53 protein-coding genes (2 of these 53 cut by a window edge) are annotated in these 55,487 nt (G+C 69.4%); 35 read left to right on the top strand and 18 right to left on the bottom strand.

Annotated features, from left to right (window positions below):
• Positions 1-645, top strand: the 3' portion of a protein-coding gene (locus ACT535_RS16575) for a hypothetical protein (RefSeq protein ID WP_476365259.1). 549 nt of this gene lie to the left of the window's left edge; the window shows 645 of its 1,194 coding nt (coding positions 550-1,194); the start codon falls outside the window, past its left edge; the stop codon is at positions 643-645.
• 77 nt (positions 646-722) lie between these two features.
• Here ACT535_RS16575 and ACT535_RS16570 read toward each other — a convergent pair whose 3' ends face one another.
• The 4 genes from ACT535_RS16570 to ACT535_RS16555 form a co-directional block, all read right to left on the bottom strand.
• Entirely contained in the window at positions 723-1,394 is a 672-nt protein-coding gene (locus ACT535_RS16570; protein ID WP_476365258.1) for a hypothetical protein, read from the bottom strand.
• A gap of 25 nt (positions 1,395-1,419) precedes the next feature.
• Positions 1,420-1,830, bottom strand: coding sequence for a ribosomal maturation YjgA family protein (locus ACT535_RS16565; protein ID WP_476365257.1), 411 nt, complete (start codon positions 1,828-1,830; stop codon positions 1,420-1,422).
• Positions 1,827-2,738, bottom strand: a complete 912-nt coding sequence (locus ACT535_RS16560; protein ID WP_476365256.1) for a DUF817 domain-containing protein — start codon at positions 2,736-2,738, stop codon at positions 1,827-1,829. Before ACT535_RS16560 ends, ACT535_RS16565 begins: the two co-directional genes overlap by 4 nt.
• A 99-nt stretch (positions 2,739-2,837) precedes the next feature.
• Positions 2,838-3,878 carry a LacI family DNA-binding transcriptional regulator gene (locus ACT535_RS16555; protein WP_476365255.1) on the bottom strand — a complete coding sequence of 347 codons (1,041 nt, stop codon included), beginning with the start codon at positions 3,876-3,878 and terminating at the stop codon, positions 2,838-2,840.
• 239 nt (positions 3,879-4,117) lie between these two features.
• Here ACT535_RS16555 and ACT535_RS16550 point away from each other — a divergent pair, with 239 nt between their 5' ends.
• The 9 genes from ACT535_RS16550 (at position 4,118) to ACT535_RS16510 (ending at position 12,628) form a co-directional block, all read left to right on the top strand.
• Positions 4,118-4,903, top strand: a complete 786-nt coding sequence (locus tag ACT535_RS16550; protein WP_168459489.1) for an ABC transporter permease — start codon at positions 4,118-4,120, stop codon at positions 4,901-4,903.
• Positions 4,900-5,682, top strand: a complete 783-nt coding sequence (locus ACT535_RS16545) for an ABC transporter permease (RefSeq protein ID WP_168459490.1) — start codon at positions 4,900-4,902, stop codon at positions 5,680-5,682. Before ACT535_RS16550 ends, ACT535_RS16545 begins: the two co-directional genes overlap by 4 nt.
• Positions 5,683-5,691: 9 nt before the next feature.
• On the top strand, positions 5,692-6,483 hold the full coding sequence (locus ACT535_RS16540; RefSeq protein ID WP_029555401.1) for an ABC transporter ATP-binding protein: 792 nt from the start codon (positions 5,692-5,694) through the stop codon (positions 6,481-6,483).
• An 82-nt stretch (positions 6,484-6,565) separates the two neighbouring features.
• Complete coding sequence (locus ACT535_RS16535; protein WP_476365254.1) at positions 6,566-7,669, top strand: ABC transporter substrate-binding protein; 1,104 nt, start codon at positions 6,566-6,568, stop codon at positions 7,667-7,669.
• A 47-nt stretch (positions 7,670-7,716) separates the two neighbouring features.
• Positions 7,717-9,030 carry a sulfopropanediol 3-dehydrogenase gene (gene hpsN / locus ACT535_RS16530; RefSeq protein ID WP_476324535.1) on the top strand — a complete coding sequence of 438 codons (1,314 nt, stop codon included), beginning with the start codon at positions 7,717-7,719 and terminating at the stop codon, positions 9,028-9,030.
• Positions 9,031-9,033: 3 nt separating this feature from the next.
• On the top strand, positions 9,034-9,795 hold the full coding sequence (locus ACT535_RS16525) for an SDR family oxidoreductase (RefSeq protein WP_168459493.1): 762 nt from the start codon (positions 9,034-9,036) through the stop codon (positions 9,793-9,795).
• 23 nt (positions 9,796-9,818) lie between these two features.
• Positions 9,819-10,814, top strand: coding sequence for an alcohol dehydrogenase catalytic domain-containing protein (locus tag ACT535_RS16520; protein ID WP_168459494.1), 996 nt, complete (start codon positions 9,819-9,821; stop codon positions 10,812-10,814).
• Positions 10,815-11,051: 237 nt separating this feature from the next.
• Positions 11,052-11,339, top strand: a complete 288-nt coding sequence (locus ACT535_RS16515) for a UxaA family hydrolase (RefSeq protein WP_168459495.1) — start codon at positions 11,052-11,054, stop codon at positions 11,337-11,339.
• Between the two features lie 8 nt (positions 11,340-11,347).
• Entirely contained in the window at positions 11,348-12,628 is a 1,281-nt protein-coding gene (locus tag ACT535_RS16510) for a UxaA family hydrolase (RefSeq protein WP_229646781.1), read from the top strand.
• 88 nt (positions 12,629-12,716) lie between these two features.
• On the opposite strand, the gene ACT535_RS16505 is transcribed toward ACT535_RS16510, so the two are convergent.
• Positions 12,717-13,721 (bottom strand): Ldh family oxidoreductase, encoded by a 1,005-nt coding sequence (locus ACT535_RS16505; protein ID WP_476365253.1) that lies wholly within the window; start codon positions 13,719-13,721, stop codon positions 12,717-12,719.
• On the bottom strand, positions 13,718-14,653 hold the full coding sequence (locus tag ACT535_RS16500) for a hydroxyacid dehydrogenase (RefSeq protein ID WP_476365252.1): 936 nt from the start codon (positions 14,651-14,653) through the stop codon (positions 13,718-13,720). The genes ACT535_RS16505 and ACT535_RS16500 overlap by 4 nt, the downstream gene beginning before the upstream one ends.
• A 197-nt stretch (positions 14,654-14,850) precedes the next feature.
• On the opposite strand from ACT535_RS16500, the gene ACT535_RS16495 reads away from it, so the two are divergent.
• The 3 genes from ACT535_RS16495 (at position 14,851) to ACT535_RS16485 (ending at position 17,658) form a co-directional block, all read left to right on the top strand.
• Positions 14,851-15,648 (top strand): GntR family transcriptional regulator, encoded by a 798-nt coding sequence (locus tag ACT535_RS16495; RefSeq protein WP_476365251.1) that lies wholly within the window; start codon positions 14,851-14,853, stop codon positions 15,646-15,648.
• A 353-nt stretch (positions 15,649-16,001) separates the two neighbouring features.
• Positions 16,002-16,772, top strand: coding sequence for an ABC transporter ATP-binding protein (locus ACT535_RS16490; protein WP_476365250.1), 771 nt, complete (start codon positions 16,002-16,004; stop codon positions 16,770-16,772).
• Positions 16,765-17,658: an ABC transporter permease gene (locus ACT535_RS16485; protein ID WP_168459500.1), complete on the top strand. Its 894-nt coding sequence runs from the start codon at positions 16,765-16,767 to the stop codon at positions 17,656-17,658. Before ACT535_RS16490 ends, ACT535_RS16485 begins: the two co-directional genes overlap by 8 nt.
• 33 nt (positions 17,659-17,691) lie before the next feature.
• Here ACT535_RS16485 and ACT535_RS16480 read toward each other — a convergent pair whose 3' ends face one another.
• Positions 17,692-18,444: a GntR family transcriptional regulator gene (locus ACT535_RS16480; protein ID WP_476365249.1), complete on the bottom strand. Its 753-nt coding sequence runs from the start codon at positions 18,442-18,444 to the stop codon at positions 17,692-17,694.
• Positions 18,445-18,667: 223 nt separating this feature from the next.
• On the opposite strand from ACT535_RS16480, the gene ACT535_RS16475 reads away from it, so the two are divergent.
• The 10 genes from ACT535_RS16475 to ACT535_RS16430 all read left to right on the top strand — a co-directional run bounded on the left by ACT535_RS16475 (position 18,668) and on the right by ACT535_RS16430 (position 28,015).
• Positions 18,668-19,690 carry an ABC transporter substrate-binding protein gene (locus ACT535_RS16475; protein WP_476365248.1) on the top strand — a complete coding sequence of 341 codons (1,023 nt, stop codon included), beginning with the start codon at positions 18,668-18,670 and terminating at the stop codon, positions 19,688-19,690.
• 90 nt (positions 19,691-19,780) lie between these two features.
• Positions 19,781-20,557, top strand: a complete 777-nt coding sequence (locus ACT535_RS16470) for a succinate dehydrogenase/fumarate reductase iron-sulfur subunit (protein WP_476365247.1) — start codon at positions 19,781-19,783, stop codon at positions 20,555-20,557.
• Positions 20,554-20,898 carry a succinate dehydrogenase gene (locus ACT535_RS16465; protein ID WP_476365246.1) on the top strand — a complete coding sequence of 115 codons (345 nt, stop codon included), beginning with the start codon at positions 20,554-20,556 and terminating at the stop codon, positions 20,896-20,898. The genes ACT535_RS16470 and ACT535_RS16465 overlap by 4 nt, the downstream gene beginning before the upstream one ends.
• A complete protein-coding gene (locus ACT535_RS16460) occupies positions 20,895-21,275 on the top strand; it encodes a succinate dehydrogenase, cytochrome b556 subunit (protein WP_476324512.1) in 381 nt (126 codons plus the stop codon). The genes ACT535_RS16465 and ACT535_RS16460 overlap by 4 nt, the downstream gene beginning before the upstream one ends.
• Before the next feature lie 2 nt (positions 21,276-21,277).
• Positions 21,278-22,009 (top strand): sulfite exporter TauE/SafE family protein, encoded by a 732-nt coding sequence (locus ACT535_RS16455; RefSeq protein WP_476365245.1) that lies wholly within the window; start codon positions 21,278-21,280, stop codon positions 22,007-22,009.
• A 9-nt stretch (positions 22,010-22,018) separates the two neighbouring features.
• Positions 22,019-22,891: a fumarate hydratase gene (locus ACT535_RS16450; RefSeq protein WP_476365244.1), complete on the top strand. Its 873-nt coding sequence runs from the start codon at positions 22,019-22,021 to the stop codon at positions 22,889-22,891.
• A 14-nt stretch (positions 22,892-22,905) separates the two neighbouring features.
• Positions 22,906-23,517 (top strand): fumarate hydratase C-terminal domain-containing protein, encoded by a 612-nt coding sequence (locus tag ACT535_RS16445; protein WP_476365243.1) that lies wholly within the window; start codon positions 22,906-22,908, stop codon positions 23,515-23,517.
• Complete coding sequence (locus tag ACT535_RS16440; protein ID WP_476365242.1) at positions 23,514-25,244, top strand: L-aspartate oxidase; 1,731 nt, start codon at positions 23,514-23,516, stop codon at positions 25,242-25,244. Before ACT535_RS16445 ends, ACT535_RS16440 begins: the two co-directional genes overlap by 4 nt.
• Positions 25,241-26,920 carry a thiamine pyrophosphate-binding protein gene (locus ACT535_RS16435; RefSeq protein ID WP_476365241.1) on the top strand — a complete coding sequence of 560 codons (1,680 nt, stop codon included), beginning with the start codon at positions 25,241-25,243 and terminating at the stop codon, positions 26,918-26,920. The genes ACT535_RS16440 and ACT535_RS16435 overlap by 4 nt, the downstream gene beginning before the upstream one ends.
• An 87-nt stretch (positions 26,921-27,007) precedes the next feature.
• Entirely contained in the window at positions 27,008-28,015 is a 1,008-nt protein-coding gene (locus tag ACT535_RS16430; protein WP_476365240.1) for an ABC transporter substrate-binding protein, read from the top strand.
• A gap of 49 nt (positions 28,016-28,064) precedes the next feature.
• On the opposite strand, the gene ACT535_RS16425 is transcribed toward ACT535_RS16430, so the two are convergent.
• Positions 28,065-29,039 (bottom strand): LysR substrate-binding domain-containing protein, encoded by a 975-nt coding sequence (locus ACT535_RS16425; RefSeq protein WP_476365239.1) that lies wholly within the window; start codon positions 29,037-29,039, stop codon positions 28,065-28,067.
• 207 nt (positions 29,040-29,246) lie between these two features.
• Here ACT535_RS16425 and ACT535_RS16420 point away from each other — a divergent pair, with 207 nt between their 5' ends.
• From ACT535_RS16420 to ACT535_RS16400, 5 genes are all read left to right on the top strand, one after another.
• A complete protein-coding gene (locus tag ACT535_RS16420; RefSeq protein WP_476365238.1) occupies positions 29,247-30,587 on the top strand; it encodes an MFS transporter in 1,341 nt (446 codons plus the stop codon).
• Positions 30,588-30,653: 66 nt separating this feature from the next.
• Positions 30,654-31,484, top strand: coding sequence for a phosphogluconate dehydrogenase C-terminal domain-containing protein (locus ACT535_RS16415; protein ID WP_476365449.1), 831 nt, complete (start codon positions 30,654-30,656; stop codon positions 31,482-31,484).
• Between the two features lie 90 nt (positions 31,485-31,574).
• Positions 31,575-32,819, top strand: coding sequence for a ribulose-bisphosphate carboxylase large subunit family protein (locus ACT535_RS16410; protein WP_476365237.1), 1,245 nt, complete (start codon positions 31,575-31,577; stop codon positions 32,817-32,819).
• Positions 32,816-34,192: a 3-oxo-isoapionate kinase OiaK gene (gene oiaK / locus ACT535_RS16405; RefSeq protein WP_476365236.1), complete on the top strand. Its 1,377-nt coding sequence runs from the start codon at positions 32,816-32,818 to the stop codon at positions 34,190-34,192. Before ACT535_RS16410 ends, oiaK begins: the two co-directional genes overlap by 4 nt.
• A gap of 207 nt (positions 34,193-34,399) precedes the next feature.
• Positions 34,400-36,490 (top strand): c-type cytochrome, encoded by a 2,091-nt coding sequence (locus ACT535_RS16400; protein ID WP_476365235.1) that lies wholly within the window; start codon positions 34,400-34,402, stop codon positions 36,488-36,490.
• 143 nt (positions 36,491-36,633) lie between these two features.
• On the opposite strand, the gene ACT535_RS16395 is transcribed toward ACT535_RS16400, so the two are convergent.
• Genes ACT535_RS16395 through dsbD form a run of 3 tightly spaced genes read right to left on the bottom strand, consistent with a single transcriptional unit; the run spans position 36,634 to position 39,771 of the window.
• Positions 36,634-37,323: a L,D-transpeptidase gene (locus ACT535_RS16395; RefSeq protein ID WP_476365234.1), complete on the bottom strand. Its 690-nt coding sequence runs from the start codon at positions 37,321-37,323 to the stop codon at positions 36,634-36,636.
• Positions 37,320-37,949 carry a DsbA family protein gene (locus tag ACT535_RS16390; protein WP_476365233.1) on the bottom strand — a complete coding sequence of 210 codons (630 nt, stop codon included), beginning with the start codon at positions 37,947-37,949 and terminating at the stop codon, positions 37,320-37,322. Before ACT535_RS16390 ends, ACT535_RS16395 begins: the two co-directional genes overlap by 4 nt.
• A gap of 22 nt (positions 37,950-37,971) precedes the next feature.
• Positions 37,972-39,771, bottom strand: coding sequence for a protein-disulfide reductase DsbD (dsbD, locus tag ACT535_RS16385; RefSeq protein WP_476365232.1), 1,800 nt, complete (start codon positions 39,769-39,771; stop codon positions 37,972-37,974).
• Between the two features lie 76 nt (positions 39,772-39,847).
• Between dsbD and ACT535_RS16380 the strand changes: the two genes are divergently transcribed.
• Together ACT535_RS16380 and ACT535_RS16375 are read left to right on the top strand one after the other, a co-directional pair.
• The gene (locus ACT535_RS16380; protein WP_168459517.1) at positions 39,848-40,510 is read left to right on the top strand and encodes a response regulator; all 663 of its coding nucleotides are present in this window, start codon (positions 39,848-39,850) and stop codon (positions 40,508-40,510) included.
• Positions 40,507-41,847, top strand: a complete 1,341-nt coding sequence (locus ACT535_RS16375; protein ID WP_476365231.1) for an ATP-binding protein — start codon at positions 40,507-40,509, stop codon at positions 41,845-41,847. Before ACT535_RS16380 ends, ACT535_RS16375 begins: the two co-directional genes overlap by 4 nt.
• Before the next feature lie 60 nt (positions 41,848-41,907).
• On the opposite strand, the gene ACT535_RS16370 is transcribed toward ACT535_RS16375, so the two are convergent.
• The 7 genes from ACT535_RS16370 to ACT535_RS16340 form a co-directional block, all read right to left on the bottom strand.
• Positions 41,908-42,711, bottom strand: coding sequence for an enoyl-CoA hydratase (locus tag ACT535_RS16370; protein ID WP_476365230.1), 804 nt, complete (start codon positions 42,709-42,711; stop codon positions 41,908-41,910).
• Between the two features lie 74 nt (positions 42,712-42,785).
• The gene (locus ACT535_RS16365) at positions 42,786-43,781 is read right to left on the bottom strand and encodes a TRAP transporter substrate-binding protein (protein ID WP_476365229.1); all 996 of its coding nucleotides are present in this window, start codon (positions 43,779-43,781) and stop codon (positions 42,786-42,788) included.
• Between the two features lie 65 nt (positions 43,782-43,846).
• Positions 43,847-44,911 (bottom strand): branched-chain amino acid ABC transporter permease, encoded by a 1,065-nt coding sequence (locus tag ACT535_RS16360; RefSeq protein ID WP_476365228.1) that lies wholly within the window; start codon positions 44,909-44,911, stop codon positions 43,847-43,849.
• Positions 44,912-44,914: 3 nt separating this feature from the next.
• Positions 44,915-45,805: a branched-chain amino acid ABC transporter permease gene (locus ACT535_RS16355; RefSeq protein WP_476365227.1), complete on the bottom strand. Its 891-nt coding sequence runs from the start codon at positions 45,803-45,805 to the stop codon at positions 44,915-44,917.
• 11 nt (positions 45,806-45,816) lie between these two features.
• Complete coding sequence (locus ACT535_RS16350; RefSeq protein ID WP_476365226.1) at positions 45,817-48,072, bottom strand: ATP-binding cassette domain-containing protein; 2,256 nt, start codon at positions 48,070-48,072, stop codon at positions 45,817-45,819.
• A 23-nt stretch (positions 48,073-48,095) separates the two neighbouring features.
• Positions 48,096-48,899 carry an ABC transporter ATP-binding protein gene (locus ACT535_RS16345; protein WP_476365225.1) on the bottom strand — a complete coding sequence of 268 codons (804 nt, stop codon included), beginning with the start codon at positions 48,897-48,899 and terminating at the stop codon, positions 48,096-48,098.
• A gap of 82 nt (positions 48,900-48,981) precedes the next feature.
• Positions 48,982-50,361, bottom strand: a complete 1,380-nt coding sequence (locus ACT535_RS16340; protein ID WP_168459524.1) for an ABC transporter substrate-binding protein — start codon at positions 50,359-50,361, stop codon at positions 48,982-48,984.
• 245 nt (positions 50,362-50,606) lie between these two features.
• Between ACT535_RS16340 and ACT535_RS16335 the strand changes: the two genes are divergently transcribed.
• The 5 genes in view from ACT535_RS16335 to ACT535_RS16315 are tightly spaced (at most 52 nt apart) and all read left to right on the top strand, a layout consistent with a single transcriptional unit that may run on beyond the window.
• Positions 50,607-51,752 carry a phosphotransferase family protein gene (locus tag ACT535_RS16335; RefSeq protein ID WP_476365224.1) on the top strand — a complete coding sequence of 382 codons (1,146 nt, stop codon included), beginning with the start codon at positions 50,607-50,609 and terminating at the stop codon, positions 51,750-51,752.
• Between the two features lie 11 nt (positions 51,753-51,763).
• Complete coding sequence (locus tag ACT535_RS16330) at positions 51,764-52,969, top strand: acyl-CoA dehydrogenase family protein (protein WP_476365223.1); 1,206 nt, start codon at positions 51,764-51,766, stop codon at positions 52,967-52,969.
• The gene (locus tag ACT535_RS16325) at positions 52,969-53,772 is read left to right on the top strand and encodes an SDR family NAD(P)-dependent oxidoreductase (RefSeq protein ID WP_476365222.1); all 804 of its coding nucleotides are present in this window, start codon (positions 52,969-52,971) and stop codon (positions 53,770-53,772) included. The genes ACT535_RS16330 and ACT535_RS16325 overlap by 1 nt, the downstream gene beginning before the upstream one ends.
• Positions 53,773-53,787: 15 nt before the next feature.
• On the top strand, positions 53,788-54,990 hold the full coding sequence (locus tag ACT535_RS16320) for a CaiB/BaiF CoA transferase family protein (protein WP_476365221.1): 1,203 nt from the start codon (positions 53,788-53,790) through the stop codon (positions 54,988-54,990).
• A gap of 52 nt (positions 54,991-55,042) precedes the next feature.
• A protein-coding gene (locus tag ACT535_RS16315) for an acetate--CoA ligase (RefSeq protein WP_476365220.1) crosses the window boundary here: on the top strand, positions 55,043-55,487 show its 5' end (the start). 1,241 nt of this gene lie beyond the right edge of the window; 445 of the gene's 1,686 nt are visible here — the first part of the coding sequence; it begins with the start codon at positions 55,043-55,045; the stop codon falls past the right edge of the window.

Raw genomic sequence — 55,487 nt, 5'->3', positions numbered from 1 at the left:
CCGCGCCCCATTGTGCGCGCGCCCTGGCTCATCAGCTTCGCGGCGCCGGAGGCGCGTACGCAGCGCCTGACGCCGGACGGGCCGGTGACAACGGTGACATGGGAATGGCACCTGAGGCCGAGCACCGGCGACCCCGCCGTGCTTCCGGCCATCGCCATCCCCTGGTTCGATACCGGGGCACGGCAGATGCGCACGGCGGAAATCCCGGCGATACCCTTCGGCTATGCCAGCATCTATGCCGGGGTCGGCGGCACCGGGCATTTGCCCGCCGGGCAGATACGCGCCGCGGCGCTGGCCGTCGCCAGCGGGCTGATGGCGGGATTCGTGCTGGTCCTCGTGGGCCTCACACCGCGCCAGCGGGACGAGGCACTGAGAGTGCTCGGGCGGCTCTCGCCCGTGGACCCCACCCGTATCGCCGTGCGCCGGGCGGCGCGGACCGGCGAGCCGTTCGCGCTCCGCCGCGCGGTGGAGCGCCACCTGCGCCGGTGGCGCTTACTCGGACTGCCGCTGAGCGGGCAAGAGACGGCGCGCCTCGACGCGCGCCTCTACGGGCGGGGCCGCGATGCAGCGCCGTTCGACGCCAGGGCCGAGGCGAAGGCGATCTTTCGGGCCGTTGATGCGCTCAGGAGGCAGGGCGGCAGATAGGGCAGTGCATCGCCGACGATGGCGTTGCCCACATGCCAGCGGCGTCTTCACCGGCAAGGGGTGGCGCGTGCGGTTTGCTACCGAGCCCCGGCCGGCGGCCGGGAATCAGACGAGGAGGCGAGTTTGCGGCTGCGCCAGACGCAAATCATGCCCATGCCGCCGAGGACCCACGCAAGAAGCGGGTGCCAGAAGGGAAATAGCACCACTGTCAGCAAGTGCGGGGGTGGTCCTGCCACCTGGACGGGTTGGGCGAACACCACGCCTTTCAACGAGAGTGTCCCGGGCCACAGCAGGTCCTGCATAGGCTCTCCGCCCCCCGTAAACGGACGCGGCGGCGCTGCGACGGAGCCATCCGAGTTGAAGAATTCGACTTCCTTGGTGCGCCTCGATGCGAGGGCGATTGCTCCCTCCCGTGTCAGGCCGAGGGCAAACTGCCCGCCGCCGTTGTTGGCGAACCAGCCGTTCAGGAAGCGGCCGTCGCGGTCGTATCTCTGGATGCGCGCCAAGGGCATGGATGCCGTGATCGTGGTCGAGTCTGGTCCCGCGATCGCTTTCGTGTCGAAGAAGGCCGGAAGCTCCACATGGTTCAGCAGGTCGCCGGTGGCGGCCAGAAGAAAGGGGCCAAAGAAGCCGAGGCTGCCGAGGACGAGCAGGATGGCACACCACACGTGACCGTCGCGGCCGATACGCAGTGCGTCTCTCCACCAGACTGCGAGCAGGACCAGCGGGAACACCACCATGAACCACATCTCGGACCCTCCAGCCCTGGGGATATCACCTCTGCCGCATCCGTCCGATGGCCAGATGAAGCGGCAGGACGAGGGCTATGCCGAGCCAGTAGGCCACGATGTTCCACGGGTTGAAGATGCGGCCCAGCAGCAGTGCGCCGGCCAAAGTAGCGCGGAAGGCGTCGAGGGTGGGTGCGTGGTAGAGGCGGAACAGCTCCGCCGCCAGCGCAATGGACGCGGCCGCTACTGGCGCGACCCACCAGCGCGTCTTGTCCGTTGCGGCCCCGACGATCAGCAGCACCATGGCGCCCCACAGCACGCCCCCGCCGTAGTTGAGGAAGAAGTCCGGCAGCCCCAATGGCACGAGGCGCCAGACGAGGCCGCCCACCATCACCACCAGCGCTGCGGCGAGATGGAGGCCGGCGCGGTGAAGCCTGTCCTTTCGGACGTGGGTCACGCCGGGTTCCCTTCAGGCGCCGGCTGGGCGGCGGTCTCGGTGGTGCGCCACAGGGCGGCGGCGACGAGCGTGTAGGAGATGAGCATCAGGAGGAACCACGAGGTGAGCTTGGCCGGCGACACCATGGCCCAGCCCTTCGTTTGGTGGGGATAGAGCCACGCGCCGGCGCCCGTGCCGATGTTCTCGCCGAACCAGATGAACAGCGCCACGAGGAAGAAGCCGAGCAGCAGCGGCATTCGCCGATGCACCCTCCAGACCTTGAAGTGGATCACCGTCCGGCGAAACAGCACCACCGCCGCCGCCAGCAGCAGCCATCGTCCATCAAGGCCCCAGTGGTCGGTGAAAAAATTGAGATAGATGGCGGCGGAGAGCAGGCCCAGCGTCCAGAGCGGCGGATGACCGGTGAAGCGGAAGTCGAAGAGCCGCCAGGCGCGGGCGATATAGCTGCCCACCGCCGCATACATGAAGCCCGTGAACAGCGGCACGCCGGCGAGCCGCAGAAGGCTCGCCTCCGGGTAATGCCAGGAGCCCACGGCCGTCTTGAACAGCTCCATCGCCGTGCCGACGATGTGGAAGATGAGGATCACCTTCGCCTCCTCCAGCGTCTCCAGTCGGAATGCGAGGAGGGCGATCTGCACGAGCGCTGCCGCGATCACCAGCGCGTCGTAGCGAGGCAGAGCGGCGTGCTGCGGATACCAGAGCCGCGTCGCGATGATGAGCGCGAGGAGGATGCCGCCGAACAGGCACGCCCAGCCCTGTTTGATGCCAAAGCGCAGGAACTCGTAGAGGCCCGCCATCGCCGGCCCGCGCGCCGAGAACCACGCGCCGAGGCGCGCCTCCCGCACTGCGAATGCTGCAACAATCGGCCAGTCGTCGGCGGCGCACGGCGCGCCGCTCTCAATCCTCATGATGCGGTCCACCCTGTCCAGCCGCCAGATGGCGCCCCCATACCGGTGAATTCAAGCCTGTTCTGTCGTGAGATGAGGCGCGCGGAACACTGCAGGCCTTCAGGACGGCTCCCGGGCCAGAGCCGTGCTTGCCGCCGGGGCCGTCGCCGATCGGCGGATCACCAATTCGATGGGCAGTTCCACGCGCTGCGGCTGCGCTTCGCTGCGGAGGCGGGCGAGCAGATGGCGCGCCACCGTGCGCCCGAGCTCGGTCGTCGGCAGATGAACCGTGGTCAGTGGCGGGGCGAGGTGGGCGGCGATTTCCAGATTGTCGATGCCCACGACCGAAAGCGCGCCGGGCACAGCGATGCCGCTCGCCTGGGCCTCGAACAACGCGCCGGCGGCGAGAAGATCGTTGCCGCAGACCACGGCTGTCGGCGGCGCCGCCCGCGCCATCAGTTCGGCGAGCCCCGCGCGACCGCCGGCGAGGGTGAAAGGGGCCTCCACCACGCAGGAGGAAGGCAGCTCGATCCCGCGCGCGGCGAGGGCGGCGCGGACCCCGGCGACGCGGGAGCGGGCGCGGTCGTTGGTTTGGACGAAGCCGGAGATCATCCCGAAGCGGCGATGACCGAGGTCGAGAAGGTGTTCGGCGATGAGCCGCCCGGCCTTTTCATTGTCGAAGCCGATGGACGGCAGCCGCGGGTCGAACGACCAGGACAGCACGACCGGAACGGAGGCGCTGGTGAGCAGCGCCCAGGTCTCCTCCAGATGGTCCGCGCCCACCACCATCAGCGCGTCGACGCCACGCGCCAGCATCGCCCGCACCGCCGCGGCCTCTTGCGCCGGGGCGTAATCGTGGGCGGCGACCAGGAGCTGATAGCCGTTGCCCGCAAGCTCGGTCTGCATGGCCTGGATGGCGCGGGCGAAGATGGCGTGATCGAGGGTGGGTACCACCGCGCCAATGGTCAGCGTCTTGCCCGAGGCGAGGGCGCGCGCCGCGCCGCCCGGCACGTAGTTCAGCCGCGCGATGGCGTCGCTCACGCGCGCCAGGGTTTCCTCCTGCACCAGGTCGGGATGCGAGAGGGCGCGCGAGACCGTGGCCGTGGAAACCCCGGCCAGCTGAGCTACATCCTGAAGCGTCGCCCGCGCCTTGCGATTCATGGTTGTCATCATGCCAGCCCGCGACTGCGATGAACAGGGATGAATGCGCTTGCAGCCCTTTGCGCGCACGGCATTTACCGCAGCGCAGCAGTGAAAATATGGATCTTCTCCGGATCGCCGCTTGACACTCGGAGGTCCGATGATAGCTTTCATGTAAGCGCTTGCATGAACCGCAGAACGGCGGTCCGCAGCGTGCCGATGCTCCCGCAGATGGAGCACGCAATGACGGGAGGAGACGAATGCCGCTCGGGCGCAGGTCCGCCATCGGCGTGACGACGCTCGGCTTGCTGGTGCTCGCGTGGTTCATGGCCACCGGCGCCAACGGGCTGATCTCACCGGGACGTTTCCCGACGCCGGCCGATACCTGGACCGCAGGCCTCCAGGCCATGGTGCGGGGCTACGGCGACGCAACGCTCGTCGTGCATGTGCTGCAATCGCTGAAGCTGGTGGCGCTGGGCTTCGTGGTGTCGGTGGCGGTGGGGGTGCCCCTCGGCCTCCTGATGGGCACCAGTGCGACCGCCGAGGCGGTGCTGAACCCGGTGTTCATGCTGCTGCGCCCCATTCCGCCCTTGGCCTGGATCCCGCTCGCCATCCTGTGGTTCGGGCTCGGGGACACGGCCAAGATCATGGTCATCTTCTTCGCGGCTTTCGTGCCTTCGGTCATCAACACCCAGGCCGGTGTGCGCACCATCGAGCGCCCGCTGATCGAAGCCGCGCGGATGCTGGGCACACCGCATGGCCGCTTCATCCGCGAGGTGGTGGTGCCCGGCGCCGCGCCGATGATCTTCACCGGCCTGCGCCTGTCCCTGCAGGCGAGCTGGACCACGCTGGTGGCGGCTGAACTCGTGGGCGCCCTCGCGGGGCTCGGCCACCTGCTCAACCTTGCCCAGCAGGACCTTTATCCCGGCATGATCCTTGTGGGCATGATCTGCGTGGCCATCTTCGGCGCGCTCACCACCGCTCTTTTGGGGCTTGTGGAGCGCCGCACCCTGACCTGGGTCCGCATCAAGGGAGAGACGGCATGACCGGCGCGCTGGATCCTGCCCGGCGCATGGTGCTGGGCCTCGCCGGTCTCGTCGGCTTCTTCGGCCTGTGGGCTCTGGTCGCAGCCAGCGGGCTTGTGGGCAAGGCCTTCCTTCCCGGACCGCTGGAGGTGGCCGAGCGGCTGGTGGCGCTGCTCCACACCTCGTTCGCGGGGGGCACGCTGCCGCAGCATCTCGCCTCCAGCCTGCAGCGCTTTTCCGCCGGCTACCTGCTCGCGGTGGCGGTGGGCGTGCCGCTGGGCCTGCTCATGGGACGCTTCCGGCTGCTCGACGACATCGTCTCGCCGCTGTTCGACGCCCTCCGCTTCATCGCCCCCATCGCCTGGGTGCCGTTCGCGGCGCTGTGGTTCGGCACCGGCTTCGGCGGCCCCGTTCTCATCATCTTCTCCGGCGCCTTTCCCCCCTGCCTGCTCAACGCCTATCGCGGCGCCCGTCAGGTAGACCCGCGCTACATCGAGGCCGCCGAGATGCTGGGCACGCCGACCCATCGCCTGATCCTGGAAGTGCTGCTGCCGGCCGCCACCCCTTCGATCGTGGCGGGCCTTCGGATCGGTGCCGGTCTCGGCTGGCAGTCGCTGGTGGGCGCCGAACTGATCGTGGCCTCCACCGGCGTCGGCTACATGATGGTGCAGGCCCAGAGCGGCGTCGCCACCGCGACCGTGATGGTCGGCATGGCCGCCATCGGCCTCGTCGGCGTCCTCATCGACATCGCCCTTCGTGCCCTCGAGGCGCGCATCCACAACCGCCTCGCGCGAGCCTGAGAGGACAAGATGAGCTCCATCCGCTTCGATGCCGTGAGCAAGAGTTTCGGCGCCGGCCAGGTGAAGGCGTTGGACGACGTGGACCTTGCCATCGCCGACAAGGAATTCCTTGCCATCGTCGGCCCCTCCGGCTGCGGCAAGACCACCTGCCTGAGGCTCGCCGCGGGCTTCGAGTTTCCCACCTCCGGACGCGTTCTGGTGGGCAATGCCGAGGTGCGGGAGCCGGGGCCGGACCGCGCAGTGGTGTTCCAGCAGTTCGCGCTTTTCCCGTGGAAGACGGTGGTCGAGAACATCGAACTGGGCCTGCGCAACCGCAACATGCCGCGCGAAGAGCGGCGCATCCGCGTCATGGAGGCGGTCGAGCTGATCGGCCTCAACGGCTACGAGGGCGCCTATCCGCATCAGCTCTCGGGCGGGATGCAGCAGCGCGTGGCCATCGCCCGCGCCTATGTGCTCGATCCCCAGGTGCTGCTGATGGACGAGCCCTTCGGCGCCCTCGACGCGCAGACCCGCGTGGTGATGCAGGAAGAGCTGGTGCGCCTCGCACGGCGCAATCCGCGCACGGTGCTGTTCATCACCCACGGCGTGGAAGAGGCGGTCTATCTCGCCGATCGCGTGGCGATCATGACCCGCCGCCCCGGCCGCCTGAAGGAGATCGTGGACGTGAAGTCGATCCGCGAGGCGGAGGGCTGGGAGCGCTACAGCCGCATCGAGGACGTGATGGACCTCGAATCCTTCGTCCACCTGCGCACCCACATCTGGCGATCGCTCCGCGAGGAAAAGACCGGCGCCGCGCACTGACGGCGTTGAAAAAGGGAGCACGGCGCCTCGGCACGCGCTCCAGAACAGGCCGGACCACCGGCAGCACCAGGGAGAGACACGCATGACCAAGGCCAAGGACACGCCGTTCAAACGCCCCGCGCGCAGGCACGCCTTCCTCGCGGCGGCGCTCGCCGCCCTCTCGGCGACCCTGGTCGCGCCGGCCGCACCGGCACGGGCCGAGGGGCTGACCAAGATCAGCATCTCCTACCAGCCGTCGCTCTACTGGGCTCTGCCGTTCTACATCGCCACCGAGAAGGGCTGGTGGAAGGAGGTGGGGCTCGACGCGAGCTTCGTCACCTTCCCGGCGGGTGCGCCGCAGGTGGCGGCGGCGCAGGCGGGATCGTGGGACGTGGGCGGCACGGGCTCGGTTCCGGCGGTGCTGGGCGCCGCGCGCTTCGGGCTGGTCACGGTGGGCATCACCAACGATGAATCCAAGACCAACGCGCTGATGACCCGTGCCGACAAGGTGGCGGCGCTGCAGAAGGACCCGTCTGCCCTGAAGGGGCAGAAGCTGCTGCTCACCACCAATTCCACGGCGGACTACGCGGCGCGCAACTGCCTCGCCAAGTGGGGGCTGAAGTCCTCCGACATGCAGTTCGTCAATCTCGGACAGGCGCAGATCATCTCCGCCGCCATGGCCAACAATGCTGAGGTGGTGGGGGTGTGGGCGCCCTACACCTATACGCTGGAAGAAAAGGCCGGCGCCAAGGTGCTGTGCTCCGGCGCGGATGCCGGCGCCATTGTGCCCGGCGCGCTGGTGGTGCGTCCCGCCTTCGCCAAGGAGCATCCGGACCTCGTGGCCAAGGTGGCCGCCGTCTACCTGCGGGCCTGGGGCTGGGCCAAGGCGCATCCGAAGGAGGCGCATGCCATGACCAAGGCCTTCTATGCCATCGGCGGCGTCGAGGCCTCGGATTCCGCCATCGAGCAGGAATTCGCTTTGCGGCCCACCTTCGCGCTCACCGAACAGCTCCGCCTGATGGATCGCGCCAAGGGACCGTCCGCCCTCGACGGCTGGCTCGGCCGGATCGGCGCCTTCATGGCGGAGGTCGGCACCATTCCCACGGCGCCCGAGGCGAAGTCCTACGTGGACGACAGCTTCATGCGGATGGTCGCCGCCGACCCCAAGCTCAAGGCTTTCGCCACCGAATTCGACACGACCAACTGAAGCCCGGACGGCAGGACGTCTCCTCCCCGGCGCCATGGAGCACTGAAATGGCCATCGAATACCTGAAGCGCGCGAGCAAGACTCCCGAGACCGAGACGGGAACGGCCCGCGAGGTCGTCACCGCCATGCTGGGCGAGATCGAGCGCCGGGGCGAGGAGGCGGTTCGCGAGTATGCCCTCAAGCTGGACAAGTGGGATGGTCCCATCCTCGTTACCCGCGAGGAGATGGAGCGCCGCGCCCGCGAGGTGCCCGATCAGGTGCGCCGCGACATCGCCTTCGCCGCCGATCAGGTGCGCCGCTTCGCCGACGCCCAGCGTGAGAGCGTGAAGGACTTCTCCGTGGAGCTTCTGCCCGGCCTCACCGCGGGGCAGAAGCTGGTGCCATGCAACGTCGCCGGTTGCTACGTGCCCACTGGCCGATACGCGCATATCGCGTCCGCCTACATGTCGGTGGCCACGGCGAAGGCAGCGGGTGTCGGCACCGTGGTCGCCTGCTCCACGCCCTATCGCGGGGGCGGCATCCATCCTTATGTGCTCTACGCCATGATGGTGGCCGGCGCGGATGTGGTGATGACCCTCGGCGGCGTGCAGGCTATCGCCGCCATGGCCTACGGCCTGTTCACTGGCAAGCCGGCCGATATCATCGTCGGACCCGGCAACAAGTTCGTCGCCGAGGCGAAGCGCATGCTGTTCGGCAAGGTGGGCATCGACGTGTTCGCCGGCCCGTCCGAGGTGGCGGTGATCGCCGACGAGACCGCCGATCCCCTGATGGTGGCAGTGGACCTCGTGGGCCAGGCCGAGCACGGCCACGAGAGCCCCGCATGGCTCTTCACCTCGTCCCGCGCGCTTGCGGAGGAGGTGATGCGCAGCGTGCCCGGCCTCATCGCCGACCTGCCGCCCACCGCGCGCGATGCGGCGGCCGCCGCCTGGCGCGACTATGGCGAGGTGATCGTCTGCGACACCCGCGAGGAGCTGGTGGAGGTGTCGGACCGCTACGCCTCGGAGCACCTGGAGGTTCATGCCGCCGACCTCGGCTGGTGGCGCGACGCCCTGACCAATTACGGCTCGCTCTTCCTCGGCGAGGAGACCACGGTGGCGTTCGGCGACAAGACGTCCGGCCCAAACCACATCCTGCCCACCAAGTTCGCGGCCCGCTATTCGGCCGGGCTGTCGGTGCACAAGTTCCTGAAGCCGCTCACCTGGCAGCAGATGAGCCGGGATGCCTGCAAGACCATCGCCCAGGTCACCGCCCGAATCTCGCGGCTGGAGGGCATGGAGGCGCATGCGCGCACCGGGGATTACCGTCTCGCCAAATACTTCCCCGGGCACAATTTCGACATGGGCGTGCCGGTGGACGCCTGAGCCATGTTCAATCTGTCTTCCCTGTTCGACCTTTCCGGCCGCACCGCTTTGGTGACAGGCGGAAGCTCCGGCATCGGCCTCGCCATCGCCGCGGGGCTGGGGCAGGCGGGGGCCGGCGTGGTCCTCGCCGCCCGCCGTGCGGCGGAGCTGGACGCGGCCTGCGCCGACCTCGCCCGCAACGGCATCGCCGCCAGCGCCATCGTCGCCGACCTTGCAGCTGACGACGGGGCCGAGCTTCTCGCCGAAGCGGCCGGCGAGGGCATCGACATCCTCGTCAACGCCGCCGGCATGAACCTGCGCCAGCCGTTCGGCGCGGTGACGCGGGAGGCTTTCGACCTGCACATGGCCGTGCATGTGCGCGCGCCGTTCATGTTGGTGCAGAAGTTCGCCCCGGCCATGGCGGGGCGGGGGTGGGGGCGCGTTCTCAACATCGCGTCGCTGCAATCCTTCCGGGCCTTTCCCAATTCCGCGCCCTATGGCGCGGCGAAGGGCGCCGTCGCCCAGCTCACACGGGCCATGGCGGAGGAGTGGTCCCGACACGGCATTACCGCCAACGCCATCGCTCCTGGCTTCTTCCCCACTGCGCTCACGCAGGCAGTGTTCGAGGACGAAGCCCGCGCCGCCCACAATGCAGCCCAGACCGCCATCGGCCGGAATGGGCGGCTGGAGGATCTGGTTGGTCCTGCCGTGTTCCTCGCCTCCGACGCGGGGGCCTATGTCACCGGTCAGGTGCTGGCGGTGGACGGCGGCTTCACCGCCAAATAGCGCCCCGAGATGAAAGCCCGATCATGAAAGCCCTGGTCTATACCGGACCCCACCGGCTGGAGTTCCGCAGCGAGCCCGAGCCTCTGCCCGCCAATGACGAGGTGCTGGTGCGGGTGGAGGCGGTGGGCATCTGCGGCTCGGATATGCACGCCTATCACGGGCACGACGCTCGACGCCCCGCACCGCTGGTGCTCGGCCACGAGGCTGCGGGGCGTATCGCCTCTGGGCCACGGGCGGGACAGCGCGTCACCGTCAATCCGCTGGTCACCTGCGGCACCTGCCCGGCCTGCGAGGCAGGGCGCGCGCATCTTTGCCCCGACCGGCAGATTCTTTCCATGCCGCCGCGCCCCGGCGCGTTCGCCGAGCTGGTGCGGGTGCCGGAGCGCAATCTGGTGGCGATCCCCGACAATTTCCCCGTCGCCCATGCCGCGCTCGCCGAGCCGGTGGCGGTGAGCTACCACGCGGTGAACCAGGGGGCACGGCTCCTGGGCCTGCCCCTTCCCGCCGCCCGCTGCCTCGTGCTCGGGGGCGGGGCCATCGGGCTTGCGGCGGCTTTGGTGCTGGCCATGCAGGGCGCGGCGGAGATCTTCGTCGCCGAGCCCAATGCGGCCCGGCGGGACACGGTGGAGCGCACCGGCCCGTTCCGCTGCTACGCGCCGGGCGAGGGGGGTGAACCCAAGGACGGCAGCATCGACCTCGTCATCGACGCGGTGGGTGCCGTCGCGACCCGCGCCGCGGCATGCCGGCTCGTGCGGCCGGGGGGCGTCATCGTCCATGCGGGACTCCTGCCCGGCACGGAGGGGCTGGATATCCGCCGCATCACGCTGCAGGAAATCATCGTCTCCGGCACCTATTGCTATACGCCCGCCGACTTCCGGGCGACGGTGGAGGCGCTCGCCTCCGGCCGCCTCGGCGCCCTCGGCTGGATCGAGGAGCGCGGATTTTCGGAGGCGATCTCTGCCTTCGCCGACATCGACGCCGGCCGGACCGGCGCGGCGAAGATCGTTCTGCGGCTCTGACCGCAGCGCTCCGGACTGGTCCGGGGCGCTTTCCTCATTCCTCGATCCTGTCCCCGCCTGCGGTTCCGGCGCAGGCGTCGGCTCCGCGCGGCCAGACGCGCCTTTCATTCGAAAACCAGAAAGAACGCCGGCGCCCGACGGGCCGCTTGACAGGGTTTTGTTCGCAGTTTTATGTACTATATCTTATATAAGACTTGGCCGACACGAGCCGGCCAAGACGGCAACGAGGAGGCAAGCGTGAGTGCGCCGCAACTGTTGGTTCACGAGAAGAAGGACACCGTCGGTGTCGTCGTGGTGGAGGGCCTGAAGGCCGGCACCGACATGCTGTGCGTGGTGACGCACGACAATTCGGCGTTCCACCTCACCTCCAAGATGGACGTGCCCATCGGCCACAAGGTCGCCCTCACGGACATCAAGGCCGGGGACACCATCTGGAAGTACGGCCAGGACATCGGCATCGCCAAGGCCGACATCGCCAAGGGCGAGCACGTCCACGTCCACAACGCCAAGACCAAGCGCTGGTGAGGGAAGAAATGTCCAACATCGCCATGTTCCACGCCCAGACCGCGCCCAACCCCTTCCGCGGCGGCGCGCCCGACCAGCTCATCACCAAGGCGACCCCCACGGCGCTCGCCTCGGCCGACTATGCCAACGCCACCGTCCGCGGCTGGCGCCGCGAGAACGGCCGGGTGGGCGTGCGCAACCACGTCGTCATCCTGCCCCTGGACGATCTCTCTAACGCCGCCTGCGAGGCCGTGGCCGCCCATGTGAAGGGCACCATGGCGCTGCCCCACGCGTACGGCCGCCTGCAGTTCGGCGAGGATCTGGAAATCCATTTCCGCACCCTCATCGGCATCGGCTCCAACCCGAACGTCGCCGCCGTGGTGGTGATCGGCATCGAGGACCAGTGGACCAACCGCGTGGTCGAGGGCATCGCCAAGACCGGCAAGCCGGTGGTGGGCTTCGGCATCGAGCTGAACGGCGACATCGCCACCGTGGCCAAGGCCTCCTACGAGGCGAAGCGCTTCGTGCAGTGGGCCAACGAGTTGCCGCAGGAGGATTGCCCCCTCTCCGACCTGTGGATCTCCACCAAGTGCGGCGAGAGCGACACCACCACAGGCCTGTCCTCCTGCCCCACGGTGGGCAATATGTATGACAAGCTTATCCCGCACGGCATCTACGGCGTGTTCGGCGAGACCTCGGAAATCACCGGCGCCGAGCACCTGTGCAAGGAGCGCGCGGCCACCCCGGAAGTGGCCGAGAAGTGGTTCAAGATGTGGAAGTCCTACCAGGACGACGTGATCGAGGCCCACAAGACCGACGATCTCTCCGACAGCCAGCCCACCAAGGGCAACATCGCCGGCGGCCTCACCACCATCGAGGAGAAGGCGCTGGGCAATCTCGAGAAGATCGGCCGCGAGTGCCGCTACATCGACGCTCTCGAGCCGGCCGAGGCCCCGGCCAAGGGCCCTGGCCTCTATTACATGGACACCTCTTCCGCGGCGGCCGAATGCGTGACGCTGATGGCGGCGGCGGGGTATGTGATCCACACCTTCCCCACCGGGCAGGGCAACGTGATCGGCAACCCCATCGTCCCGGTCATCAAGATCTCGGGCAACCCGCGTACCATCCGCACCATGGGCGAGCATATCGACGTGGACGTGTCGGGCGTGCTGCGCCGGGAGATGACCATTCCGGAGGCGGGCGACGCGCTCATTGACATGATCGTGCGCACCGCCAACGGACGCCTCACGGCGGCCGAATCCCTCGGCCACCGCGAGTTCGTGATGACCAAGCTCTACCGCAGCGCGTGAGGGCAGGGCGGCCGGGAACGGCCGCCTTCTCCCGAACGAAAAAGGGCCGCCGGCAGGATATGCCGGCGGCCCTTTTCTATTTCCCGTCTCAGGCGGCGGAGCGGCGCTGAAGGTCTTCCAGCAGGTCGGCAGGAATGGTGATGCCCTCGGCCTCGCTCTCGGCCCGCGCTTTCAGGCGCCGCTCGCCGGGCAGGCGCGTGCCGTCCTGCCCCAGGATGGCGCCGAGGAGCCGTTCCAGCCGGACCAGATAGTCCGCCCCGCCCAGCCGCACCGGGTCCATCACCAGGAACAGGTGGCCGATGGCGGGGGAGGGGCCTTCGGCGGTGAAGAAGGACGCAGCCTCGAAGCCGAACTGGCCGCCGGTGAGGGCGGCGGCGAGGATTTCCACCATCAGCACCAGCGCCGCCCCCTTGGCATCGCCGATGGGCAGCATGGTGCCGGCCAGCGCGGCCTTGGGATCGGTGGTGGGGTTGCCCTGCGCGTCCAGCGCCCAGTCGTTCGGGATGGGATTGCCACGCTGGGCGGCGACCATGATCTTGCCGCGGGCCACCTTGCTGAGAGAGGCGTCGATGACGAGCGGGGCTGCATCCTTTCGCGGTGTGGCGAACGCGATGGGATTGGTGCCGAACACCCCGGCCTGACCGCCCCACGGTGCGATGGCCTGCGGCGAGTTGGAGAAGGCGAGGGCGGCCAGCCCCCGCTCCGCCATCTGCTCCACATGATGACCCATGACGCCCGCATGGTGCGAGGCGAAGACCGAGACCGCTACGATGCCGCTCTCGGCGATGCGGCCTGCGGCGGCGTCGAGCCCGGCGGCGATGGCGGGAAAGGCGAGGCCCTCGCGCGCATCCACCCGCAGGGTGGACACGGAGGTCCATTCGAGGGCCGGTTCCGCCTGTCCCTTTACCTTGCCGGAGCGGATCTGGTCCGCATAAGCCGGCAGGCGGGAGAGCCCGTGGCTGGCGATGCCGTCCGCGTCCGCCGCGACCAGGGCCTCGGCGGTGGCCTCGGCCGCCGCCCGGCCGGCGCCGGCCGCGATGAGCACCGAGCGGGCGAGGGCGCGGGCCGCGTGGAGGGAGAGTTGTTCGCTCATGCCGCCTTCTCCTGAAGCACCTGCGCCACCGCGATGGCCACCGCCTCGCTGACACGCACGTTGGATTCCACGGTGACGCCCGCAATGTGCGGGGTGAGGATGAGGTTGGGCACGCCGTCCAGAGGGCCGCCGCCGGGCAGGGGCTCCGTCTCGAACACGTCCAGCATGGCGGCGGCGAGCCGGCCGGCCTTCAGCGCCTCGGCCAGCGCCGCCTCGTCCACCACGCCGCCCCGCGCGGCATTGATGAGCACCGCATCCGGCCGCATGCGGGCGAGGGCGTCGGCGCCGATGAGGCCGCGGGTCTCTGCGGTCAGCGGCACATGGAGGCTCAGCGCGTCGGCGTCCCGCAATACCGTGTCGAGCGAGGCTGGGCGCGCACCGTTCGCCGCGAAGGCGGGATTGCCCGCATCGAGGAAGGGATCGTGGGCGATCACGTCCATGCCCAGGGCCACGGCGCGGCGCGCCGTCTCTCGCGCGATGGCGCCGAAGCCGACGAGGCCGAGGATGCGGCCGGAGGTTTCCCGCCCCATCAGGCGCGTGCGCGGCCAGGCGCCGCCCGCCACCTCGGCGGAGGCGTGGTAGGCGCCACGCAGCAGCATCATCACGCCGCAGATGACATATTCGGCCACAGCCAGGTCGTTGGCACCGGTGGCCGGGCGCACGGCGATACTGCGGGCGCGGCAGGCTTCCACGTCGATATTGTCGAGGCCGACCCCGAGCCGCCCCACCACCTCCAGCCGGGGCGCCGCCGCGAGCAGCGCGCCGCGCACCTGCGTGCGGTTGCGGACGATGAGGGCGCGCGCGTCCTTGAGAAGGGCGTGGAGGGCGTCGGGCTGGTCTACCAGCGCCGGGTCGTAATGGACCTTGTGACGGCCGCGCAGCGCGGCGAGCGCCGCCTCGTCCATGAACTCGGTGACGACGATGTCGGGCATGGGCGTTTCCGGTTGTCGTTTTCGGATATTGTCGTTCTGGGTGCGGAACGAGGGCATTGCGTGCGCTTCTATTCCGTTATCATATATAAGATATGAGACTGACGGGTGTTGCAAGCTCTGCGGGGGGAGATGCAAGCCGGGCCAGCCGCACCTATAAGCGTCGGAGAAGACGCGCCGCACCAGGGGGCGAGAGGATCGTGAGCAAGCCAAACATCGCCGCCGGGGCCGAGCCCCGCAGGGCGCAGGAGAGAAGCCCGGCCGGCGCCGCCCATCGCGGCGAGGGAGAAGGGCTCGAATCCAAGCCGCTTTACCGGCAGGTCCGCGAAACCCTGATCCGCCGCATGGTCGACGGCGTGTGGGCCCCCGGAGAGCCCCTGCCCAGCGAGATTCAGCTCGCCGCCGAACTGGGTGTCAGCCAGGGCACGGTGCGCAAGGCGCTGGACGAGATGGCGGCGGAGAACATCGTGGTGCGCCGGCAGGGCCGGGGCACCTTCGTCGCCCGCCACGACGAGGAGCGCATCCTGTTCCAGTTCTTCAAGCTGGTCGGGGATGACGGGGAGCGCCACTTCCCCGAAAGCCGGGTGCTGGGCATCGAGCGGGCCAAGGGCACCGCCGCTGAATGCGGCGCCCTCGCGTTGCCGCGCAACGGGCGGGTCCTGCGCATTCGCCGCCTGCGCACGTTCGACGGCGCACCGCTCATCATCGAGAGCCTGATCCTGCCCGACCAGATGTTCCCGGGCCTCGCAGACGCGCCGGTTCCGAACAACCTCTACGGCCTCTACGCGCAGCGCTACGGCATCACCGTGGCGCGGGCGCGGGAGCAATTGAAAGCCGTGGGTGCGGACGCCGACACTGCGGCCATGCTGCATGTGGAGATCGGTGCGCCGGTGCTGCTCATCGACCGTCTCGCCTATTCGCTCGACGGCACGCCGGTCGAATGGCGCGTCAGCTTCTGCCTCACGGCCGGCTTCCACTATCTCTCCGACCTGACCTGATTTTCCTTAAGCGGTTGAGCAAAGACCATATTTCGGTGTGAGGCAGTCGCCGGAAGGGTGTGGCGAACTTATGTCTTATATATGATAGTAGATGGCCTTTACAGGCCTACCAGCCTTGTCTATCGTCATCACACCTGAGGCGGCGTGACAGGAGTCCGCAGCCCGCAGGCAAAGCCGAAGAACGGCGGGGCGGATGCGCCATTTCGCGCGCCCCGACCGCGGGATCCCACCAGACACAAAAAGCCAGCCGCCCCGCCAAGGGTGGTCAGGCACCATGAAGACCGGGAGCAGAAACGACGCCTCGCCAGAACGGCCAATAAAGGCCGCGGCGACAGGTCCCAAGGGAGGGATGCATGGGTTCGCAGAAACCTCTTCTGGAGGTGAGTGGCGTAACGCTGCAGTACAAGACGCCGAATCTACTCGTCACCGCCACCTACAGGGTGGATTTCAACGTTCTTGAGGGCGATCGCTTCATTCTGCTGGGTCCGTCGGGGTGCGGAAAATCCACCCTGCAGAAGGCCGTCGGCGGCTACATCACGCCCACGGAGGGCGAGATGCGCCTCAAGGGGCAGGTGATCCGCGCCCCCGGGCCGGACCGCATGATGGTGTTCCAGGAATTCGATCAGCTCCTGCCCTGGAAGACCGTGCGCCAGAACGTGGCCTTCGCCCTGACCGCCGCCCGCAAGCTGAAGGGCAAAGAGGCGGACGAGCGGGCGATGCACTACATCGAGAAGGTCAACCTCACCAAGTTCGCGGACACCTATCCGCACATGCTGTCCGGCGGCATGAAGCAGCGCGTGGCCATTGCCCGCGGCATGGCCATGGAGCCGGACATTCTTCTGATGGACGAGCCGTTCGCCGCGCTCGACGCGCTGACGCGTCGGAAGATGCAGGACGAACTCCTGCAATTGTGGGCGGACACGCGCTTCACCGTGCTGTTCGTCACCCACTCCATTGCCGAGGCCATCAAGATCGGCAACCGCATCCTCCTGCTCTCGCCCCATCCAGGCCGGGTGAAGGCCGAGCTCAACAGCACCACCGATCCCAACGACGCAGCGCTCCTCGAGCAGCGCATCCAGCACATGCTGTTCGCCGATGAGGCGAAGGAGATCATCGATGCCTGAGATCGCCACGCTGAAGGTCATTCCCCTCACCGAACCGCGTCCGGAAATCTATCGCGAGGACACGCCGGCCGACGCCATGACGGTGGTGGAAAAGCCGCTGTCCACCTGGGAGCTGCTCTACAACTGGAGCTTCTTCCGCAAGCTCATCATTCTCGCCGCGCTCGCATTGGCGTGGGAAATCTACGGGCGCGTTCTCAACAACGACCTGCTCTTTCCCACCTTCAGCGCCACCGTCTCCGCCTTCTTTGCCAATGTGATGAATGGCGTTCTCCCCGAGCGGGCGTGGGGGTCGCTCCGGGTGCTGCTGATGGGATATGCCATCGGCATCACGCTCGCGGCGGTGCTGACGGCGCTTGCCATCGCCTCGCGCATCGGCACGGATTTTCTGGAGACCATGACCTCCATGTTCAATCCGCTGCCGGCCATCGCGCTTCTGCCGCTGGCACTGATCTGGTTCGGGCTCGGTACCGCCAGCCTCGTCTTCGTGCTGGTGCACTCGGTCACATGGGCGATCGCGCTCAACACCCACTCGGGCTTTCTCTCGGTGAGCCGCACGCTGAAGATGGTGGGTCGCAACTACGGGCTGAGGGGGCCGCGCTTCATCGCCACCATCCTCATCCCGGCGGCGTTTCCCTCCATCCTTACCGGCCTGAAGATTGGCTGGGCATTCGCGTGGCGCACGCTGATCGCGGCGGAGCTGGTGTTTGGGGTGTCGTCCGGCTCCGGCGGACTTGGCTGGTTCATCTTCGAGAACAAGAACATGCTGGACATCGCCAACGTGTTCGCCGGCCTTCTGACCGTGATCCTCATCGGCCTCGTGGTGGAAAACCTCATCTTCCAGACCATCGAGCGCCACACCATCCAGCGCTGGGGCATGCAGGCCTGAGCGGCGCCGCAAGACGCGAAGTGCGGGCCGCCCTCACTCGAGGGCGGTCCTGTACCTGAGGCGGGCAGTGAAGCTCTCGCGATATTCCACCCGCCGTCCATCAAGGGCGTGGGCGACGCGTCGCACCTCCAGAACCGGGGCACCCGTCGCGATCCCGAGGTGCTGCGCCATGGTGCCGTCCGCCATCGCCACGCCAACCTCGTCCACGGTGCGCATGATGGTGACGCCGCAGCGCTCCTGGTAGAAGACGTACACCTCTTCCACGATATCCTCTCCGGTCTTCAGCCCCAGCGCGGCGAAGGTCTGCGCCGGCAGAGCCAGGCGCTCGTAGACCAGCGGCTGGCCCTTCTCGCTGCGGATGCGCGTGAGGGCGAGCACCTTGCCATTGGGATCAAGATCGAGCTGACGACGCTCCTCGGCGCTCGCCGCGCGAACGGTCTGGGTGAGGAGATGCGCTACCGGATCGAGCGGGCGGCCATCCGGGTGCACGAAGCGCAGGAAGCGGAAACGCGACTTGGCGCTGGAGTGGGGCACCACCTGCGTGCCCCGTCCGTGCTGGCGCTCCAGCAGCCCGTGGATCACCAGTTCCTCCGTGGCCTTTCGGATGGTGCCGATGGACACACCGAGTTCGCCACAGAGCTGCTGCTCGCTCGGCAGGTAGCTGCCGGGCTTCCAGACACCGTCGATGATGCGCTTCAGCAGCAGGTCGCGCGTCTGCTGGTAGAGCGGCCGCGCCTCGATGGCCGCGGCCCGGGCGTTCGCGGAGGGGGTGGATTCCAATGTCATATATATGACCTAAGACTATTGACACCTGTTGTCCCGAGGGTACTCTGCCCCTGCCGACACTCAATCGGAAAATGGTCGCGCGCCGGATCGAAACCGAGCGGACACGTCATCGGCCTTCGATCCCGGAAACGAAAACAAGACCGCACGCCTTGAGCGCGCGGCCACGGCAGCCCCGGCGCGCCGTCTGCGATGCGCCAGGGGAAATGCCACCAGGGAGAACGCAATGGGTCTCTTCTTCAAACGCGCGGCTGTGTTCGCCGCCGCAGCGCTTGCCCTCGTTCCGCTGTCGCTCGCCGCAGGGGCGGCGCGTGCGGAAACCGGGACGGTTCGCCTCGCCAAGCAGTTCGGGATCTCCTATCTGCCGATGACGGTGATGGAGGAACTGAATCTCGTCGAGAAGCAGGCGAGCGCCAAGGGCTTTGCTCTGAAGACCGAATGGCTGCGCTTCACCGGCGGCTCGGGCATGAACGAGGCCCTCATCTCGGGCAATCTCGATATCGCCGCCGGCGGCGTCGGGCCGATGCTCACCATCTGGGCCCGCACCCGCGGCAACCTGAAGGTGAAAGGCATCGCGGCGCTGAACGCCATGCCGCTCTACCTCGTCTCGGTGAACCCGAACGTGAAGACCATCAAGGACTTCACCTCCACCGACAAGATCGCCCTGCCGGCGGTGAAGACCTCCATCCAGGCGGTGACGCTGCAGATGGCCGCCGAGCAGGCCTTCGGCCCGGGGCAGCAGAACAAGCTGGATTCCCTGACCGTTTCCATGGGCCACCCGGACGCCCAGCTCACCATGATGGGCGGAAAGTCAGAGGTGACCGCGCATTTCGGCTCCTCCCCCTTCCAGGAGCTGGAGCTGAAGGACCCGCGCGCCCACAAGGTGCTGGACAGCTATCAGGTGCTCGGGGGGCCGCACACCTTCAACGTCATCTGGACCACCGAGAAGTTCGCCTCCGAGAACCCCAAGGCCCTCGCCGCTGTCCTCGCCGCGCTGGAAGAGGCCAACGCCCTGATCCGCAAGGAGCCCGCCGCCATGGCCGCGCTGTGGATCAAGGCCGAGGGCTCCAAGATGAGCGTTGACGAGGCGGTTGCCATCATCAAGGCGCCAGAGAACGAGTGGACCACCACCCCGAAGAAGGTGCTGTCCTATCTCGATTACATGCACCGGGCCGGCCTCGTCGGTGCCACCACAAAGGACTGGAAGGATATCTTCTTCCCCGCCATCCATGGTGCGCCGGGCGGCTGAGCATCGCCTCGGCCGGCGCGCGGTCATCGCGCGCCTTCCCGTCGCGGGCGACAGCCCTTGGCGTCTCAAGAAGCCTTCAGGACGAACGACATGACGAGCACGAGCCAGAACGGGCGGACGGCGGAAGCGCCGGCCGAGGAGACCCTGCGCGTCCGCGTGTGGCGCGGCCAGGCCGATGGCGCCTTCGAGGACTTCGCGGTGCCGCGCCGCGCCAGCCAGACCGTGCTGGACGTGGTGACCGAGATCCAGCGCGCGCAGGACCCGACGCTCTCTTACCGCTTCGCCTGTCGGGTCGGCATGTGCGGCTCCTGCGCGATGGTGGTGAACGGGCGGCCGCGCTGGACCTGCCGCACCCGCGTCTCCGAGGCCCTGGACGGCGACGTTCTCGTGCTGGAACCCCTCCGCAACCTGCCGATCGTCAAGGACCTGACCGTCGACATGGTCCCCTTCTTCGAGAAATGGCGCGACGCCCACGGCGCCTTCGAGCCGGGCGCGGCGCCCCCTTCCGATTTCGCTCAGGTGCGGCCCGACAGCCCGAAGCGGAGGGCCGCCGACGCCGGCGTCGAGTGCATCAATTGCGGCGTGTGCTACTCCGCCTGCGATGTCGTGGCCTGGAACAAGGATTATCTCGGCCCGGCCGCCCTCAATCGTGCCTGGACGCTGGTGAATGACGAACGCGACCGGGGCAACCCGGCACGGCTCGCCGCGGTGTCCGGGGACGTGGGCTGCCACTCCTGCCACAGCCACATGAGCTGCACGGAGTTCTGCCCCAAGGATCTGGCGCCCACCTACGCCATCGCCGGCCTCAAGCGCGCCACCGCGCCCTCGCCGATCGGCCGCCTGCTCGCGCTGCTGGGGAAGTCATGAATCCTCTTCTCTACATGGCCCAGCGCGGCACGGCCGCAGTGCTGGCGGTCGCGGTGGCGGTGCATCTCGCCACCATGGTGCATGCGGTGCGCGGCGGGCTCAGTGCGGCGGAAATCCTGTCGCGCACGGCGGGCAACGGCTGGTTCCTCGCTTTCTACTGTGTGTTCGTCTGCGCCGCCGCCATTCACGCTCCCATTGGCCTGCGCAGTGTGATCCGCGAATGGACCGGCTGGCGCTCGCGCTCCCTCGATATCGTCATGCTGGCCTTCGCGACCGCCATCGTCGTGCTCGGCCTGCGCGCGGCGCTGGCGGTCTATCACCCCGGAGGGATGCTGCCGTGAAGCCCTCCGCCTTCTCCGCCGCGACCCGTCCGGGGCTGCGCGAGGCCTCCCACCTGAAGCCGGGTTTCATCGCGGCGCTGCTCCATCGCCTGTCGGGCGTGGCCCTGGCGGTATTTCTGCCCATGCATTTCATCGCGCTCGGAACCGCGCTGTCGGGCGCCAACGCGCTCGACAGCTTCCTGGCTGTTACTCACAGCCCGCTCGTAAAGATCGCCGAATGGGGCCTCGTCAGCGCCCTTGCCGTGCATATGGCCCTTGGCCTCCGGGTGCTCGCCATCGAGTGGTTCTCGTTCCGCGGCCATACCGCCGGCGTGGTGGCGGGCGCCATAGCGGCAGGGCTCGCCGTGGGCCTCCTCTTCCTGCTGAGCGGGTGGTGAGCATGCTCGGCATTCCGCTCGCGACCCTTTCCATCCTCTGGGCCGGCGCCTTTCTCGGTGCGCTGGCGGCGGGCGGGGCAGGCTTTGCCTTCGCCCTCGCCGCCTCCGCCATCTGGCTGCACGCGCTCGACCCGATCCAGACCACCGCTCTGATCGTCGCCTGCGGCAGCATCCTGCATCTCACGCTCGTCTGGCCCATCCGCCGGTCCATTGATGGCGTGCGTCTCGCGCCCTTCCTGGTGGGCGCGCTGGTTGGGGTGCCGCTGGGCGTGCTGGTGCTCACGGCGGTGAACCCCGCCCCGCTGAAGCTCGCTCTGGGCCTCGGCATGGCGGCCTATGCCGTCTACGCGCTCCTCGCCCCACGCCTTCCGGTGATCGTCGCCGGTGGCCGCTGGGCCAACGCGGGCATCGGCTTCGTGGGCGGCATCCTCGGCGGGCTCGGGGGGTATTCGGGGGTCGTTCCCACCATCTGGACCCAGCTGCGCGGCTGGCCGAAGGAGGTGGCGCGCGGGGTGTACCAGCCCTTCATCCTGTTCGCGCATGTGGTGACGCTGGCAGCTGTCGGGGTGGTGGGCATCGACGGGCGCTCCTGGTTGCTCATCGTCCTTGCCCTGCCGCCGCTCGCCATCGGCGCGGTGCTCGGCCTCCAGATCTACGGCCGCCTGAACGAGAAGGCATTCAAGCAGATGCTGTCGCTGATGATCCTGCTCTCGGGTCTGGCGCTGGTCATCTAGGAGCTAACCATGGAACTCAACCTCGACGAAGTCGAAAAGATCTGCGCCGACCTCTATCTGCGCGCGCTCCAGTTGCTGCCGCCGGACATCAAGGCCGGCTTCTCGGAGCTGCAGCGCACGGAGACGGACGCGACCGGCCAGGCCATCCTCGGCACCATGGTGGAGAACATCAAGGTAGCCGAGCGCACGCGCAACATCCTGTGCCAGGACACCGGCATCCCCATCTACAACATCACCATCGGCCGCAACGTCTCCTTTGATGGCGCCGGGCTGAAGGAGGCGGTGCGACGCGGTGCGGCGCGCTCGACCAAGGAGAACTCCCTGCGCTCGTCGGTGGTGCATCCCATCACCCGCAAGAACGACCAGACGTCCTGCGGCATCCGCGTGCCGGTGATCCACATCGACTTCGACGACCGGGAGGAGACCGTCTCCATCGAGATGATCCCCAAGGGTTCGGGCTCGGAGAACGGCTCGTTCCTCAAGATGCTGCTGCCCTCGGACGGCATCACCGCCGTGAAGCGCTTCGTGGTGGACCGGGTGATCGAGCTGGGCGGCCGGGTGTGCCCGCCCACCATCGTCGGCGTCGGCATCGGCGGCACATCCGACCTGTGCATGCACCTCGCCAAGATCGCCGCGACCCGTCCCCTGCGGACGGTGTGCGAGGATGCCGAAGGCGCGAAGATCGAGGCGGAGCTGTCCCGCGCGGTGAACGAATTGGGCATCGGGCCGCAGGGCCTTGGCGGGCGATCCACGTCCTTCGCCGTTCATGTGGAGGTCGCCGCGACCCACATCACCCAGAACCCGGTGGCGGTGAACATCCAGTGCCATTCCGCCCGCCGCGCGCGGGCCACCCTCACCCCCGGCGGCATCGCCTTCAGCTGATCCGGAGCGCCCCGATGGCCCACCATGTCCTTGAAATGCCGGTTGATGCCGATCAGGTCCGCGCCCTGAAGGTCGGCGATACGGTGACGCTCCAGCGCACCCTGTTCGGCATCCGCGACGCGACGCAAATCCACATGTTCGACCGCGGCCGCACCACCCGCCTCGATCTCAAGGGACACGCGGTGATCCACACCGCGCCCAACGTGCACCGGGTGGAGAAATCCCCCGCCGCACCCGCCGGCTACACGCCCTTCTGCATCGGGACCACCACCTCCATGCGCATGGAGCGCTTCACCCGGCCGCTGATGGAGCGGGAAGGCGTGCGCCTCATCGTGGGAAAGGGCGGCATGGGGCCTGCGACGCTGGAGGCCTTCCACGACCTGGGCGGCGCCTATCTCGCCATCGTCGGGGGGGCGGCGGCGCTGGAGACCACGTGGATCGAGGAGATCGAGGACGTGGACATGGACGACCTCCACCCCGAAAGCCTGTGGAAATTCCGCATCCGCGATTTCGGGCCGCTGCTGGTGGGTATGGACGCCCATGGCGGCTCGCTTTTCGCCCAGGTACAGGCGGATGTCGCCGCCCGCAGGGACGCGGTGCTGGCGGGCATCGGAGCCTCCGAATGACGCCCGCCGTCGCGGTCCGAGAGACGGACGTCCTCATCCTCGGCTCGGGCGGAGCCGGCCTGTTCGCGGCGCTTCACACGAAGAAGGCCTCGCCCGACCTCGACGTGACGGTGGCGGTGAAGGGCCTCATCGGCAAATGCGGCTGCACGCGCATGGTCCAGGGCGGCTACAACGTGGCCCTGGCCCCCGGCGACAGCGTCGAGCGCCATTTCATGGACACGGTGGAAGGCGGCAAGTGGCTCAACGACCAGGATCTCGCCTGGACGCTGGTGACTGAGGCGCAGGTGCGCATCCGCGAGTTGGAGACCGAGCTCGGCTGCTTCTTCGACCGCAATCCGGATGGGACCGTCCACCAGAAGGCCTTCGCCGGCCAGACCTTCGACCGCACGGTCCACAAGGGCGACCTCACCGGCATCGAGATCATCAATCGCCTCATGGAGCAGGTGTGGCGGCGCGATGTGAACCGCATGGAGGACCACCGCGCCCTCGACCTCATCCCCGCAGCCGATGGCTCGGGTCTTGCCGGGGTGCTCATGCTGGACATGCGCACGGGGGTTCCGGTGCTGGTGAAGGCGCGCGCGGTGCTGCTCGCCACCGGCGGCGGGCCGACCATGTACAAGTATCACACCCCCTCCGGCGACAAGTCCTGCGACGGGCTCGCCATGGCACTTCGCGCGGGCCTCGCGCTGCGCGACATGGAGATGGTGCAGTTCCATCCCACCGGCCTCCTCGCCGGCCCCGGCACGCGCATGACGGGCACCGTGCTGGAGGAGGGGCTGCGCGGCGCCGGCGGCTGGCTCACAGACCGCACCGGTGCGCGTTTCATGCATCTCTATGACCCGCGCGGCGAGCGGGCCACCCGCGACATCGTCAGCCGCTCCATCATGCGCCGCATCCGCGACGGCTACGCCACGGCCCATGGCGGCGTGAACATCGAGATGGCGCACCTCGGCCTCGACCATGTGCGCAAGACCTTCAAGGGCATGGTGGAGCGCTGCGCCGATTGCGGCTTCGACCTCGCCGGAGGGCGGGTGGAGGTGATCCCCACCGCCCATTACATGATGGGAGGCGTGGTGTTCGGCGGAAATTGCGGCACCGCGATGCCCCGTCTCTACGCGGCCGGGGAGGATACGGGCGGCGTGCACGGCGCAAACCGCCTCGGCGGCAATGGCGTCGCCAACTCCACCGTGTTCGGCGGCATCGCCGGCGATGCCATGGCGCGGGAGGTGGAGCGCGGGCACGCCCTCGCCGATCCTGACCCGGCGGCCATGGAACACGCGCTGGAGCGCGCCTTCTCGCCGCTGGGCCGCGATGCGCGGGACCTGCCCGCCATTCGCGAGGCGCTCTACGAGGCCATGTGGGATGACGTGGGCATTTTGCGCACCGCCCAGGGGCTGAAGCGGGCGCAGGCGACGCTGGGCAGCCTCGCCGATGCCGTCTCCCGCGCCGGCGCGCCGGATGGGGATCGCCGCTACAACCTCACCTGGATGGACCGGCTGAACCTCGAGAATCTGGTGCTCGTCAGTCAGGTCATCACCGCAGCGGCGCTCGCCCGCGAGGATAGCCGAGGCGCCCATTTCCGCGAGGACTTCCCCGAGACCTCGGACCTTGATACCTCGCGCTACACGCTGGTGCGGCATGAGGCGGGCCGCCTCGACATTTCCACGGCGGCGGTGGCCTTCACCCGCGTCGCGCCCGGTCAGAGCCTGCTGAAGGACGTCGCATGAGCCCCGCACCCGCCACCACTGCCGCCGCCCCTCTCCCCGCCGCGGGGCAAGATATCGCCCCGCGCGGCGCGGACCTCGTTGTCCGCGCGCTTGAGGTGCATGGGGTGACGCGTATCTTTTCCCTGTCCGGCAACCACATCATGCCGGTCTATGATGCGCTGCTGGAGACGGATATCGCCCTTGTCCATGTGCGTCAGGAAGCGGCGGCGGTGCATATGGCGGATGCCCATGCGCGCCTGACCGGTGAGGTCGGGGTGGCGCTCGTCACCGGCGGGCAGGGCCTGTCCAACGGCGCTGCCGCTTTGTTCACGGCGCTCGGGGCGGAATCCCCGGTGCTCCTGCTGTCCGGCCAGGCCGGCATCGGCGAATTGGGCCGCGGCGCCTTTCAGGAGATGGATCAGGCGGCGGTCGCGCGGCCCATGGCCAAGGCCTCGTGGATGGTGGAGAGCGCCGAAGCGCTGGGCGCCGACATCGCGCGGGCCATCCGCATCGCGCGGGAGGGGCGGCCCGGCCCCGTTCATCTCGCGCTGCCGGTGGATCTTCTGGAGCAGCGGCTGGCTGCATCGCAGCCGACCGTGACGATGGAGGAGGCATGCGCCTCGACGGATGCCGAAGCCATCGCAGCACGTCTCGCGGCGCTGCTTGAAACTGCGGACCACCCCCTCATCCTGTGCGGCCCCGCGCTCTGCACGCCGTCAGGACGACAAGCCATGGCGCGGCTCGAAGCCGCCACGGGCGTGCCGGTGATCGGCATGGAGAGCCCGCGCGGGGTGAACGATCCCGGCCTCGGCGCCTTTGCGGAACTTCTGGCCGGGGCGGACCTCGTTGTTCTGCTCGGCAAGGCGCTGGATTTCACGCTGAAGTTCGGCGCGCCGCCTACGGTGGCGGCGTCCTGCCGCTTCGCGGTGGTGGATGCGGACCCGGACCTTCTGGCGCGTGCGGTGAAGGCGAAAGGTGCGCTCCTTGTGGAGCGCGTGGAAGGGGAGGCTGGCCGCGTGCTCGCCGCCCTCGCCGCATCCCCGCCGGCCGCGGCTGCGGTCCGTGCATCCTGGCTGGCGCGGGCAAAAGAGGCGCTGGCCTTCGTGCCGGCGGCCTGGGCGAGCGCGCGGGCGGCCTCGGGCCGTATCCACCCGGTAGAGCTGTGCGCTGCGGTGCGCGACTTCCTCGCCCGCCATCCCGATGGGACGCTCGTCTGCGACGGCGGTGAGATCGGCCAGTGGCCGCAAGCCATCGTCAAGACGCAGAACCGCATCATCAACGGCGTTTCCGGCACCATCGGCGCCTCCATTCCCTTCGCCATCGCGGCCCGGCTCGCGCGGCCGGAGGCGCCGGTGGTGGCGGTGATGGGCGACGGCACCTTCGGCTTCCACATGGCGGAATTCGACACGGCGGTGCGGGTCGGCGCGCCTTTCATCGCGGTCATCGGCAACGACGCCCGCTGGAACGCCGAGCACCAGATCCAGCTGCGCACCTATGGCGCCGGGCGCACCCGTTACTGCGATCTGCTCCCCACCCGCTACGACGAGGTGGTGCGGGCGCTGGGTGGATATGGCGCCCTCGTCACCGATGCCGCCGACCTGCCGGGCGCTCTCGCCGAGGCCCACGCGAGCGGGCTTCCTGCAGCGATCAACGTGATGATCGAGGGCGTCCCCGCTCCGGTGATCCGGCGCGGCTGAGCCTCAGGGCGACCAAGACCCGATCCGGGCATCAGACCCGGCGACGCCCGCGCGACGGGCGAGGAAACTCAGACGGAGGGCTCAAGGATGATGGCACTGAAATGGAAAACGGCTGCCGCGCTCGTGCTGCTCGCCGCGATGACGTCGGTCGCGGCGGCGGAGGTGGACAACGTGACCATCGCCCGCCAGCCGAGCCTCGGTCATCTGCCGCTGATGATCATGGAAGATCGCGGCCTGCTGGAGAAGGAAGCGGCAGCCCGCGGCGTATCGAACCTGAAGACCCGCTACATCAAGCTCGCCGGTGGTGCGGCGATGAATGATGCTTTGCTGTCCGGCGCCATCCAGTTTGCGGCCGGCGGTGTTCCGCCTCTGGTGCTGTTGTGGGCCAAGACCAAGGACGGGTCCAATCCCGTCAAGGCGGCGGCGGCCATGAACTCCATGCCGCTCCTGCTCAATACGTCCAACCCTAATGTGCGCTCGCTGAAGGACTTCACTGCGAAGGACAAGATTGCCCTGCCGGCGGTGAAGGTCTCGGTGCAGGCCATGTTCCTGCAGATGGCCGCGGAGAAGGAGCTGGGTCCGGATCGCCGCAACGACCTCGACAAACTGACCGTGACGCTCTCCCATCCGGACGGCATGGCGGCGCTGCTGGCCGGCAACGAGGTGACCGCCCATTTCACTGCCGCGCCCATCCAGGAGCTGGAGCTCAGGAAGCCCGGCGTGCACACGGTGCTCAACACCTTTGACGTGCTGGGCCAGCCGTCCACTTTCAACGTGGTGTGGACCACGACGCGCTTCGCCAACGACAATCCGAAAATCTATGCCGCCTTCTTCGCCGCGCTCGAAGAGGCCATCGCCATCATCAACCGCGACAAGTCAGCCGCCGCCCGGGACTATGTCCGCCTTGCCGGCGACGGCAGCGAAGTGGCGCTGATCGAGGCCATCCTGAACGACCCGCAGGTGACCTTCACCACCACCCCGCAGGCCATCCAGAAATATGCGGACTTCATGACCCGCACCGGCATGATCACCGCCACGGCGCAGAGCTGGAAGGACCTCTTCCTGCCCAACGTCCACGGCAAGCCGGGAAGCTGACGCCGGCACCACGGGTCCAGCAGCTCCGTGTCGATCACCTGGGCCGGAGTCACGTGACGGTTCTATCCACCTCGGGCTGAAGCGCGAGCCTGCCGGTCGAGGTGTCGGCGCCGTCAGCGCCCGGTTGCGGCGGCGCGCCGAAGGTGGCCATCTCGCCCACCAGCCAGGCTTCCAGCGCTCTCAGCTCCGCGCGGATGGCAGCTTGCGGTGAGATCCACAGCCGGAGGTGGCGCGCGCCGGGCGTGAAGCCGAACGGCGCCACCAGCCGGCCCGACTGGAGTTCGCTCAACGCCAGCATGTGCGGCACCACCGCCACGCCGAGGCCGCAAGCGGCCGCCTGGATCAGCAGATAGAAATGATCGAAGCTGCGCGACGCCTTGAGCGCGAGGCCGCCGTTGCCGGTCGCCTGCGCCCAGTCCCGCCACGCCTCCGGCCGGGTGTTCGTGGCCAGCAGGTGTGCGCGCGCCAGATCGTCCGGCGTCTCCAGCGGCATGGCGGCGAGATAGTCCGGCGCGCAGACCGGGCCGATCCACTCTGCCCCCAGTTCACGGATGATAGCGTCGCGTGGCGGCGGGATGGTGGAGGAGCGGATCGCCAGCGAGATGTTGTCGCGGCTGAAATCGACCTTGTCGTAATTCATGTTCAATTCCACCTGCACGTCCGGATTGCGGCGGTGGAAGCCCGCCATGCGCGGGATGAGCCAGCACAGCATGATGGAGGCCGAGCAGGACAGGGTCAGCGGTCCCGGCCGCACCCGCTCCAGCGTGGAATGGATCACCCCGAACGCCGTCGTCAATCCCTCGGCGAGCCGCTGGCCCTCGGGCGTCGGATCGGTGGCGCTGCCCCGCCGCGCCAGTAATTGAACGCCAAGGGTCGCCTCAAGAGCCTTCACGTGCCGGCTCACCGCACCGTGCGTCACGCACAATTCCTCCGCCGCCCGGCTCATGCTCCGGTGCCGGGCCGTCGCCTCGAATGCGCGCAGCGCCACCAGTGACGGCAACGGGTGGCTCGGCTGCTGGGACATCGGCGGATGGCTCCGGGTTCGCTGCGATGCAGCATCGGGAATGTGAGTTTAACTCACAGAGGGCAGACAACAAATCGATTGTTTCCGGGGCCTTGCGGCGCCTAATGGCTACCGTCCAGCTCCCATCGCCCGCACCACGGGCGAGGCCGGGAGCCCAAGATCAAGAATCAGCAGACGCCAATCCATCTGCTTGTCTGGGAGAAAACCATGCCTGATCCCGAGGTGTCGGCCGTCGAGCGGTCGGCGATCAGCAAGGTCTGCTGGCGGCTGGCGCCGTTCATCGGCCTGATGTTCTTCATCAACTTCCTCGACCGAACCGCCGTGTCGTTCGCCGGACCCAACGGCATGACGAAGGATCTCGGCCTGAACGCAGCGCAGTTCGGCTTCGCCGCGGGCATCTTCTTCCTCGGCTACATCCTCCTCGAAGTGCCGAGCAACCTTGCGCTCCACAAGTTCGGCGCGCGGCGCTGGCTTGCCCGCATCATGGTCACCTGGGGCATCGTCGCCCTGCTGTTCACCTGGGTGAGCAGCGTGGAAGGGCTCTATTTCCTGCGCTTCCTGCTGGGCGTGGCGGAGGCCGGCTTCTTCCCCGGCGCAATCCTCTATCTCAGCATGTGGGTGCCGGCGCGCCACCGCAACAAGGTGCTGGCGCTGTTCTATGTGGCGCAGCCGCTCACCATCGTCATCGGCGCCCCCTTCGCCTCGGCGCTCATCGGCGCCGACGGACTGATGGGCCTCGCGGGCTGGCGCATCATGTTCTTCGGCGTCGCCGTGCCGGCCATCGTGGTGGGCGTGATCGCGTGGTTCTACCTCGTGGACAAGCCGGCCGACGCCAAGTGGCTCACGGCCGCCGAGCGCACCTGGCTGACCACTGAACTCGCCAAGGAAGACAAGGCCAAGTCCGGCGCCCACAACATCCTCGCCTCCGGTGCGCTGCTGAACGGGCGCGTTTGGATTCTGTCCCTCGTCTACTTCGGCCTCATCTATGGCCTGTATGCGCTGGCCTTCTTCCTGCCCACCATCATCTCCGGCTTCGAGGCCCAGTTCGGCTCCAAGTTCAGCGTGATGCAGAAGGGCTACATCACCGCCATTCCCTATCTGCCGGCGGCGTTCGCCCTGGTGCTGTGGAGCCGGCAGGCGGCGAAGACCGGCGTGAAGCCGTGGCATGTGGGCCTGCCCGCCCTGGTTGGCGCCCTCTCCATCCCGGTAGCGCTCTACATGAGTTCGCCGGCGACGACGGTGGCGGTCATCACGGTCACGGCCTGCGCCATCTTCTCGGCACTGCCCAACTTCTGGGCCATCCCCGCCCGCTTCCTGTCCGGCGCGGGCGCTGCGGCGGGCATCGCCCTCATCAACACGGTCGGCAACGCGGCGGGCTTTGCGGCACCTTTCATCACCGGCTGGGTGAAGGACGCCACCGGCTCGTTCCAGGCGGCGATGCTGCTGGTCGGCGGCTTCATGCTTCTCTCGGCCGTGCTCACGCTGGTGGTGGCACGGCAGGGTGATAGCGTCGCCGACGGCAGCGCGGCTCCGGCGCGCTCGGCCTGACGGCGCCACAGGACAAACGCAGGGGCCGGCCCCGCCGGCCCCGATGAAGACGACGGGAGAAACATGATGGATGCGAAGATCGCGCTGTTCGGCGCCGGCGGAAAGATGGGCGTGCGCCTGTCCAAGAACCTCGCCAAGACGGACTTCCGCGTGGCCCATGTGGAGGTCAGCGAGGTCGGCCGCAAGCGGCTCAAGGACGAGGTGGGCGTGGACTGCACCGAGGTGGATGCCGCCCTCGACGGCGCCGACGTGGTCATCCTCGCCGTGCCGGACACCCTCATCGGCAAGGTCTCCCACGCCATCTCGCCCAAGCTGAAGGCGGGCACCATGGTGATGCTGCTGGACGCCGCGGCGCCCTTCGCGGGTCATCTGCCGGAGCGGGCGGACCTCGTCTACTTCGTCTCGCACCCTTGCCATCCCTTGATTTTCAACGATGAGACCACCGAGGAAGGCCGGCGCGACTATTTCGGAGGCGTGGCGGCGAAGCAGTCCATCACCTCCGCGCTGATGCAGGGGCCGGACGAGGCGTTCGCCCTGGGCGAGGCGGTGGCGAAGGCCATCTACGCCCCCATCCTGCGCTCCTATCGCCTGACCGTTGAACAGATGGCGATCCTGGAGCCGGGCCTGTCCGAGACCATCTGCGCCACCCTGCTCGATGTCATGCGGGAAGCCATGGACGAGACGGTGCGGCGCGGGGTGCCGGCAGAGTGCGCGCGGGACTTCCTGCTCGGCCACATGAACATCCTTGCGGCGGTGACGTTCAAGGAAATTCCGGGCATGTTCTCAGATGCTTGCAACAAGGCCATCCAGTTCGGTAAGCCCCGGCTGATGCGGGACGACTGGCTCAAGTGCCTGGACAATGACGAGATCGCCGAGAGCATCCGCCGCATCACCTGAGCGGCGCCGGCTGCCCCGAGAGCCCGACCGATTCCTCAACGAAGGCAATTGGTTGGGCTCACCCGAAAGACGACCTTGGGAACCCGTGTGATGAGCGATCGTGTCCATGCCACCTACTGGATGGAGACCGGGGGCGACCCGGCCCGGACGGCGGAGGTCATCGCCGGGGAACAGTCGAGCGGCACCTTCGTGGCGCTCGCCACCGAGACGGCGGAGCTGAAGCAGCGCTCGGGCGCAAAAGTCGAGCGTCTTGAGATACTTGACGTCGTGGACCGGCCGAGCCTGCCGGGCGCCATGGCGTCCGATCGCTACACGAGGGCGACGCTCGAACTGTCCTGGCCGGTGGAGAATTTTGGCCCCTCCCTGCCGAACCTGATGTCCACCATTGCCGGCAATCTGTTCGAGTTACACCAGGTTTCCGGGCTACGTATCACCGGCCTTCAGCTGCCATTCGGGTACACGTCAGCTTTCAAGGGTCCGGCCTTCGGCATTTCCGGCACCCGGCGCCTCGCCGGTGTCTCGGAAGGACCCATCATCGGGACCATCATCAAGCCCTCCATCGGCCTCACGGCGGAGGAGACCGCGCAGCAGGTGCGTGAGCTGATCGCCGGCGACATCGACTTCATCAAGGACGACGAACTGCAGGCCGATGGCGGCCGCTGCCCGTTCGAGGAGCGGGCGCGGGCGGTGATGCGGGTGGTCAACGATGCGGCCGACCGGCGGGGCCGCAAGGTGATGGTGGCCTTCAACATCACCGGCGACCTCGACGAGATGCGCCGCCGCCATGATCTGGTGCTGGAGCTGGGGGGCACCTGCGTGATGGTCTGCCTCAATTCCATCGGCCTCGTGGGAGTGCGGGAGATCGCCCGCCACGCCCAATTGCCGTTGCACGGCCACCGCGCCGGCTGGGGCTATCTCTACCGCGCCCCGGCGCTGGGGTGGGACTATGCCCCCTGGCAGCAGCTCTGGCGGCTGGCGGGCGTGGACCACCTGCATGTGAACGGGCTTTACAACAAGTTCTCCGAGAGCAACGAGAGCGTCATCGCCGCCGCCCGTGCGGTGCTGTCGCCCCTCAACGACACGGCCCCCATGGAGGCCATGCCGGTCTTCTCCTCCGGCCAGACGGGGCGGCAGGCGGCGGAGACCTATGCCGCCATCGGCTGCGCCGACCTCATCCACACGGCGGGCGGGGGCATCTTCGGCCATCCCGCCGGCGTGCCGGCCGGAGTCGAGGCGCTTCGGGCGGCGTGGCGGGCGGCCATGGCGGGCGCGAGCCTGGAGGACGAGGCGAGCCGCAACACCGCGCTCAAGACCGCGCTCGGCTTTTGGCGATGACTTCGGGGATCAAGACCGGGGCGGCGCTGCCGGAGGGGCTGCTCCTCGCTTATTACGGCGACGACTTCACCGGCTCCACCGATGCGCTGGAGGCGATCACGGCGGCCGGCGTGCCCGCCGTGCTGTTCCTGTGCCCGCCCACGGATGAGATGCGCGCCCGCTTTCCGCAGGCGCGGGCCATCGGCCTTGCCGGCTCCTCGCGCGGGCGGTCGCCGGAGTGGATGGACCGGGAGCTGCCGCCCCTCTTCGCCCGCCTCGCGGCGCTGGGCGCGCCGGTGCTGCACTACAAGGTCTGTTCCACCTTCGATTCCGCGCCCCATGTGGGCTCCATCGGCCGCGCCATCGATCTCGGGGTGAAGCAGATGGGCGGCGGCTGGTCGCCCACGGTGGTGGGCGTGCCGCGCCTCGGCCGCTATCAGATGTTCGGCAATCTGTTCGTCACCTGGAACGGCACCACCTACCGGCTCGATCGCCACCCCACCATGTCGCGCCATCCGGTGACGCCCATGGACGAGGCCGACCTCGCCCGCCACCTGTCCCGCCAGACCGATCGGCGCATGGCGCTCATCGATCTTGCCGAAATCCGCGCCGGCAAGGCGCAGGCGCGCTGCGCGGCGCTGCAGGGCGATGACACGCCCGTGGTGCTCATCGACGTGATGGACGAGGACACGCTGGTGGAAGCCGGGCGGCTCATCTGGGAGAATCGGGGCGACGGCCTGTTCACCGCCTCCTCCTCCGGCCTGCAATATGCCCTTGCCGCCTATTGGCGCAGCCTCGGCCTGCTGCCGGAAACGCCCGGCCTGCCCAAGGCGGCGTCCGTCGAGACCATCGCCGTGGTCTCGGGCAGCTGCTCGCCCGTGACGGCGGCGCAGCTCGCTCACGCGCGGACCGCCGGCTTTCACACCGAGCGGCTGGACCTCTCCCGTGCGCTCTCCGACGCTGATCGGGAGGCGGAGATCGACCGCACGGTCGCTGTCGCAATGGATGCGCTGTCGCGCGGCCAGAGTCCCGTCGTCTACAGCGCCGAGGGGCCGGACGACCCGGCCGTCGCCGGCTTCGACGCCACCGCCGCCGTGGCCGGCCTTTCCCGTGCCGATGCGGCGCGGCGGGTGGGCACGGTGCTGGCGGAGATCATGCGCCGCATCGTGGAGAGCGGAGCGGTGCGGCGGGTGATGGTGGCGGGCGGCGATAGTTCCGGCGAGGTGATGGAGGCGCTCAACATCTTTGCCCTCGACATCGTCGCCGGCCTCGCCCCCGGCGCGCCCCTGTGCCGGGCCTGGTCGGACGACCCGCTCTACGACGGGCTGGAACTGGTGCTGAAGGGCGGCCAGATGGGTCCCACCGACTTCTTCCCCATGGTGCGCGACGGCTGAAGCAGCGTCGCGCCTGAGGATAACCTCAAGACCGGAATTCCACAGTTGCGGTGCGTCAATGCTGCGTCGCACCCTCCGTCTAGGATCTTCTTGCGGGACTTGAAAAGCAGAGCAAAGAGCGGCTGCGCAAGGCCGGGGAGCGCCGAGGGCGCTTCTCCGGGCGAGCGCGTTTGCCCTTCGCGTTCTGCGACGTGAGGAGGTCGTTCCATGAACGACGGGAGTACAATCCGGCGCGCGCCGCGATTGAAGAAACTTGCCGCCGCCGCAGCCGGCGTCGTCGTGGTCGGGGCAGCCGTGTTCTGGTGGGTCGTTACCCCGCCGCGCATCGATGAGGGTGGTCGCACCCTGCCGCAGGCGGTGGCCCCGGAGCTGGTGGCCCGCGGCAAGTACATCGCCGAACTGGGCGACTGCGTCGCCTGCCACACGAAGGCGGACGGGCAGCCCATGGCTGGCGGGCGCGGGCTGGAGACGCCGTTCGGTATGCTCTATTCCACCAACATCACACCCGATCCGAAGACCGGCATCGGCCGCTATAGTTTCGGTGCCTTCGATCGGGCCATGCGCCAGGGCGTGACCGCCGACGGCACCCACATGTACCCGGCCATGCCGTACCCGTCCTACGCGAAGATGTCGCCGGACGACATGTATGCGCTCTACGTCTACCTCATGAAGGGCGTGGCGCCGGTGGACAGCTCCAACCGGCCGTCCGGCATCGGCTTCCCCTTCAACCAGCGCTGGACACTCGCCTTCTGGAACCAGATGTTCCTCGACAGCCACCCCTTCGTCGCGGACGCGAACAAGGGTGACGTGTGGAACCGCGGCGCCTATCTGGTGCAGGGCCTCGGCCATTGCGGCGCCTGCCACACGCCGCGCGGCATCGGCTTCCAGGAACTTGCCATGGGCGATACGGGCGGCAGCGGCGACAAGTTCCTCTCGGGCTCGAAGGTCGAGGAATGGAACGCGGTCAACCTGCGCGGCCTTGGCGATGTAGATGACACGGTGGAGCTGCTGAAGACCGGCCAGAACCGCTTCGGCACTGTCTCCGGCTCCATGACCGAGGTGATCCATAACTCCACGCAGAACTTCACCGACGCCGATCTCGTGGCCATTGCCACCTATCTCGGCGGTCTGCCCACCGACCAGCCGCGCGTGCGGCGCCCGGCGACGCCGGACACGGGCGTGCCCGCGGCCATGTTCACCACCCGCGGCGGGCTCGCCTACGCCCAGTTCTGCGCCGATTGCCATCGCCTGAACGGGGCCGGCGTTGCCAAGGTGTTCCCGCCGCTGGCCGGCAATCCCACCGTGGCGGCGAAGGACCCCTCGACGCTGGTCCACATCACCCTGACCGGCTGGGCAACGGCGCAGACGCAGGCGCATGCCCGCGTCTTCACCATGCCCGGCTTCGCCCGGCTGGGCGACGACGAGATCGCGGACATCCTCACCTTCGTCCGCGCCAGCTGGGGCGACAATGCCGCGCCGGTCACGGCCGCGCAGGTGAAGGGGGCGCGCGCCACGCTCGATCCGAAGGTGGACACCCGCCCCTTCGACACGCCGCGCATCGCGGATGTGCTGAAGGAGCCCAACGCGTCCCAGCTGGTACGCGGCATGCGCCTCAATACCGAGACGCATACCCTGCTGCCGAAGAATGTCGGCAACGTGCTGAACTGCTCCAGCTGCCACCTCAATGCCGGCACGGTGGCCGACGGTTCGCCCTATGTGGGCGTCTCCGCCTTCTTCCCCAGCTACGCGCCCCGGGCCGGCCGGGAGATCACGCTGGAAGACCGCATCAACGGCTGCTTCCTGCGCTCTATGAACGGCAAGCCGCTGGCCAAGGACGGCGACGACATGAAGGCCATGGTCGCCTATTTCGACTGGATGAAGCGGGAGACCAAGCCCGAGGACAAGGTGGAAGGCCGCGGCGTCGGCAAGATCAACCCGCAGATCAAGCCGGACACCGAGAACGGCGCCAAGGTCTACGCCGCCCAGTGCGCCGTCTGCCACGGCGGCAACGGAGAGGGCATCAAGGACGCCGCCGGCGCCTTCGTCTATCCCCCGCTGTGGGGCGACCAGTCCTTCAACATCGGCGCGGGCATGGCGCGCACCTACACGGCGGCGGCGTTCGTGAAGCGCAACATGCCCATCGGCTTCCACGGCGGCTTCCCGCTGGGCCAGGGCGGCCTTACCGACCAGGAGGCGGTGGACGTGGCCGAATACTTCAGCCACATGCCGCGGCCGGACTTCGCCCCCAAGGTGAACGACTGGCCGAAGGACAAGAAGCCGGCGGACGCCCGCTACTGACCCCCTGAAACAACGAGCGCCCGGACCGTAGCGGGATCCGGGCGCTCGCGCATCCCCCCGTCGCGGGACAATGGACGGGGTGGAAAGGGGATGGGTTGGTGCGTTGCGTTGCCTTCGCTCAAACGCCGCGGGGCTTCGAGACCTCAGACGGGAAGCACCACCACCTTCGTGCCGTTGGGCACGCGGCGGTACAGGTCGATCACGTCCTGGTTCATCATGCGGATGCAGCCGGAGGAGACCGCCTCGCCGATGGTCCAGGGCTCGTTGGTGCCGTGGATGCGGTAGAGCGTGTCCTTGCCGTCCTTGAAGAGATAGAGCGCGCGGGCGCCCAGCGGGTTGGTCTCGCCGCCGGCCATGCCGCCGGTCCAGGGGCGATACTTGGCGGGCTCGCGCGCGATCATGGCGTCGGTGGGCCGCCAGCTCGGCCATTCGCGCTTGTTGCCCACATTCGCCGTACCGGAGAATTCGAGCCCTTCGCGGCCGACACCCACGCCGTAGCGCAGCGCCTTGCCGTTCTCCTGCACGAGATAGAGGAAGCGGTTTTTCGGATCGACCACCAGCGTGCCCGGCTCCTGTCCGGCGGGCGCCGCCACCAGTTGGCGCACGTTGCGCGGCTTGATGTCGTCCGGGTCGGCGGCGGGAATGCGGAAGCCGCCGTCCTCCAGCGCGCCATAGCGTGCGGCATCGGCCGGGGCAACGCGCGGCGCCTTCACCGGCATCTCCTCCTGTGTGGTCACGCAGGCGCCAAGGGCCAGCGGCAGGACGAGGGTGGTGAACAGGCCGCGCCGGGAGAGCGGACGGGAGGCGGAGAGGATATCCACGTGCAGCATCATTCCCCCGCGGTCTGGCGGCGGCGGGCTTCGGCCACGGCGCGCTTGAAGCTTGAGTAGTCAAGGGTGGAGGCGAGCAGGGGGCCGACCAGATAGGTGGGCGTGCCGCTGAGGCCGAGGGAATCCGCCTGCGCGGCGTTGCGCTTCAGGAGCGCGCCGATGTCCGCGATGTGCGCCTTCAGATCCGCCATCAGCCGGTCGAGATCGACGCCCGAGCCGGCCACCGCCTTCAGCATGGTCGGCTCGTCGATGCGGCGGCCGGGGATCGACATCAGCGCGTTGTGGACGCTCTCGTAGCGGTCCTGATAGGTCGCCGCGAGGGCCAGCTGCGCGCCGTAGACCGAAGCCTCGGTGAGCACCGGCCAATCCTTGTAGACGAGGCGGATGTGCCCGTCCTCCTTCACCACGCGGGCAAGGTCCGGCGCCGATTTCTTGCAGAAGGGGCAGTTGTAGTCGAGGAAGGCGACGATGGTGACGTCGCCCTCCGGGTTGCCGAACGTCGGCGCGGCCGGGTCGCGGAGGATGGCGTTGACATCGACGCCTTCCGCCCAGGCGGTGCCTGCATCCGCCAGCGCAGCCGGCACGAGCGCCGTGAGCGCGGCGATGCGGATGAAGTCCCGGCGTCGCATGGGTCGTCCTTCGCTCATGGGGTCAGAGGCCCGCTTCAGTGGCGAGGTGGTCGATGTCGGCGCGGGTCAGCGCGCCCACGCGGCGCGATCCCGGCACCTCGCGGCCGGTGGGATCGAGGAGGAACAGGGTGGGCGGGCCGATGACCGCGTAGCGGCCCATGAGGGCCTGCGCGCCGTCGCCATACCGGGTCACGTCCACGGCGATGCGATCGAACCGCGACAGGCGCGCGGCTGCGGCCGGCTCTGCCATCGTCGCCTCGTTGGACTTGCAGACCGTGCACCAGTCGGCGGTGAAGGAGACGAGGGTGGGGCGGCCGTCCTGACCCTTGGCGGCGAGCGCCTGCGTCAACGCCGCGGGCGACGACACCCGCACCTCCCGTGCCTCCGCATTGGCCGGGCGGACCGGCGCGGCGAGGAAGGCGAGGGGCTGCAGGGGATCGCGCGCGCCGCCGGCCGCGCCCACCAGCAGCAGGAGCCCGCCAGCCACGGCGGCGATGCCCCCCGTTTTGCCGATCCGGCGCCCGGCATCGGCGTCGGCGGTGAGCGCATCGAAGCCGCCGGCGAACACGCCGAGGCCGATGGCGAGAAGGCCGTAGAGGGCAAGGCCGGCGGCGTCGGGCAGCACACGCGCGGCGAGCCATGCGGCGATGGCGAGGAAGAGCACGCCGCAGCCCTGCTTGATGGCGAGAAGCCAGCGTCCCGAGCGGGGCAGGATCTGCGCGCCGAACGCGCCCACCGCCACCAGCGGCGCCGCCATGCCGAGGCCCAGCATGAACAAGGCGGCGCCGCCGCGCGCGGCATCCCCCGTCTGCGCCGCATAGAGCATGGCGGCGGCGAGCGGCGGCGTCACGCACGGCCCCACCACCAGCGCCGAGGCGAAGCCGAGCCCCGCCGCGCCCGCGATGGAGCCGCGTCCGCCCGTCGGCAGCCGCGCGGCCGGCGCGGAGGGGAGGGCGAGGTCGAACAGACCGAACATCGCTCCGGCCAGCCCGGCGAACACGGACGCCATCAGCCCGATGGCCCATGGCGTCTGCAGCGCCGCCTGGAGGTTCGCGCCGGTCCAGGCGGCCGCCATGCCGAGCACGCCATAGGCGGCGGCCATGGCAAGACCATAGGCCCCGGACAAGGCGAGGCCACGGGCCGGTGTCGGCTTCGCTCCGCCGCCCGCGAGGATGCCGGAGAGGATCGGCAGCATGGGGAAGACGCAGGGCGTGAAGGCGAGCAGCAGGCCGAGGCCGAAGAAGGCTCCAAGCAGGGGCAGCAGGCCCCGCTCGAACAGCGCATCCATCGCGGCTGGCTTGGCGGGCTCGGGCGGAACGGCGGCGGCCGGTTGCTCAACGGGCGCGGCTTCGACGCGCGGCGGAGCGGCGGTGATGGCGAGTGTCGCGAGATCAACCCGCCGTGTCACGGCGGGGTAGCAGATGCCCTGCTCGGCGCAGCCCTGGAAGGAGATGTCCAGCCCCCCCTTCGCCGGCAGGCCGGTGGCCTCGGCCGTCACCGAGCGGTGATAGACGTCCACCGGCCCGAAGTTGGGATCGTCCTTCTCCTCGCCCGGCGGCAAGGCGAGGGGTACGGATGCACCCCCCATCCCGGCCTTCAGGCTTTCGCGATAGAGATAGGTGCCCGGCGCGATGCGCCAGCTCAGGGACAGGCCGCTCTCCGTCGTTCGTGTCGCCGAGACGGTGAAGGCCTCGTCCGCCTTGAGGATGCGGCCCTGCGCCAGCGCGGGGGCGGCGCTGATGGCCGACAGCACGGCCAGCGCCAGCACGGCGCGCGGACGGCGGAGGTACGACAGGGGAGGGCGGGGCGTGTTCGCGACCATGACCGCTCCCTCGGATGCCTACCTTAAGCGGGCCTTAAGGTCGCGGTAGAAGGGAAGGGGGAAGGAGAAGGGCCTGATGCGCATACTGGTCGTCGAGGACGATCCGGTCCTGATGGACGGGCTCAAGGTGGGGCTCGGCCTCGCCGGAGCGACGGTGGACGATGCGACGACCTGCGCCGATGCGCGGGCGGCGCTCGCGGCCGCGCGCTTCGATGCGGTGGTGCTCGACGTGATGCTCCCGGACGGCTCCGGCCTCGATGTGCTCGCCGGCCTGCGCGCGCAAGGCGATGCGACGCCCGTCCTCCTGCTCACCGCCCTCGACGAGGCGCCGGACCGGGTGCGCGGCCTCGATGGCGGCGCCGACGACTATCTCGGCAAGCCGTTCGACCTCGATGAACTCAACGCCCGCGTGCGCGCCATCGCCCGCCGCGGCCACGGGCGGGCCGGCCCGCTGCTCAAGGTGGGGGCGCTGGTGCTCGATCCCGCCACCCTCGCGGCGACGCTGGACGGGCAGCCCATCACCCTGTCCCGGCGGGAGTTCGCCGTGCTCTCCACCCTGATGGAGCGGCCGGGCGTGATCCGCTCCCGCATGGAGATCGAGGAGCGGCTCTACGGCTGGCAGGAAGAGGTGGAGAGCAACGCCGTGGAGGTCCACATCCACAATCTTCGGGCCAAGGTGGGCCGCGAGACCATCGAGACCGTACGCGGCCTCGGCTATCGCGTCAGGGGGGCGGCATGACCTCGCTCAAGCGCAGGCTGGTGCTGATCCTCCTGGCCGCGACCGGCGTCATCTGGCTGTGCGCCACCGGATGGATCTACGCCTCCAGCCGCAGCGAGCTGGAGCATGTGCTGGACACCCGCCTGCAGGAGGCGGCGCGCATGGTCCATTCGCTGGTGGCCGGGGGCAACATCGCCGCTGCCGAGGCGGTGGCGCAGGCGACCAGCCCGCCGGAGGCCGGCTATGAGCGCCAGCTCTCGTGCCAGATCTGGTCGCTGGACGGGCGCCTCGTCGCGAAATCCGGCGGCGCGCCCGAGGAGGCGCTGGCCGAACCGGCGGAAGGCTTTTCCCAGCGCACGGTGAATGGCGAGCCGTGGCGCGTCTACACCATCCTCGATCCCGACAAGGGCGTGCGGGTGATGGTGGGCGACCGCATCGGCCTGCGCGACCGGCTGGTGCGCGATCTGGTGGCGGGGCTGCTGGCGCCGGTGATCCTCATCGTGCCGCTGCTCGGGCTGCTCATCTGGATCAGCGTCGGCCGCGGGCTGGCGCCGCTCCATGCGGTGGCCGGCGACATCGCCGCCCGTGACGGCGAGGACATGCGCCCCGTTGCGCCTGCCGCGGCGCCGGCCGAGATCCGCCCGCTGCTGGAGGCCATCAACGGCCTGTTCGCCAAGGTGGAGGCCGCACGGCGGCAGGAGCGCGACGTGACCGCCTTCGCCGCGCACGAATTGCGCACGCCCCTCGCCGGCCTGAAGACGCAGGCCCAGATCGCGCTGGCGGCGCACGACGCGCCGACGCGCGAGGGCGCGCTGCGGCAGATCCTCGTGTCGGTGGACCGCACCACCCGCCTCGTGCGGCAATTGCTGGCGCTCGCCAAGCTCGAAGGCACCCCGTCCCCGCCGCCCGAAGCTGCCGGCGAGACGGACGCCGGCGCGCTGCTGCGCGACATCGTGCGCCAGACGGCGAAGCCCGGGGCGGCTGAGGTGGTGGTGGATGATGCCCTCGACGCTGTGAAGCTGAAGGGCGACCACGAGGCATTGCACCTGATGCTGCGGAACCTGCATGAGAACGCGGTGGAGCACTCCGCCGAGCATGCAGCCGGCGGCGGCACCATCGCCTGGCGTCCATGCGCCGGCGGGCTGTGCGTGGAGGACGAGGGGCCGGGCATCCCCGAGGACGAGCTGCCGCTGGTGACGCGCCGCTTCTACCGGGGCCGCAGCCGGAGCGGCGCGGGGAGCGGCCTCGGCCTCACCATCGTCAGCATCGCCGCGGCCCGTGCCGGAGCACGGTTCACCCTTGAGAACCGCACGGACCGCACCGGCCTGCGCGCGACAATCGCCTGGCCGCAAAGGTAGCCCGCGCCCGTCTTCGCCCCGCCGGCGGGGGCCGGGGGCAACGCGAGGGGCGGGGGCGCATCATCTGTCGCGAAACTGCGGCGCGCGCTTTTCCGCAAAGGCGGCCATCCCCTCCTTCTGGTCCAGGGTTGCGAAAAGGGACTGGAACATCCGCCGCTCGAACAGAAGCCCCTCCGAGAGCGAGGTCTCGAACGCCCGGTTGATGGTTTCCTTGATTGCCAACGTGTTGACGCGGGATTTCGCCGCGATCTCCTCGGCGAAGCGCTGCGCCTCCGCCAGCAGGTCCGCGGCGGGAACGATCCGCGACACGAGGCCCGAGCGCTCCGCCTCCGCGGCGTCCATCATCCGGCCCGTCAGGCACAGGTCCATCGCCTTTGCCTTGCCGACGGCGCGGGCGAGGCGCTGGGTTCCGCCCGCCCCCGGCATGACGCCGATCTTCACTTCCGGAAGGCCGAAGCGGGCTGTGTCGGCGGCGATCACCACATCGCACATCAGCACGACCTCGCAACCGCCCCCCAGCGCATAGCCGGCCACCGCGGCGACGAGGGGCTTGCGCATGCGGGCGATGACATCCCAGGAGGCGAGGAAGTCCTCCAGAAACGTCTCGGGGTAGGTGCGGTCCGCCGCCTCCTTGATGTCCGCTCCGGCCGCGAATGCGCGGTCCGAGCCGGTGAGCACGACGCAGCCGATCTCGGGATCGGCGCCGAACTGGCCGAGGGCGCTGGCGATCTCCGCCACCATCGCGGCGTTGAGCGCATTGAGGGCGTCCGGCCGATCGAGGGTGATCCATCCCACCCGGCCGCGCGCCATCGTGCGGATGAGATCGAAGCGGCGCGGGGCGCCGGACTGGGCGGCAGGGGTCATCACGGGCTCCAGACGACAGGGTTCCGGCCGGCGCCCATGGGCGCCGGTGCTGTTGCGCGGGTGCTTGCGGGCCGTCAGTTGCCGCGGGGGCGGATCGCGGCCTGGACATCCCGCCAGGTGTCCGGGAAACCCGCGGCGAAGGCGGCGGTGACCGGTGCCACCGCGTCCCGCCACGGCTTCAGGTCGCTCACCGTGACGATGGCGGCCCCCTTGGCAGCCATGTCCTTCAGGATGGCCGCGTCGTCGGCTTCCATCCGGCCCCAGGCTTCCGTCACCTCGGCACGGGCGGCGGCGAGGAGCACGGCCCGATCCTCCGCCTTGAGGCGGTCGAGGGCGTCCGCGCGGGCGACGAGCACGTAGGTGATCATCATCAGCCCCGGCGCATGGGTGGCCTTCGGCGCCTCCATGCCGAGTTGCGAGGTCCAGGCCCCGGGCGAGGTGAACACGCCGTCGAGGGCGCCGCGGAGGAAGGCCGGCTTCATCTCCGGAATGGGCAGCACCACCGGCTCCGCCGAGAGGCGGCGCATGATGTCCTCATAGATGCCGGCGCCGGCGACGCGGATCTTCAGGCCCTTCAGGTCCGACGGGGTGGCGACGCGCTTGTCGCGGAACACGAACAATTGGTCGGCCCCGCGCATCAGCCCGATGACGCGCAGGTCCTGCCCACGGGCGAGGCTGTCCAGAAGCCCCACGACGCCGGTCCGCGCGGAGGGCTGCGCCATGGCCGCATCGTCCAGCGCGAACGGCAGGTTGATGAAGCCGAACCGCGGGTCCAGCCGCTCCAGGTTCGCGGCGTTGACGAAGGTCAGGTCGGCCTTCCCGGCCTTGATCGCCTCGAGGGAGGCGAAGCCCGGATAGATGGTTCCGCCGGGGTTGGCGGCGATGGTCAGCCGGCCGGAGGTGGACTTCGCCACCTGGTCGGCCATGGCGGTGAAATAGGGCACCCGCGGGTGGTTGAGCGGGATGTCGAAGATGAGCCGCAACTCCTCCGCCAGCGCGGGCGGCGGCGCGGCGAACGGCGCAAGCATCATCAGCGCCGCCCCTGCGAGGCGGCCGAGGGTGGTCTTCATGGCGTTTCCTCCCTGTGTCGGCAGTGCATCTGCCTTTTCTCGGACCCCGGCCTTGGCGCCGGGTCTCAATAGGCCAGCGGCCAGCGTCGCAGCCGTTCCTTCGCCTTCACCGCGAGGCGGGCGAGGCCGTTGGGCTCGATGATGAGAAAGGTGACGATGAGCCCGCCGAAGATCATCAGTTCGAGGTTCGCCAGCACGTCCGGCTTCAGCGCCTCGCCGAACAGGGTGGCGGCGTTGGCGATGGCCACGGGCAGGAGCACGATGAACGCCGCCCCGAGGAACGCGCCGAGGATGGAGCCGAGGCCGCCGATGATGACCATGAACAGGATCTGGAACGAGCGGTGCAGCGAGAAGGCCTCGATCTCCACATTGCCGAGATAGAGGAAGCTCCACAGCGCGCCCGCGACCCCGCAGTAGAAGCCCGAGACGGCAAAGGCGGTGAGCTTGGCGCGCGCCGTGTCCACCCCGGTGAGGGCGGCGGCGGTCTCCTGGTCGCGCACCGCCATCAGCGCGCGTCCGGTGGAGGAGCGCACCAGGTTCTTGGCGAGGACCGCCAGCACCACCACCGTCGCGAAGGCCACGAGATAGCGCGCGGGCACCGAGGAAAAGGCATGGCCGAAGAAAAAGAGCGTCGGGGTGGAGACGACGCCGGAGGGGGTGTTCAGCACCAGCCACGGAATGTGGGTGCAGATCCATTCGATGAAGAACTGGGCGGCGAGCGTCGCCACCGCCACGTAGAAGCCGCGGATGCGCAGGGAGAGCAGGCCAAAGGCGAGGCACACCGCCCCCGCCACCGCTCCCGCCAGCACGAAGGAGACCGGGAAGGGCAGCCACGGCAGGCGGATGACGAGGTTCACCGCCGCGTAGGCCCCGACTGCCATGAAGGCCCCCGAGCCGAGCGAGAGCAGGCCGGCATAGCCGGTGAGGATGTTGAGCCCGATGGCCGCGAGCGACAGGATGAGAAAGGGCAGCAGGATCGAGCCGAGCCAGTAGGGCCCGGCCACCAGCGGCACCACGAGCGCCCCCACGGCCACCAGGGCCACCACCGCCCAGCGGTCGAGGGCCACGGGGAAGATGGCCTGTTCCTGGGCGTAGGACGTCTTCAGGGCGCCGGCGTCACGGTAGAACATGGCTCAGACCCTCGCGATGCGCGCCGCGCCGAACAGGCCGGCGGGGCGGATGAGGAGGACGGCGATGGCCAGCGCGTAGGGGAACCAGTTCTCGATGCCGCCGCCCACGAACGGGCCGAGATAGATCTCTGCGAGCTTCTCCGAGACCCCGATGACGAGCCCCGCCACGATGGCGCCGGCGATGGAGTTGAAGCCGCCGAGGATCATCACCGGCAGTGCCTTCAGCGCCACCAGCGTCAGCGCGAACTGCACGCCGAGCCGCGCGCCCCACACGAGGCCGGCGACGAGGGCGATGAAGCCCGCGGCCCCCCACACCACGGCCCAGATGAAGCCCAGCGGCACGCCCGCCACCTGCGCCGCCTGGGTGTCGTCGGCCACCGCCCGCAGCGCGCGCCCGACCTTGGTGTAGGAGAAGAAGACGGACAGCACCGCCACCAGCACCGCCGCCATCACCGCGGCGGAGAGGTCGAACTGCGAGATGAGGATGCCGCCGATCTCGATGGGCTCGTCGGAGATGCCGAGGTCGAGCCCGCGCACCCTCGTGCCCCATATGAGCTGGGCGAAGCCCTCGAGGAAGATGGAGAGGCCGATGGTGGCCATGAACAGGATCATGTGATCCTGCCCGATCAGCGGGCGCAGCACTGTGCGCTCGATGGCCACTGCGAGCGCCAGCATGGCGGCGAGGGCGGCGAGGAAGGCGGCCCACATGGGCAGGCCGAACTCCAGGAAGCCGACGAAGGTGAGCGCGGCGAACAGCACCATCGCGCCCTGGGCGAAGTTGAACACGCCCGAGGCCTTGAAGATGAGCACGAAGCCGAGCGCCACCAGCGTGTACATGACGCCGGACAGGAGGCCGCCCACCACCACTTCGAGAAAAAAGGAAAAGTCGCCCATGATGTGCTCCTTCACGCGGCTTCGCCGAGGGCGGCGGACCCGAGATAGGCGGCGATGACCTCGGGGTCGGCGCGCACCTCGGCCGGCGTGCCGTCGGCGATCTTGCGGCCGTAGTTGAGGACCGCCACGCGATCGGACAGGCCCATCACCACGCCGATGTCGTGCTCGATGATGAGCACGGTGGTGCCGAAGCTCTCGTTGACCCGGCGGATGAAGCCGCACATGTCGCGCTTCTCCTCGTGGGTCATGCCGGCCATGGGCTCGTCGAGCAGCAGCAGCTTCGGCTCGGTGGCGAGCGCCCGGGCGAGTTCCACCCGCTTCTGGATGCCGTAGGGTAGGCTCGCCACAGGGCTCTTGCGCAGGTGCTCCAGCTCCAGGAAGGCGAGGATGCGCTCCGCCGCTTCCCGCTCGCGCCGCTCCTCCGCCGATGCGGAGGGCAGGCGCAGGAGCTTGCCGAGCAGTCCGCCCTGGAAGCGCGCGGCGCGGCCCACCAGCACGTTGTCGATGACGTTCATGCCCTTGAACAGCGCCACATGCTGGAACGTGCGGCCGATGCCCGAGCGCGCAGCAAAGGCCGGCCGCATGCGCGCCCGCGCCTTGCCGGCGAAGCTGATGGTTCCGGAGCGCGGGTGGTAGACGCCATTGATGACGTTGAGCAGCGAGGTCTTGCCCGCGCCGTTGGGCCCGATGATGGAGAGGATCTCGCCCTCATGGACGGCGAGGGACACGTCGGTGAGCGCCTTCACCCCGCCGAAGGCCACGTTGACGTTGCGCACATCCATGAGGAGCGGGCCGGGGGTGCGTGCGGCGTGCGCGCCGCGGCTCGCCGCGGCGATGGCCCACGGGACGGCGGGGGCGCTGTGGCGGGTGTCCCCCTCCAGCGTCAGGTCGTTCGGTCCGAAGCCCTCGGCCGTGATCTCGAAGGCGGTGATGGTCACGCCGCCGAAGACGGCATCGGTCGCGAGGCGCGCCTTCACCCGCTCGACCGCCGCCTGGGCGCGGGCTGCGGCCTCGGCGCCATCGTCGGCGTCGTCGGCCGCCGCCACGACGGCGAGGCGGGCGAGGAGCCCGTCGCCCGCCGGGGTCACGCGGGCCCGGTCGATGCCCTCCTCGGCGCGCAGCAGGGCCTCGATGCTGCGCAGCCGGCCGGCATGGGTATCGGACAAGGCGGTGCGGGAGCACGGCGTGCCGTCTTCGCCCAGGGCGAGATTGCGGTCCAGCGGCAGGCCCCAGGCCGTCAGGCGCCCGGCGCAGCCCGGCTCCAGCGCGCCGGAGGTGACGAAGGCGAGGCGGCAGCGGCTGAGGCCGATGGCGTTGCGCAGCGGCGCCGTGAACAGCAGCCCCGCGCCCGGGCCGCCCACTGCCCCCCAGCGGGAGAGCGCGCGCGTGAGCGGCCCGCCGGCGGCGAGGCGGCGGCTCGCGTCCCGCGCCATCAGCTCCAGCGCCCGCGCCGGCGCGCCGAGCACCGTGGGCGCCACCTCCCGAATATCCGACGGAAAGCTTGCCGGCCCCTCGACGCAATGCACGCTGGCGCCGGACACCAGCGGGGCGACAAGGCTCAGGGCGGCATCGGCACTGCCCGACATGGGCAGGAACGCCAGCAGGCGGTCGGACGGCCCAAGGGCGAGCCGGGCCGCAAGGGCGTGGCCGGCGGAGAGCAATTGGTCGTGGGAGAGCGCCACCGGGCGGGGCGCGCCGTCGGCGCCGTCCGTATGGAGGACGAGGGCGGTGCGCCCGCCATCCACCGTCGCGGCACGCCAGGCGAACCACGCGCCGGCATCCGCTCCGGCGTCCTCCGGCGGCACGTCCAGCGCATCGAGGCGCCGCACCGTGCCGCCGCCGCCGACCGCGCGCCACACGCGGGCGGCGTCCTCGCTCTCGCAGATCACCAGCGCCGGCTCGGCCTCCGGCGCACCGAAGCGGCGCAGGAATTCGGGCGCGAGCGGCATGGCCACGGCGCCGAGCCCCTGCGCGGCGAGGAGGGCGGCGTAGAGGTCCGGCCGGTTCTCGCCCACGGTCACGAGGAGGGAACCTTCGGCGAGGCCGGCATCCTCGAACAGGCGCGCCAGCGCCGCGACGCGGGCGAGCGTGTCGTGGAAGGTCCAGGTGCGCCAGATGCCGCCGCGCTTGTGGCGCATCGCCGGATGGCCGGCATGGCGGCGGGCGGCGGCGATGAGCGCGCCCGGCAGCGTCTCCTTCCGGTCGGCGGCGGCAAGCGCGGCATGGTCGGGGGCGAGGTTCATCACGGGGTCTGTCCCTTGGGCCATGGCGGGGATCGCGGGGGCGCGGGTCACGAGAGCCAGCGCGGGCGACGCCGCGCCACGAGGGCGGTACCGTCGGCCTCGGCGGCCGCGTCGAGGCCGAGGTAGGAGGCGCGGATCTCCGGATCGGCGGCGAGCACGCCCGCCGGTCCTTCCCGCACCACGCGGCCGCCCTCCACCAGATAGGCATAGGTGGCGTAGCGCAGGGCGACGGCGGCGTTCTGCTCGGCGATGAGGAAGGTCATGCCCTCCTCCCGGTTGAGGCGCTGCATGATGGCGAAGATCTCCTCCACCAGCAGCGGCGCGAGGCCCATGGACGGCTCGTCCAGAAGGATCATGCGCGGCCGGGCCATGAGCGCCCGGCCGATGACGCACATCTGCTGCTCGCCGCCGGAGAGCAGGCCGGCCGGCTGCCGGCGCCGCTCCTTCAGGCGGGGAAACGTGTGGTAGACGCGTTCCAGGCTCTCGCCCACCGCCCGGTCGCTGCGGGAGTAGGCGCCGACCTTCAGATTGTCCTCCACCGAGAGGGTGGGGAAGGCGTGGCGGCCCTCCATCACCAGGGACAGGCCGCGCCGGGCGAGGTCGGAGGCATCCAGCCCGTCGATCCGCGCGCCATCGTAATGGATCGCGCCGCGGGTCACCTCTCCGCGCTCGGCGCGCAGCAGGTTGGCGATGGCCTTCATGGTGGTGGTCTTGCCGGCGCCGTTGGCGCCGAGCAGGGCGACGATGCCGCCCTTCGGCACGCTGAGCGTGAGGCCGCGCAGCACCAGCGCGAGGCGCCCATACATCACCTCGATCCCGGCCACGGACAAAAGGGGATCCTGCCCGCTCATGGCGTGCCTCTCCGCGCGTTGGTGGTGAAACGGGGCGCCGCCCCGCGCGTGGTGAAAAGGGGGGCGCCGCGGCCCCCCGGGCTCAGTTGGTCTCGCCAGCGCAGTCGCGGGGCGTGATGCCCTTTTCCTTGGCGTACTGGGCGGCCGACGCCTCGATGAGCGGGCGCACCATGGACTGGTCGGACTTGATCCAGTCCGAGATCATCACCCACTTGCTGCCATCCCACTGCTGGAAGCGGATGGCGCCGTCGCCCTCGTGGTCGGCGCAGGTCACCTTGATCTCCGGCATAAGGCCTTCGAGGCCGAGCTGCTTGATGCGGTCCTTCGTCATCACCAGGTGCTCGAGGCCCCAGCGCACCTCGTCGCCGGTGAGCGGGCGGTTGCCGAACTTGGCCATGGCGGTGCGCATGGCCTCCGTCACCGTCACGCCGTGCAGCACGCCGCGCACGTAATAGACGGAGCCGATGCGGTTCTCCTCCACATTGCCCTGGCCCTTGGCGTAGACGTATTTCTTGATGTCCGTGAACACCGGGTAGTCGGGGCCGGTGGCGTGGAACTGGGCGGTGATGAAGCCCTTGGCGGCGTCGCCCGCCGGCGTCACGTCTTCTTCCGAACCGGACCACCACCAGCCGATGATGCGATCGCGGGCGATGCCGGCGCGGGCGGCTTCCTTGATGCCGGTGGGGGTGGCCGCGCCCCAGCCGCGGAACAGCACCCAGTCCGGCCGATACTGGCGCACCTGCAGCCACACCGCGCGCTGGTCGAGGCCGGGCGGGGCGATGGGGAAGGTGGTCACCTCGAAGCCGAAGCGCTTGGCCTGGGCGTCGAGGATGGCCTGGGTCTCGCGGCCGGCGGCGAAGTCCATCACCACGTTGGCGATCTTCTTGCCCTTCAGCTTTTCCAGTCCGCCCTCACGCTCTGCAATATAGCGGATGGTGGCGGTGTTCTCGCTCCAGTAGTTGGAGATGAGCGGGAAGAAATAGGGGAAGATCCGGCCGTCGGAGGAATCGGTGCGGCCGTAGCCGATGGTGACGGAGGGAATCTTGTCCGCCGTCATGCGGTCGATGAGGGCGTAGACGCCGCCCGTGCCGGAGGGCGTGAAGGCGGCGGCGCCGGTGGGCCCCTTCGCCTTCTGCCGCTCGTAGCATTCGATCATGCGGTCGGGCTGGTAGCCGGTCTCGCACTCCTCATAGACGAGCTTCACGCCGTTCACGCCGCCGTCGCGGGCGTTCACCAGCGCCAGATAGTCCGCATAGGCGCCGTAGATGCCGGAGCCGCCCGGCGCATAGGGGCCGGTGCGGTAGATGGCGATGGGCACGAACTGCTCCATCGGTGCGCCCGTCGCTGCGGGCGTCGCCGTCTGCGCAGCCGCCGGGCCGGCGAGGCCAAGCGTCGAGACGAGGGCAAGCAGACAGGCCGGCGCGACGGATTTCCAGCGCCGCGGGGTGAGGCATTGAGGCATGGCGTCATCCTCCAGGCCGGAATTCTGGTCCGGCATCTTTATCGGATGATCGGACCATAAATCGAAAATCGCGGCGCCGTCAATCTCGGAGCGAGAGAGATGAAATCCATAATCAACATACTGATTTTGATATCGAATGTCGAGATTCCCGCCGCCTGAAGCGTGTCGTTGACGCAAAATTTCCGCTTGACCATACGATTTCAGTCGGACAATTTTAGTCCGACAAAAACGAGGCGTCACGCTCCATGGTCGAGGTTGTTCACGTGCTCGAAGGCGGGGGCACCGCAGAGGGGAACGTCGGTGCGTCCGTGCTGGAGCCGGCTGTGCCGGCCGGTGTCGCCCTGCGCGGCGCGGCCGAGAGCCGGGCGCTCGACTGGCCGGCGATCGGTCGTCATCTGGCGGTCCATGGCATCGGCCTCGATCCCGCCTTCGTGCCCCGCCAGTTCATGGGCGGCCTCGCCAACCTGAACTTTCTCGTGCGCGTGTCGGACGGATGGGCGGTCCTTCGGCGCCCGCCGGATGGGCCCCTGCCGCCCGGCGCGCACGACATGGCGCGCGAGCACCGCATCCTGTCGAACCTCTGGCGGGAGCTGCCGCTCGCCCCGCGCAGCCTGCATCTGTGCGCCGACCCGAACGTTGCGGGCGCGCCGTTCCAGCTCATGGAATTCCGGCCCGGCGCCGCCCTGCGGGGCGACAGCCTCGCCCCTTTCCCGGCAACGGTGGAGACCGGCGCCGCGCTCTCGCGCATGCTGGTCGAAACCCTTGCCGCCATCCATCGGGTGGACCCCGCCCGCGTGGGGCTCGGCGACCTCGGCCGGCCCGGGGGCTTTTTCGCCCGCACCGCCGCGGGATGGATCGGCCGGGCCGAGCGGGTGGCGCAGGGCGCCCTCTCGCCCGCCGCCCGCGCCGTGGCCGGCTGGCTCGCCGCCGCGGACGTCGAGGATGCGCAGGCGCCGACCCTGCTCCACAACGACTTCAAGCTCGACAACGTGCTGCTCGATCCCGCCACCCGCGCGCCCGTGGCGGTGGTGGACTGGGACATGGGCACCCGAGGCGACCCGCTGTTCGATCTCGCCACCTTGCTCAGCTACTGGACCGAGCCGTCCGATCCCGACTGCATGCACGAGCTGGCGCAGATGCCCACGGCCCGCCCCGGCTTCCTGACGCGGGCCGAAGCGGCGGACGCCTATGCCCGCGCCACCGGGCGCGATCTCTCCCGGCTCAAGCCCTACCGCGTGCTCACCATGCTGAAGCTCGGCGTGGTGTTCCACCAGCTCCACGCCCGGCACCGCGCCGGCGAGACATCGGACCCGCGCTATGCCGGGTTCGGGGCGCTCGCGGAGGCGCTTTTCGACTTCACCCTCGACATCGTCAACGACAAGACATTCTGAAGGCGAGGCCCATGGATTTCGCTCTCCCCCCGGATCTCGCGGCGCTGGAGGCCCGCACGGCGGCCTTCGTGCGCGAGGAGGTGCTGCCCTTCGAGGCTGACCCGCGCCGCACCGCCCACGGCCCCACCGACGATCTGCGCCGCGATCTGGTGGCCAAGGCCCGCGCCGCCAGGCTGCTCAGCCCCCATGTGCCGAAGGCATGGGGCGGCCTCGGCCTCTCCCACCTCGGCAAGGCCGTGGTGTTCGAGGCGGCGGGCTATTCCATGCTCGGCCCCATCGCGCTCGCCATCGCCGCGCCGGACGAGGGCAACATGCATCTCCTCGCCGAGGTGGCGAGCGAAGCCCAGAAGGCCCGCTACCTCGCGCCCATGGCGGCGGGCGAGACGCGCTCCTGCTTCCTGATGACCGAGCCCCACCCCGGCGCCGGCGCCGACCCCTCGCTGCTCAAGACCACCGCGGTGAAGGACGGCGACCACTTCGTCATCAACGGCCTCAAATGGCTCATCACCGGGGCCGAGGGCGCAGCCTTCGCCATCATCATGGCACGGACCCTCGTGGACGGGCGGGACGTGGGCGCCACCATGTTCCTCGCCGATCTGCCGACGGAGGGCGTGCGCATCCTGCGGGCGCTCGACACCCTCGACAGCTCCTTCACCGGCGGCCACGCGGAAGTGGCGCTGGAGAATTTGCGCATTCCCGCATCCGACGTGCTTGGCGCCGTGGGCGAGGGCTTCCGCCATGCCCAGGCGCGGCTCGTGCCGGCGCGGCTCACCCACTGCATGCGCTGGCTCGGCGCCGCGCGGCGCGCCCACGACATCGCTACGGGCTATGCGGCCCGGCGCGAGGCGTTCGGCGGCACGCTCCTGTCCCATGAGGGGGTCGGCTTCATGCTGGCCGACAACGAGATCGACCTGCACACCACCCGCCTCGCCATCCGCCACGCCGCCTGGCTGCTGGACCAGGGCGAGAAGGCGAATGTGGAAAGCTCCATGGTGAAGGTGTTCGCCTCGGAAGCCATCTTCCGCGTCGTGGACCGCTCGCTCCAGGTGCTCGGCGGCCTCGGCATGACGCGCGACACGGAGGTGGAGCGCATCTTCCGCGACGTGCGCGGCTTCCGCATCTATGACGGCCCGTCCGAGGTGCACCGCTGGAACATCGCGCGCCGCCTCGCCCGTGGCGCGGCCGTGAAGGCCCTGCCGGAAGGGAGGGCCGCGTGATGGGCCTCGCCCTTTCCTTGCCCGATCCCATGCCCACGCCCACGACCATGCCCGGCCTTGCCGGCAAGGTCGTCATCGTCACCGGCGGCGGGCGCGGGCTCGGCCGGGCCGTGGCGGACGGATTCGCGGCGGCGGGCGCCCATGTGGTGCTCACCGGCCGCACCGCCGCGACCGTGGCCGAGGCCGCCGCCGCCATCGCCGCCCGGGGTGGAAGGGCGGAGGGCGTCCCCGCCGACGTCTCCAGCGAGGCGGATGTGGAGGCGCTGGCCCGCACCGTGGTGGAGCGCCACGGCCGCATCGACGTGCTGGTGAACAATGCCGGCATCAACCCCTGGTACAAGACCGCCGAGGACACCAGCCTCGCCGAATGGCGCGAGGTGGTGGACACCAACCTCACCGGCGTGTTCCTCGCCGCCCGCGCCGCCGGCCGGGTGATGCTGGCCCAGGGCGAAGGCGCCATCGTCAACATCACCTCCGTGGCCGGAAGGGTGGGGCTGGCGCGTACCACGGCCTATTGCGCCGCCAAGGGCGGGGTGGAGCTGATGACGCGCCAGCTCGCCCTCGAATGGGCGAAGAAGGGCGTGCGGGTGAATGCCGTCGGCCCCGGCTATTTCGAAACCGAGCTGACCGAGGGCATGCGCCAGAACCCCAAGCTCGCCGAGCGTGTCACCGGCCGCACGCCCATGGGCCGCTTCGGCCATCCGCAGGAGCTGGTCGGCGCCTGCCTGTTCCTCGCCTCGCCCGCGGCCTCCTACATCACCGGCGCCTCGCTGGCGGTGGATGGCGGCTGGACCGCCGCCTGATCCGAAAGACCACAGATGAACGCCCTCACCCCCACGACGACGCCTCTCGCCCTCGCCGGCCTCAAGGTGCTCGACCTCACCCGCCTGCTGCCGGGCGCCTTCTGCTCGCTGATGCTGGCCGACCTCGGCGCCGAGGTGCTGAAGATCGAGCAGCCGGAGGGCGGCGACTACAACCGCACCTTCCCGCCGCTGAACCGGGCGGAGTCCGGCTCCTTCCTGCTGCTCAACCGCAACAAGAAGAGCCTCACGCTGAACCTCAAGTCGGAAGACGGCCGCGCCATTCTCCTCAAGCTGGTGAGGGATGCGGACGTGCTGCTGGAAGGCTTCCGCCCCGGCGTCATGGACCGCCTCGGCCTCGGCTACGACGCCCTCGCCGAGATCAACCCGCGCCTCGTCTATTGCGCCATCTCCGGCTACGGGCAGGACGGGCCGAGCCGGCTCAAGCCGGGACACGACCTCAACTACCTCGCCGAGGCGGGGGCGCTGCAGCTGTTCGGCAAGGCGGGGGAAGGCCCCATCGTGCCGGGCCTCTCCATCGCCGACGTGGGCGGCGGCTCGCTCATGGCCTCGACGGGCATCCTCGCCGCGCTGCTGGCGCGGGCGACCACCGGGCGCGGGCAGTTCGTCGACGTGTCCATGCACGACGGCGCCATGTCGTGGCTGTCCCTGCACGGCGCCGATCATCTCTTCGCCGGCATCGAGCCGAAGGGCGGCGAACGGCCCTTCATCGGGCAGGCGCCCTGCTACAACGTCTATGCCTGCGCCGACGGGAAATACGTCGCGCTCGGCCTCATCGAGCCGCATTTCTGGCACCGCTTCTGCGACGCCGTGGGCCTTCCCGCGCTGAAGGACGAGCAGTGGCCGGCGGGCGAGCGGGAAGCGGCGCAGAAGGCCACCCTCGCCGCCCTGTTCGCCCGCAAGACGCGCGACGCATGGGTGGCGGAGCTTGAAGCCGCCGACATCCCCTTCGGCCCGGTCTTCTCCATGGAGGAGGCGTTCGCCGATCCCCACGCCCGCCACCGGCAGATGCTGATGTCGATGGAGCATCCGGTGGAGGGCACCATTCCCCAGCTCGGCTTTCCGGTGAAATATTCCGGCACGCCCTGCGTGCTGCGCGCGCCGCCGCCGCTGCTCGGCGAGCACAATGGCGAGGTGCTCGCAGGCCTCGGCTATTCGGACGACGAGATCGCCGCGCTCAAGGCCAGCCGGGCCATCTGAGGCAATACGCGCAAGAGAGCACCAAGAGAGCACAATGCTCCGGGAGGAAACCATGGCCACCAGCCACATGGCGCCGACCAGAATGGCGCCCAACATGACCGACTATGCCGAAACCGTCCGCACCTTCCGCTGGCAGGTGCCGGAGACGTTCAATTTCGGCGCCGACGTGGTGGATCATTTCGCCCGCACGGCCGACGGGCCGGCCCTCATCTGGGCCAATGCGGCGGGGGAGGAGCGGCGCTTCTCCTTCTCGGACATGGCGCGCCTCACCAGCCGTTTCGCCTCGGCGCTGGCGGCGCGCGGCATCCGCAAGCGCGACCGCGTGCTGGTGATGCTGCCGCGCATCCCCGAATGGCAGATCGCCATGGTGGGCTGCCTGAAGCTCGGGGCGGTGCCGATCCCGTCCATCGAGATGCTCACCGCCAAGGACATCGAGTATCGGGTGCGCCATGCCGGCGTGCGGGCCGTGGTGGCCCGGGCCGAGCATGCTGCAAAGT

The organism is Xanthobacter sp. DMC12, from assembly GCF_056314105.1.
This window is presented reverse-complemented; position numbering and strand designations above follow the sequence as displayed.

Excerpts from the sequence above, each read along its gene's own strand:
- ACT535_RS16570 (WP_476365258.1), bottom strand. The coding sequence starts at position 1,394 with ATGTGGTTCATGGTGGTGTTCCCGCTGGTCCTGCTCGCAGTCTGGTGG.
- ACT535_RS16560 (WP_476365256.1), bottom strand. The coding sequence starts at position 2,738 with ATGAGGATTGAGAGCGGCGCGCCGTGCGCCGCCGACGACTGGCCGATT.
- ACT535_RS16555 (WP_476365255.1), bottom strand. The coding sequence starts at position 3,878 with ATGAATCGCAAGGCGCGGGCGACGCTTCAGGATGTAGCTCAGCTGGCC.
- ACT535_RS16550 (WP_168459489.1), top strand. The coding sequence starts at position 4,118 with ATGCCGCTCGGGCGCAGGTCCGCCATCGGCGTGACGACGCTCGGCTTG.
- ACT535_RS16545 (WP_168459490.1), top strand. The coding sequence starts at position 4,900 with ATGACCGGCGCGCTGGATCCTGCCCGGCGCATGGTGCTGGGCCTCGCC.
- ACT535_RS16540 (WP_029555401.1), top strand. The coding sequence starts at position 5,692 with ATGAGCTCCATCCGCTTCGATGCCGTGAGCAAGAGTTTCGGCGCCGGC.
- ACT535_RS16535 (WP_476365254.1), top strand. The coding sequence starts at position 6,566 with ATGACCAAGGCCAAGGACACGCCGTTCAAACGCCCCGCGCGCAGGCAC.
- hpsN (WP_476324535.1), top strand. The coding sequence starts at position 7,717 with ATGGCCATCGAATACCTGAAGCGCGCGAGCAAGACTCCCGAGACCGAG.
- ACT535_RS16525 (WP_168459493.1), top strand. The coding sequence starts at position 9,034 with ATGTTCAATCTGTCTTCCCTGTTCGACCTTTCCGGCCGCACCGCTTTG.
- ACT535_RS16520 (WP_168459494.1), top strand. The coding sequence starts at position 9,819 with ATGAAAGCCCTGGTCTATACCGGACCCCACCGGCTGGAGTTCCGCAGC.
- ACT535_RS16510 (WP_229646781.1), top strand. The coding sequence starts at position 11,348 with ATGTCCAACATCGCCATGTTCCACGCCCAGACCGCGCCCAACCCCTTC.
- ACT535_RS16505 (WP_476365253.1), bottom strand. The coding sequence starts at position 13,721 with ATGAGCGAACAACTCTCCCTCCACGCGGCCCGCGCCCTCGCCCGCTCG.
- ACT535_RS16500 (WP_476365252.1), bottom strand. The coding sequence starts at position 14,653 with ATGCCCGACATCGTCGTCACCGAGTTCATGGACGAGGCGGCGCTCGCC.
- ACT535_RS16490 (WP_476365250.1), top strand. The coding sequence starts at position 16,002 with ATGGGTTCGCAGAAACCTCTTCTGGAGGTGAGTGGCGTAACGCTGCAG.
- ACT535_RS16485 (WP_168459500.1), top strand. The coding sequence starts at position 16,765 with ATGCCTGAGATCGCCACGCTGAAGGTCATTCCCCTCACCGAACCGCGT.
- ACT535_RS16480 (WP_476365249.1), bottom strand. The coding sequence starts at position 18,444 with ATGACATTGGAATCCACCCCCTCCGCGAACGCCCGGGCCGCGGCCATC.
- ACT535_RS16475 (WP_476365248.1), top strand. The coding sequence starts at position 18,668 with ATGGGTCTCTTCTTCAAACGCGCGGCTGTGTTCGCCGCCGCAGCGCTT.
- ACT535_RS16470 (WP_476365247.1), top strand. The coding sequence starts at position 19,781 with ATGACGAGCACGAGCCAGAACGGGCGGACGGCGGAAGCGCCGGCCGAG.
- ACT535_RS16465 (WP_476365246.1), top strand. The coding sequence starts at position 20,554 with ATGAATCCTCTTCTCTACATGGCCCAGCGCGGCACGGCCGCAGTGCTG.
- ACT535_RS16455 (WP_476365245.1), top strand. The coding sequence starts at position 21,278 with ATGCTCGGCATTCCGCTCGCGACCCTTTCCATCCTCTGGGCCGGCGCC.
- ACT535_RS16450 (WP_476365244.1), top strand. The coding sequence starts at position 22,019 with ATGGAACTCAACCTCGACGAAGTCGAAAAGATCTGCGCCGACCTCTAT.
- ACT535_RS16445 (WP_476365243.1), top strand. The coding sequence starts at position 22,906 with ATGGCCCACCATGTCCTTGAAATGCCGGTTGATGCCGATCAGGTCCGC.
- ACT535_RS16440 (WP_476365242.1), top strand. The coding sequence starts at position 23,514 with ATGACGCCCGCCGTCGCGGTCCGAGAGACGGACGTCCTCATCCTCGGC.
- ACT535_RS16435 (WP_476365241.1), top strand. The coding sequence starts at position 25,241 with ATGAGCCCCGCACCCGCCACCACTGCCGCCGCCCCTCTCCCCGCCGCG.
- ACT535_RS16430 (WP_476365240.1), top strand. The coding sequence starts at position 27,008 with ATGATGGCACTGAAATGGAAAACGGCTGCCGCGCTCGTGCTGCTCGCC.
- ACT535_RS16425 (WP_476365239.1), bottom strand. The coding sequence starts at position 29,039 with ATGTCCCAGCAGCCGAGCCACCCGTTGCCGTCACTGGTGGCGCTGCGC.
- ACT535_RS16420 (WP_476365238.1), top strand. The coding sequence starts at position 29,247 with ATGCCTGATCCCGAGGTGTCGGCCGTCGAGCGGTCGGCGATCAGCAAG.
- ACT535_RS16415 (WP_476365449.1), top strand. The coding sequence starts at position 30,654 with ATGGATGCGAAGATCGCGCTGTTCGGCGCCGGCGGAAAGATGGGCGTG.
- ACT535_RS16410 (WP_476365237.1), top strand. The coding sequence starts at position 31,575 with ATGAGCGATCGTGTCCATGCCACCTACTGGATGGAGACCGGGGGCGAC.
- oiaK (WP_476365236.1), top strand. The coding sequence starts at position 32,816 with ATGACTTCGGGGATCAAGACCGGGGCGGCGCTGCCGGAGGGGCTGCTC.
- ACT535_RS16400 (WP_476365235.1), top strand. The coding sequence starts at position 34,400 with ATGAACGACGGGAGTACAATCCGGCGCGCGCCGCGATTGAAGAAACTT.
- ACT535_RS16395 (WP_476365234.1), bottom strand. The coding sequence starts at position 37,323 with ATGATGCTGCACGTGGATATCCTCTCCGCCTCCCGTCCGCTCTCCCGG.
- ACT535_RS16390 (WP_476365233.1), bottom strand. The coding sequence starts at position 37,949 with ATGCGACGCCGGGACTTCATCCGCATCGCCGCGCTCACGGCGCTCGTG.
- dsbD (WP_476365232.1), bottom strand. The coding sequence starts at position 39,771 with ATGGTCGCGAACACGCCCCGCCCTCCCCTGTCGTACCTCCGCCGTCCG.
- ACT535_RS16380 (WP_168459517.1), top strand. The coding sequence starts at position 39,848 with ATGCGCATACTGGTCGTCGAGGACGATCCGGTCCTGATGGACGGGCTC.
- ACT535_RS16375 (WP_476365231.1), top strand. The coding sequence starts at position 40,507 with ATGACCTCGCTCAAGCGCAGGCTGGTGCTGATCCTCCTGGCCGCGACC.
- ACT535_RS16370 (WP_476365230.1), bottom strand. The coding sequence starts at position 42,711 with ATGACCCCTGCCGCCCAGTCCGGCGCCCCGCGCCGCTTCGATCTCATC.
- ACT535_RS16365 (WP_476365229.1), bottom strand. The coding sequence starts at position 43,781 with ATGAAGACCACCCTCGGCCGCCTCGCAGGGGCGGCGCTGATGATGCTT.
- ACT535_RS16360 (WP_476365228.1), bottom strand. The coding sequence starts at position 44,911 with ATGTTCTACCGTGACGCCGGCGCCCTGAAGACGTCCTACGCCCAGGAA.
- ACT535_RS16355 (WP_476365227.1), bottom strand. The coding sequence starts at position 45,805 with ATGGGCGACTTTTCCTTTTTTCTCGAAGTGGTGGTGGGCGGCCTCCTG.
- ACT535_RS16350 (WP_476365226.1), bottom strand. The coding sequence starts at position 48,072 with ATGGCCCAAGGGACAGACCCCGTGATGAACCTCGCCCCCGACCATGCC.
- ACT535_RS16345 (WP_476365225.1), bottom strand. The coding sequence starts at position 48,899 with ATGAGCGGGCAGGATCCCCTTTTGTCCGTGGCCGGGATCGAGGTGATG.
- ACT535_RS16340 (WP_168459524.1), bottom strand. The coding sequence starts at position 50,361 with ATGCCTCAATGCCTCACCCCGCGGCGCTGGAAATCCGTCGCGCCGGCC.
- ACT535_RS16335 (WP_476365224.1), top strand. The coding sequence starts at position 50,607 with ATGGTCGAGGTTGTTCACGTGCTCGAAGGCGGGGGCACCGCAGAGGGG.
- ACT535_RS16330 (WP_476365223.1), top strand. The coding sequence starts at position 51,764 with ATGGATTTCGCTCTCCCCCCGGATCTCGCGGCGCTGGAGGCCCGCACG.
- ACT535_RS16325 (WP_476365222.1), top strand. The coding sequence starts at position 52,969 with ATGGGCCTCGCCCTTTCCTTGCCCGATCCCATGCCCACGCCCACGACC.
- ACT535_RS16320 (WP_476365221.1), top strand. The coding sequence starts at position 53,788 with ATGAACGCCCTCACCCCCACGACGACGCCTCTCGCCCTCGCCGGCCTC.